Raw genomic sequence first — 56,271 nt, forward strand, 5'->3', positions numbered from 1 at the left:
GTCGGCATTCACCGTTGACGCCTCGGTGAGGAGCGCCGCGAGGGCCGCCGCGAGCTTCTCCGCGGTGACCGAGGCGTCGATCTGGCCGAGCCCGGCCCGAATCGACTCGGCCGCGTCGACGGAGAGGGTGCCGGCGGTCACGGCCCGGGCGATCGGCGTCGGGCGTCGAGAGCGTCGAGAGCGCCTCGTCGACCAGCTTGTCGGCCGCCTCGGTGTCGGCCATCATCGTGCCGACCGCGACGAGCTTGTAGGCATCGCCCTTCGAGGAGCCGGTCCAGTTCTGGATGAGGGCCTCCGGCGAGAGGAACCCCTGCTGCGCGGCCAGCCCCGAGTGGCCGAGCTCCGGGCGGGACGGCGGGCGATGGTGCCGGCCATCCACGCGGCGGGGGTGTCAAGCAGGCGGCGGGCCGCTGCGATCTTCTTCTGACCGGCCAGCACGGCGGCGTCGGGCAGGGCCTCATAGTCGGCGCTCGAGGAGCCCAGCAGGGCGACGGCATCGGCCGCCTGCCAGAGGTCTTCCGCGAGCGCGGAGGTCGCGCTGGCATGCCGCCATGGTCTGGGGTCGCGGCGCAGGTTATGGACCGTGGCGGACGTTCTAACGTGCGCCTGCTTCCGCGCCGTGCGCCGGGAGAGGGGAGGTCAGACGGGAGCCTTCAGGGATCACCTGACCGGGTCTCGACGGGCTCGAGCACCTGGGGAGGGCACCTGGGGAGGGCACAAAAAAGCCCCTTCCATTCGGTAAAAACCTGATGAAAGGGACCTGGTGGTGCACCCCCCCGGACTTGAACCGGGAACCCACTGATTAAGAGTCAGTTGCTCTGCCAATTGAGCTAGAGGTGCGTGTTTCTCTACTTTCCGACCCAGGGTGACCCGAACCGACTCTAGATACTAACAGCACGATTGCCATCGGCGCCAATCGAGGTAGAAACGGGAGAGTCGCGCCAAAATTACTAGTCTTGGTCTGTGACCCAGCCCCAGAAGTACTCCCTCGACGACGACCTCCAGCTCGCGACCGAACTCGCAGATCTGGCCGACGCGATCTCGCGCGACCGGTTCACCGCGATGGACCTCGTCGTGACGACCAAACCCGACCGCACCCCGGTGACGGATGCCGACCAGGCCGTGGAGCGCGCGATCCGGACCGCCCTGGCCGAGCGGCGCCCGGCCGACGGCATCCTCGGTGAGGAATTCGGCACCGAGGGCACCAGCGTGCGGCAATGGATCATCGATCCGATCGACGGCACGGCCGGTTTCCTGCGCGGCATCCCGATCTGGGGCACCCTGATCGCTCTCGCCGTCGATGGCGATCCGGTGGTGGGGATGGCGAGCTCCCCAGCCCTCGGCAAGCGTTGGTGGGCGCGCACCGGCGGCGGCGCCTGGATGACCGACGAGCGCACGCCCGGCGCCGACCCCGTGCGCCTGGCCGTGTCCGGCGTGGCCGAGCTCGCCGACGCCTCGCTCAGCTACAACAGCATCCAGCAGTGGGACCAGACCGGGCACCTCGACGAGCTGATCACACTGTCCCGCCAGGTCTGGCGCACCCGCGCCTACGGCGACATGTGGTCGTACATGCTCCTCGCCGAGGGTCTGCTCGACATCGTCGCGGAATACGACCTGCAGCCTTACGATCTCGCGGCCCTGGCCCCGATCGTGCAGGAGGCCGGCGGCCGGTTCTCCTCCGCCGACGGCCGGCCCGGCCCCTGGCACGGCAGCGCTCTGGCCACCAACGGGCTGCTGCACGAGCCGGCACTGCGGGCCCTCGGCACCGCGACCACCACCACGGATGCCCCCGCGTCCCCGAGCGCGCCGACCCGCTAACCGATGATCCCGCCCCGCACGCACCCCGGCACCCTGACCCTGCTGATTGCGGCGGCCAGCGTCCTGACCGGCAGCCTCACGGGCTGCAGCGTGATCGGCGACATGCTGCCGACGCCGGTCCGCAGCGTGGCTGCCGTGCCGGCATCCGCTCTCGGAGAGGTCACCGCTGTGGCGGACCTTCTCGTCGGAGACTGCCTGCGTGAGGTTTCGGAGGGACTGGACGTGAACGCAACGACCGTTCCGCGGGTTTCATGCGACGAGAGCCACGAGTTCGAGGTATTCGCCCGGTTCCCGGTGCCGGGCGACGCCTTCCCCGGCGACAACGCCGTGACCGCAGGGGCGGAAACCGGCTGCGGTTCCCTGTTCGAGGACTTCGTGCTGCTCGAGTACCGGGCATCGAGTCTGGATTTCGCCTACCTCACCCCCACGGCGCAGAGCTGGGCCGTCGCCGACGTCCTGGCCAGCCCGAACGATCCGGGCAGCCGCGCTGTGTCGTGCCTGATCACCGACCCGGCCGGCGCCGTGACCGGCACTCTGGCCGGCGCATCGCGCTGACCCGCGGCCATACTGTTGACCCATGAGGATCAATGCCTTCTCGGATGTCTCCCTGCGAGCGCTCATGTTCCTGGCGACGCTCCCCGACGGCGAGCTTCAGACCTCGCGGGTCATCGCCGAGGCGGTGGCCACCCCGTACAGCCATGTCAGCAAGGCCGTCATGCGACTCCGCGAGCTGGGACTCGTGGAGTCACTGCGCGGCCGTACCGGCGGAGTGCGGATCAGCCCGGTCGGGCGCACGGCCACTGTGGGCTGGCTGCTGCGTCAACTCGACGCCCGCGACGATGTCGCCGACTGCGAGACGCCCCACGGTGACTGTCCGCTCAGTGGCGGCTGTGGACTCCGCGGTGGGCTCCGACGAGCACGGGAGGCGTTCTACGCCGAACTCGACGACCTTGTGATCGCGGCGCTCCCCCATATCGGCTTCCCTGCTCCCGTTGTCCTCACGCTGGCACCCCCGCCACCGCGCCGCGCCGATCAGGGGTAATGGGATACACCCAATTATTAAGCATTTGAAATGATACTTTTGGGTACGTCCCTCAATTGCTTGGAGTTTGCATGCTATCCACCCAGTCACTGCCCCTCATCAAAGCGACTCTGCCCCTGGTGGGCGAGCGCATGCCCGAGATCGCGAAGAACTTCTACGGCCGGATGCTGACCGCTCACCCCGATCTCTTCGACGGCCTCTTCAGCCGCTCCAACCAGCAAAACGGCTCGCAGCAGCAGGCCCTGGCCGGAAGTATCGCCGTCTTCGCGACCTACCTGGTGCAGAACCCCGACACCACGCCGGAGGCCATGCTCTCCCGCATCGCCCACAAGCACATCTCCCTCGCCATTGAGCCCGAGCAGTACGACATCGTCTACAAGTACCTCTTCGAGGCCATCGCCGAAGAACTCAGCGACGTCATCACGGCCGAGATCGCCGGCGCCTGGACCGAGGTCTACTGGCTGATGGCCCACGCCCTGATCAAGATGGAGAAGGGCCTTTACGCCGGTCTCGCTAGCGACAAGCCGCTCGCCCCCTGGATCGTGGTGAAGAAGGAAGCGGCCGGCACCGATGCCGTCACATTCACCCTGGAGCCGGCCGACGACACGCCTGTGACGCCTGCCCTGCCGGGCCAGTACGTCAGCGTCACGGCCACCATGCCCGACGGCATCCGGCAGGTGCGCCAGTACTCGCTGTCGGCCGGTACGTCCACGACCCGCGTCTTCACCACCAAGCTCGATGCGGACGGCGAGGTCTCCCCCGTGCTGCACCGTGATGTGCAGGTCGGCGACACGCTCATCCTCTCCGTGCCGTGCGGCGACATCACCCTCGATCAGGGCACCGGCCCGCTGATCCTGGCCTCGGCCGGAATCGGCTGCACGCCTAGCGCATCGATCCTGCGCTCCCTGGTGGACACCGGCTCGAAGCGCGAAGTGCTCGTGCTGCACGCCGAGAGCAACCTCGAACGCTGGGCGCTGCGCGACCAGATGAGCGAAGACATCGCACTGCTAGAAGCAGCCGAGCTGGAACTCTGGCTCGAGATCCCGAGCGAGGGCCACCACGAGGGCTTCATGTCCCTGGAGAACGTGACGATCCCGACGGATGCCTCGGTTTACCTGTGCGGTCCGCTCCCCTTCATGCGCAGCCTGCGCTCACAGGCACTGGAGTCCGGTGTGCCGGCCGACCGCATCCACTACGAGATCTTCGGCCCTGACCTCTGGCTTGCCGGCGTCTGATTCGCGCAGAATCTCAGCGCAGCCTCAGTGCTCGTCGCCCCATTCGGTGCCCTCTAGGTCGCCGCGCAATGTGCCGGTGACCTCGTCGACCGCCTCGCCCACGGTGCCCGCGAACCGCTCCGGTGGGAACCGTCGACTGAGACCGTAGTCGCGCAGGTGGTCCTTCACCGGACCCTTCATCTCGGCGAAGATCAGCGTGATCCCGCGTGAGGCGAGGAAATCGTCGAGTTCCAGAAGTTCTTCCACGGCGGTCGTGTCGATGTTTGTGATCGGCTCGGCCGCCAGGATGACCGTGCGCACATCACTCCCGGCCTCGGTGACGACGCGACGCACGAAGTCGTCGAAAATGCCGCCGTTGGCGAAGAACAGCGGCGCGTCGAAGCGCACGATGACGATGCCGGGCATCCGCTCGCCCTCCGGATGACGGGACAGGTCGTGGTACCCGCGCAGCCCACGGATGAGCCCGAGCTCAGCCCGGTAGGGTCGCCAGGCGTGGCTCACGAATGCGCCAAGCGACAGCACGATCGCCACGCCGATGCCCTCGATCACGCCCACGACCACAACACCGAGGAACGACGCGATGGACAGCCCGGCATCCACTTTGTTCATCCGCACGAGGGCGAGGAACCCCTTCACGTCGATCAGACCGGCGGCGGCGACGATCACGACGGCAGCGATGGTCGCCGAGGGCAGATAGTCGGTGAGTCCGGGCGCCAGCAGCATGAACACCACGATGAGTGCGGCGCCGACCACGCCCGTGAGCTGGGTTTGTGCGCCCGCGCCCTCGGCAACGGGGGTGCGCGAGGACGACGCCGAAATGGGGAAGCCGCCGAGCAGACCACCCGCGATGTTCGAGGCGCCGATCGCCGCCATCTCCTGACTCCCGTCGACACTCTCGCCTCGGCGCGCGGCGAACGTGCGCGACAGCACGGCCGTATCGGCGAAGGCGATCAGGGCGACGCCGAGGGCGGGAAGGGCGAGCGCGGCGACATCCGCCCAGACCAGACCGCCGAGCGCCGGAGCGGGCAGGCCCTGCGGCATCGCCCCGACGACGGGTATGGTGCCGTGTAGCCCGAGTACGGCAGTCAGCAGTGTCGCCAGTACGACGGCCACGAGCACGCCGGGGATCCGAGATCTGCCCCAGGACAGACCCACGATGGTGAGCAGCGACCCGAGTCCGAAGAGCAACGCGGTGAGGTGGACTTCGCCCCCGGCAACACCCGCCCCGATTGCGATCACGTCGGCAATCGGCGGACCCGACTCGATCGAAAGCCCCAGCAGCGCCGGCAGTTGGGAGATGATCACCAGGAGGCCGAGGGCATTCAGGTAGCCGACCCGGATGGGCTTGGAGAGCAGGTCGGTCACGAATCCGAGGCGGATCAGTCCGCCCAGCAGGAGGATCAGGCCGACCATGATCGCGAGTAGTCCCGCCAGGGCCACCGCTCGGTCGTCGTCGCCGAGGGCAAGCGGCAGGATCACGGCCGCGATGATCGGCGCCAGGGCCGAGTCGGGGCCGAGCACCAGCACGCTAGAGGGGCCGAACAAGGCATATGCCGCCAACGGTATGATCGTGGCGTACAGGCCGGTCTCTGGCGGCAGGCCGGCCACCTCGGCGTAGCCGATGCCCACCGGAATCAGCAGGGCGGTGAGCACAAGCCCCGCCCTCAGGTCGGGGAGCAGCCAGGCGCGCCGGTAGTTGAGCGCGGTATCGACACCCGGCACCCACTTCTTCACCCACGCAGCCGCCATTGAGTTCCTCCCGGCCCATCTTCCCCCATAATCACGACGCAAAAAGGCCCGAACCCCATGAGGGGTCGGGCCTTTCGGCTTAACGACGTGTGACAGCAACCGGTGGTGGAGATGGGGGGAATTGAACCCCCGTCCACTGCTGTGGTCATATGCCTTCTACGGGTGTATCCAGTGAAATCGTTCTACTCGGCTCCGGAATTTGCCGCTGGCATCTAATCCGACGAGCCCAGCCCTCGTTTAAGTCCCCCTACACCCCGCGGCTCAGAGTAGGAGCAATCTCTCTAAATGACGTCAGGGTCCGGGTAGAGAGCATTCCCGGCCTGGCGGACTTCTTAGTGCGCTCGCTTAGGCAGCGAGGGCGAAGTCAGTGCGGTTTGATTTGGCACTTATTGTTTTGCAGAGATCGTTTACGAGATAACCCTGCATCCTCGACCCGCTTCTCATAATTGCGCAGGCAATGTCGAAACCGATCATCCCCCTGTGCACTCATTGCCACCATGGCGGCATTCGAGTGGGTCACCATCACACGCTGTTGAGTTTTCAATCTGCTGAGTGTCAATCCGCACGGCCCGAATGGATCGTGCAGCCACTTAGCTTACAATACGACGAGGTGGAAGGCTAGTCGCCGAGGTTCTTTCGGGCGGAGATAGCCCGGTCGGACTCGCGCTTGTCCTGGCGCTCGCGCAGTGTCTGGCGCTTGTCGTACTCTTTCTTGCCCTTGGCGACCGCGATCTCGACCTTGGCGTTGCCGTTCTTGAAGTAGAGCCGCAGCGGGACGAGCGTGTAGCCGCCCTCCTTGGTTTTGTGGCTGATCTTGATTATCTCCTGCTTGTGCATCAGGAGTTTGCGCTTGCGCCGCGGCGGGTGGTTGGTCCATGTGCCGGCGACGTACTCCTGGATGTGCACGGCGTCCAGCCAGATCTCGCCATTCTCGATGAAGGCGTAGCCGTCGACGAGCGAGGCCCGACCGGCCCTGAGAGACTTGACCTCCGTGCCGCTGAGCACCATTCCGGCCTCGTAGGTCTCCTCAATGAGGTAATCGTGGCGTGCCTTGCGATTGGTCGAGACGACCTTCTCGCCTATTTCCCTGGGCACGGCATACTCCTCGAATCGGTGGGTGTGTTCGGACGCGATGCCGACCAGCCCACTAGTCTAGCGCTCTGGGGGCGGGTCGCGCGGAGTAGGTCAGACCTTCAGATAGCGCGTGATGGCGAATTGCGCGGAGAAGGCCGCCAGCACCGCGCCGACCACCAACAGGATCGGCACCACCACGAGGGCGTCTTGCATGCCGACGAGGGAGAAGTTGGTCAGACGTTCGCCCAGATAGCCCTGCACGAACCAGTACACGAGACCGAGTACGGCACCTCCCGCCAGCAGCGATCCCAGCAGAGCCGCGAACACACCCTCCAGGATGAAGGGCGTTTGAATGAACCGGTTGGATGCCCCGACCAGCCTCATGATGCCCAGCTCGCGCCGCCTGGAGAACGCGGAGAGACGGATGGTGGTGGCGATCAGCAGGGCCGCCGCCACAAGCATCAGCGCGGCGATGCCGATCGCGGTGTAACTGGCGACGTTCAGCACGGAGAAGATCTGGTCCAGGTACTTTCGTTGGTCCGCGACGTTCTCAACACCGGCGACGCCGGACAGCGCCTCTACGAGCACATCCGATTGCGAGGGATCGCCGAGGTTGACCCAGAAGGTTTCGTTCAGCTGGTCAGCGGTGACGTAGTCGACCACCGGATTGTCGGCGAACTGCTTCCTGAAGTTCTCGAAGGCCTGGTCGTGAGTCTCGAAGTAGTACTTGTCGATGAACGGTGACAGGGTAGGCGATTCGAGCTGCGCCTTGACCGTGTCGATCTGTTCGGGCGTGGCCTCCCCGGCCGTGCACGTCTCACCCGACGAAATGGCGGTGCACATATAGATGCCCACCTGGGCGCGGTCGTACCAGAAGTTCTTCATCTGGCCGATCTGCATCTGCATCAGGATCGCGGCACCGACGAAGGTCAGCGAGATGAAGGTCACGAGCACCACGGAAACGACCATGGAGGCGTTGCGGCGCAGGCCGTTGGCTGCTTCGGAGAGCACGAGTCCGAGTCTCATCGGGTGGGCCCTACATTCTGTTCGCCGGTCTGGTCCGGTTTTTCGCCCGGCGCGCGCAGCCCGAGCTTCTCGGCCAGAGTCAACTGCTCCGGCACGTCGTGCTGGGTGATCGGAAGAACCGGCCGGGTCATGGCCCGGCTCAGGTCGGTCATCGCAGCGTCGGCGCCTGCTTCTGCGTCTGCTTCTGCGTCCGTTTCTGTTTCTGTTTCTGTTTCAACTTCTGCTTCTGCTTCTGCTTCCACTTCTGCGTCCTTGGACGATCCGTCGTCGAGGGGCGCCGGATCGGCCGGACCCTTCGCGACTGAGAACGGGGCCGCGGCAGGCTCGGCGACCGGCGCCGGCACGGGAACCGGTGGAAAGGTGAGGGGAGGGTGCGACGCAGGCACAACCTCGTCAGTGGGCACGGCGGCGGCGGGCGCGAACATGGATGACGGTGCCGCAGCCGCAGGTGCCACACCCGACGAGCCGCTGGGAACCTCTCGGGCGGAACGGCGCCCGGTGCCGGCGGTGGTGGTGGGGATGGCTGCGGTGGCGTAGCCACCCTGGCGCTCGTCGCGCACGATGCGTCCGCCGACGAGTTCGATCACGCGGCGCTGCATCTGGTCGACGATGCCGGCCTCATGGGTGGCCATGATCACGGTCGTGCCGGCGGCGTTGATACGTTCGAGCAGGGCCATGATGCCGGCGCTGGTGGTGGGGTCGAGGTTTCCGGTGGGCTCGTCGGCCAGCAGGATCTGCGGCTTGTTCACGATGGCGCGCGCGATGGCAACACGCTGCTGCTCACCACCAGAGAGTTCGTGGGGCAGGCGCAGCGCCTTTTCGGCCAGTCCGACCATCTCGAGGGTGTCGGGCACGGCTTCCTGGATGAAGCCGCGCGACTTGCCGATCACCTGCAGACTGAACGCCACGTTGTCGAAAACGCTCTTGTTCGGCAGCAGGCGGAAGTCCTGGAAGACGACGCCCATGTTGCGGCGGAAATAGGGCACCTTGCGGTTGGAGATCGACCGCAGGTCCTGTCCGAGCACGTGAATGCTGCCGCTGGTGGGCCGGTCTTCCTTCAGCACAAGGCGGAGGCAGGTCGATTTCCCCGAGCCGGAAGCACCGACGAGAAAGACGAACTCTCCGCGCAACACCTCGACGCTGATGGCGTCTAGTGCCGGTCGGTTCGTTCCCGGATACTTCTTGGTGATGGTGTCAAAACGAATCATGGCCCCTTGAGCCTAGGCAGGCATCCTGATAATTCCTACTCCGACATACCTAACCGGTGACAGACCCGCAGATCGAGGCTCTAACCCTCCGGCGCCTGCTTGCGCCAACGGATGCCTGCGGCGATGAAACCGTCAAGGTCGCCGTCGAACACCTGGCTGGGATTGTTGACCTCGTAGTTGGTGCGCAGGTCCTTGACCATTTGATACGGCGCGAGCACGTAGCTGCGCATCTGGTCGCCCCAGCTGGCCGTGATCACCCCGGCCAGCTCCTTCTTGGTGGCGGCTTCCTGCTCGCGCTGCAGCACCAGCAGCCGGGACTGAAGCACGCGCATGGCGGCGGCCCGGTTCTGGATCTGGCTCTTCTCGTTCTGGCAGCTCACCACCGTGCCCGTGGGCAGGTGGGTGATGCGCACGGCGGAGTCGGTGGTGTTCACGGACTGGCCGCCGGGGCCGCTGGAGCGGAAGACGTCGACCCGGATGTCGTTCTCGGGCACCTCGATCGACTCGGTCTGCTCGATCAGCGGCACCACCTCCACAGCGGCGAAGGAGGTCTGGCGTTTACCGGCGGAGTTGAACGGGCTCATCCGTACGAGACGGTGCGTGCCGGCTTCGACGCTCAGCGTGCCGAAGGCGTAGGGCGCATCCACCTGGATGGTTGCGCTCTTGATGCCGGCCTCCTCGGCGTAGCCCACGTCGAGCACCTGCACGGGGTAGTTGTGCTGCTCGGCCCAGCGCAGGTACATACGCAGCAGCATCTCGGCGAAGTCGGCCGCGTCGACGCCGCCGGCGCCGGAACGGATGGTGATGACCGCCGGACGCACGTCGAATTCGCCGTTGAGCAGCGTGTGCACCTCGAGATCGCCGAGCACCTTCGTGATGCTCGCGAGTTCCGCGGTGGCCTCGTCAGCCGATTCCTGGTCACCCTCGGCGTTGGCGAGTTCCACCAGCACCTCAAGGTCGTCGAGGCGCGACTCGATGCTCACAATGCGGGCCAGCTCCGACTGGCGATGGCTCAGCTGGCTGGTCACCTTCTGCGCTCGCACGGAATCGTCCCACAGGTCGGGCGCACCGGCCTGTTCATTCAGGTCGGCGATATCGGTGCGGAGTCGATCGATATCGATCACCGACCGGATGTCGTCGAACGTGGCCCGCAGTGCGGCGATCTGCTCCGAGAATTCCAGCTCAATCATGTCGGACCCCAGCCTACCGGGCCACCCGGTCACGGCATCCGCTCGTGGAGTCCGCTTTCAGCGCCGGATACGGCTGGTCCGAACCCTGGAAAGGTCCATGCTGACCATTCCGTGTGGCCGCGGTTCGTCCACGGCGGAATGCCCTGCCCGGCGTCAACCAATTCGACGGAGATTCTCGTGTGAAAGCGCTCTTTCGGCCCGCTCAGGGCTGATCTAGGCAGAATCTCCGTCGAATTCGTTCGGGTCGAAGCTGCCGCAAGGGCGCGGACTCGAAACACCAACACCCGCCCGGGGATAACATCGAGAGGCCATGAGTAACGCCGATCGCCCCTTCCAGATGCGTTCCGTCGCACTCGCCGCGTTCCTGCCGACCCTCCTGTTCTCCATCGGCGAGGGCGCGATCATCCCGCTGATCCCGATAGTGGCCAAGGACCTGGGTGCCACACTCGCGATCGCCGGGTTCATCGCCGCCATGATCATGGTGGGTGAACTGGCCGGGGACATCCCGAGCGGCTGGGTGGTCTCCCTTATCGGGGAGCGCAACGCCATGATCTGGGCATCCTTGCTCGCGATCATCGCCGTGCTGATCTGCATCGTCGCTCCCAACCCGCTCGTGCTGGGCATCGGCATTTTCTTGATCGGCCTGGCCACCGCGGTGTTCGCCCTGGCTCGCCACGCGTTCATGACCAGCTACGTGCCTCTGGCCTACCGGGCCCGGGCGCTGTCGACTCTCGGCGGCATCTTCCGCGCCGGCTGGTTCATCGGCCCGTTCATCGCCGCCGCCCTGCTCAGCCTCACCGACAGCACCGAGTCGGTGTTCTGGGTGTTCGTGGTCTGTTGCCTCGGCGCGGCCGCGATGCTGCTCCTGCTGCCCGATCCCGAGAGCACCTTCGGTGGCCCGCAACTGGTGAAGGCGCCCGACGGATCTGTCGTGCCGGCCGGGCGGGAGCTCGCGGCCGAGGAATCCCAGGGGCTGTTCCGCACCATCTGGAGCTACCGAGCGGTGCTCCTGCGCCTTGGCACGGGCGCGGGCCTGATCGGGGCGATGCGCGCCTCCCGCACGGTGCTGCTCCCGCTCTGGGCGGTCAGCATCGGCATCAGCGTCCCCGACATCGCCCTGATCATCGGCATCGCCGGCGCGGTCGACTTCGCTCTCTTCTACGCCAGCGGCCAGATCATGGACCGCTTCGGTCGCCTGTGGACCGCCATCCCGTCGATGATCGGTCTGGGTACCGGGCACCTCATCCTCGCGTTCACGCACGACCTGCCCACCAACGTGGAGTGGTTCATCGCCGTGGCCATGATCCTGTCGCTCGCCAACGGCATCGGCAGCGGTCTGCTGATGACCCTCGGCGCCGACCTGGCGCCGAAGAACACCAGTCCGGCGCCGTTCCTGGGCGCGTGGCGTTTCACCGCCGACCTGGGCGGCGCGGTCGCCCCCCTTGCCGTGGCCGGCCTGACCGCGGTCGCCACCATCTCGATCGCCAGCGGGGTGATGGGAGTGTTCGGACTGTTCGGCGCCGTGATTCTGGGCCGTTACATCCCCCGCTACGCGCCTCGCCGGCCGCGCATGCGTCCCTGACGCTACCTCGGCCCCACCGCGCTGAACCCGGGGAATAGGAGTCCGACCGTGGGCGTTTAGTGGTCGTATGCCCCTCATCGGAGAATACGAGCCCGGCACCCAGCAGTGGGTGCGCGACCAGGTCGACCTGTACGAAAGCTCCGGAGGCACGGAGGGCACCACCCTGCGCGGGATGCCCGTCATCGTGCTCACCACCCTCGGGGCCAAGTCGGGCAAGCTGCGCAAGACCCCGCTGATGCGCGTGGAACACGACGGTGCCTACGCCGCCATCGCCTCCCTCGGCGGCAGCCCGAAGAACCCCGTCTGGTACGGCAATGTGGTGGCCCACCCGCTTGTGGAACTGCAGGATGGCCCCAGCCGTCAGGACCTGCTGGCCCGCGAGGTCACCGGCACCGAACGCGCTGCGTGGTGGGAGCGGGCCGTGGCCGCGTTCCCCGACTACGCCGACTACGAAAAAAAGACCGACCGGGTCATCCCGGTGTTCGTGCTGGAGGCCGTGCCTGCCGCCACCCCTGCCTCCTAGCGGTGGCACGCGCGAAAACCCGCGGCCCGCAGCTCGACCGCATCGTACTCACCGGTCTGACGGATGCCGACGGCAGCGACCTCCGCGCCGGTGATAGCCGGGAAGCCGAGCGTTTCGTCGGCTGCGACCTGTCAAGCCGGGACCTGACCGGCATCGGCTTCCAGGAGTGCGAGCTGCGGGGAGTGTCTCTCAGCGATACCCAGCTGCGCGGGGCATCCGTCGCCGACTGCGTGGCCGGCGAGCTGCACGCGTCGGTCTTCTCGGCGCCGCGCTCGAGCTGGCGGGACGTTTCGATCGAGCACTCCCGGCTTGGGTCGGTCGAGCTCTACGAGGCCACCTTGCGTTCGGTGCACATCGACGGATCCAAGCTCGATTTCGTGAACCTGCGCGGCGCCACGCTCACCGATGTGCTGCTCTCCAATTGCATCATCGAAGAGCTCGACCTGGGCGGCGCCACCGTGCACCGCATGGAGCTGCGCTCCTGCCGCATCGGCACCCTCGACGTGACCCGTTCCACCCTCAAGGACGCCGACCTGCGCTCCAGTGATTTCAGCGCCATCCACGGCCTCGAGGGTCTGCGCGGCGCCACCATCGACGACGCCCAGCTCAGCCTGCTCGCGCCCGTTCTCGCCGCACACCTCGGCATCATCGTCACCTAGCCGAGTCAGTCCCCTAACCCTGGGCGCTGCGCAGATAGCCCGTCCCTAACGAATTCGACGGAGATTTTGCCGAAATCAGCCTCAGACCCACTGAAAACAGGCCTTTGAGACAATATCTCCGTCGAATTGGTTCAACGCCGGGCAGCCGGCGACGGATACCCGCACGCGCCCGATCGGAGAATCGCGCCCGATCAGGGCGTCGCGCCCGCGATGATCTCGAGTTCGGATTTCGGCGTTTCACGCTGGCTGGCGATGGCCGCGCCGGCCGCCACGCACACCACAAGGATGGCGATCTGCTGCTGCACCAGGAAGGTCTCCCCCAGCACCAGCGCGCCGAACAGCGCCGCGATCACGGGGCCGAAGCTGGTGATGATCGCGTAGAGGCGCGGGGTGATGCGGCGCAGGATGAAGGTGTCCAGCGTGTACGGGAACGCCGACGAGAGCACGCCGATGGCGAGCAGCAGCCCGATCACGCCCCAATTGAGGCTCGACCAGTCGACCGTGAGCAGCGCGAACGGCACCAGCAAGGTCAGGCTCACGACGCTGGCCACGGAAATGCCCTCAAGTCCGGGGAAGGTCACGGCCACCTTGCGGGTCAGCAGAATGTAGGCCGCCCATGACGCCGCCGCGGTCAGGGCGAAGAGGATGCCGACCAGATTGAGTGCCCCGTCAGACCAGGTGAGCAGGAACACCCCGCCCGCCGCAGCGGTGGCATAGACGAAGTCGAGCAGGCGTCGCGACGAGGCCAGCGCGAGTGCGAACGGGCCGAGGAACTCGATTGTGGCGGCGATGCCGAGTCCGAGCAGGTCGACGGCCTCGTAGAAGGTGAGGTTCATCACCGCGAGGACGACGCCGAGCGCCAGCGCGGGCCACAGCCGCCGCCAGGTCAGGCCGGCGAGCTTGGGCCGGTAGAACGGCAGCACCGTGGCGGCCATCACCAGCTGGCGCACTGCGACGACGACGGGTGAGCCGACGAGCGGAATGGCCAGACCGGCGAGGGACGACCCGAAGTTGATGCTCACCTCGGTCACGACCTGGGCGCCGGCACCGGTCAGGCGGTCGCGCTCGGCCGTCACGATGCTCCTCCCCTGCGCCGGGGCAGGCGCGTTTTGCTAACGCTAGCGGAACACCGAGCGCGCCACCGCCGTGACCTCCAGCGGCACCCCGGCCGGCAGCAGCACGGCCAGCACCGGCGGACGCCAATAGGCACTCAGTGAAACCGTGGCGCTTTGCCCGTCGACGGATGCCGCACCGCTCACCCTCAGCCCCTCCATTCGGCCATTCGGGGTGGCTGCGAGAAACTCTTCCGCGGCCGTCCGCACTTCAGCAGACGACAGAGAGGGTCGCAGCTCCGCGCCCGAGCCGTCGACCGTGACGGCCATCGCGCCCAAGTCGAACGCTTCGGCCCCGGCGAGCGCAGCGCCGTCCGCGAGGGTCAGCAGGCGTTTGCGCTCCAGGTACAGAGAGGTTGCGGCCACGACGACGAGGATCAGCAGCAGGGCGAGGAAGCCGTAGAAGATCGTGAGGATGAGCGTCGATCCCTTCTCGCCTCCGGGCCGGATCGGCAGCCGGCGCCGCCACCCCACTGCCCGGGATCCCGATGGCGTTCCGGCGAGAGCGGCCACGCAGGCGACCGCCGAGCCTCCGCCGCCGCTCATCCGGCCCGCCAGAAGCGGGACACCGTCTGCGTGGCCTGGGCCTCCAGGGGAACACTGGCCGATTCGCGCAGTGAGAGGAGGTCCGGCAGCAGCGGCAAGGCCACCCGGATGCGCACGGTGACCGTGACCGTGCTCTGCCGGGTCAGGCATCCGTTCACACCGGCCTCGCAGGCCACGTTGACCTCGGCACCCGCGGGGTCGATGCCGTAGTCCGTGAGCCCGAACTGCACGGCCCGCTCGGCACGGGCGCTCGCCGCGGCCTCATCGGGCGCCTGGACGTAGACGCGTGCTGCCTGGCGGGCTGCTCCCTCCACGGCGAGGGCGCCGGCCTGCAGCGCCGCCATCGCCAGCACCAGGTAGACCAGCGGCACCAGCAGGATCAGGCCGGCCGTGATGAACTCCAGCGAGGCCGAACCCTGCTCTCCGTTCGCCGACCACACACGCCAACGGCTGGCTCGGACCCCACTACCGCAGGGTCTCGACCGCCGCATGTCCGACCACCTCCAGCCCGCGATCGACGCCGAACAGGGCCAGCAGCGGCAGCGGCGCCACGACACGCACCTGCACGCTCGGGAACCCGCCGTAGTCGCCATAGCTGGCCTCCACATCGGTCGCATACGCGGGCCCGATCGATGTCGTGATCAGCTCGCGGGTGCGTGCCGCACCTTCACCCAGCCCGCTGTCGGCGAGCGCGGCGTACCGGGCTCCCTCGGCGGCGGCGTCAAGCACGGTGTTGCGCACGAGCAGGGTCAGCCCCAGCTGCATGACACCGAGCGTCAGCGCGGTCAGCAGTGCCCCGACCATCACGAATTCGGCGGCCGCCGAACCCTCCTCACCACCGAGCGATCGGGTTCGGTTCCCCCGCGTGCGCGTCACGGCCGGTCACATTCCGCTGACCCTGTCGATCGCCTGTTGGAACACGCCGCTCAACGCCGGACCGGCCAGACCCCAGATGATCATGACCAGCCCGGCCGTCATCAGGGTGATGAGCACCCATCCCGGAACGTCGCCTCGTTCGTCCCCGCCGGCGTCGCTCCACCGGTCGCGCACACGTCGCTGCAGTGTCTTCATGATTGACTCACTTTCTCTCGTGGGGACAGTGGTTCTCTCGTGCGGCAGTGGCTCAGTGGTTCAGTGGCTCAGTGGTTCAGTGGCTCAGTGGCTCAGTGGTTCAGAACCCGCTCTGCAGGATGAACAGGCCGGGGAAGATCGCGAACAGGATCGTCATGGGCAGAATCAGGAAAACCAGCGGCACGAGCATGGCAACCTCTTTCTTTCCGGCCACCTCGATCAGACCGCGTTTGGCCTCTTCCCGGGCATCCTGCGCCTGGGCGCGCAACACCTCCGCGAGCGGGGTTCCCCGGTCGAGGGCACCCGTGACCTGATCGACCAGCCGGGTCACCGCAGGCAGCGCGATCCGGCGTGACAACGCGTGCAGGGCGCTGGCGAGCGGAACCCCGGTGCGCACATCCGCCACCACCCCCGCCAGCTCCCGCGACAATTCGCCCGTGCTCGTGCGCGAGACCCGGGCGAGCGCATCCAGGATGCCCTCCCCCGCCGACAGCGACAGCGTCATGAACTCGAGGACGGTCGGAAACTCGCTCTGCATGCGCGCGAGGCGGGCGGTGGCGGCGCGGCCGAGCATCCAATCGCGGGCCAGCGCGCCGCCCGCCGCGGCGACCACCGGCAGAACGACCTGCACCAGCACCGGCATCGACCGAAACGCCGGTAGGGCAACCACCGCACCTGCCCCGACGAAGAGTCCAGCGAGCGCCCACACCACCTGCTCCGATCGGAACTCGTCGGCGCCGCGGACCGACCCCGACTGACGGAGCCGTCGGGCGATCGTCTCCGAGCCGCCGAGAACGGCGCCGAACGCTCGTTTGAGGGCACCGAACACGGGCGCGAACAGGGTGCCGAGCACCGGCAACGGATGCACCGTCGTACGCCCCACGAATAGCCGCGCCTCCGCCGACACGTCGAGGATGTACGGCGCCAGCCTCTGCGCGAGGCGCGGCCGACTCAGCCGAGGCACCAAGCTGGCGAGCGACCAGAGCCCCACACCCAACGCGGTGCCACAGAACAGCGCCCAGGCCTGCGCGGCGCTCATTTGAACCACCGGCGTTCCTCGGGCAGCCGTCCCAGCGCCACCATCAGGCGGTAGGCAACCACGGAGACGCCGAGGCCGCCGACGATCACGACGACACCGGCGGAGGTGTTGTAGGCAACCGCAGCCTCCGGCCGGGAGGCAAGGAGCAGCAGCACGATCCAGGGCGCGGCCACGCCCAGCCGCGCCGCGTTGACGATCCAGGACTGGCGCGCCTCGACCTCCGAGCGAATGGCGGCATCCTGCCGGAGCCAGGCCGCGAGGCTGCGCAGCACGACCGTGAGGTCGCTGCCGCCTACCTCCCGGGCCATGCGCAGCGTCTCCAGGATGCGGTCGGCCACCGGGTCGGCCACGGAGATCTTGAGCCCGTCGACGGCGGAACCGAAGTTGCCGGTCGCCTGGTACTCCCGGGCGAACTCGGCGAAGGCGGGCCGCGTCGACACCGGGCCGGCCCCTGCCAGGCTGCCGACGCTGTCCGGCAGTGCCAGGCCTGACCGGACCGCTGACACCAGGTGGTCAACGACGTCGGGCCAGACGGCGCGGTTCGCCCGCCGCCGGGCGCGCACCCGCCAGACGACCATCAGCGTCGGCAGCGACAGCCCGGCGAGCGCGGTGACGATCGACAGGGCAGCGATGCCCAGGAGAGCCTGGCTCAGTGCCGACACCGCCAGCCCCAGCACCACAGAGAGGGCGACGAAGGCCGGCAGCGGCAGGCTGCCGAGTCCGGCCTGGGAGAGGTTCGCCCGCAGCCGTCCCTGCGTGCGGGACCGGGCCTTGCCCCTGGTTCGCGGCCAGAGGAACGGCGTGGCGACCAGGAGCAGCCCGGTGCCGAGCAGAGCCCCGAGTGCGAGCGTCATACGGCCCCGGCCCGCAGCACGATGGCCGGGTCGAGTCCGGCCGCGTGGAACTTGGCCAGCTTTGTCGGATACCCCCCGGTCGGCTCGAGGGCGCCCCGCTGGGCCAGGAAGATCGGGCTGGCCTCGATCATCGCCCCTGACAGTTGGCCGCTCGGCGCAAGGATCTCCGTCACCCGGCGCCGTCCGTGCCGGTCGATCTCGCAGTGCACGACGATGTCGATGCAGCCGGCCACGGTCGGCAGCACGAACGAGGAGTCGATGTTGCGGCCCGCCAGAAGCGGCAGCGTGGACAGTTTGCCGAGGGCATCCCGGGCACTGTTGGCGTGGATCGAACACATGCCCGGTAGCCCGCTGTTCAGGGCGATGAGCAGGTCGAGGCTCTCGGCTTCGCGCACCTCGCCGACGATCAGCCGATCGGGGCGCATCCGCAGCGACTCCTTGATCAAGCGGCGCAGGGTGATCTCCCCGGTTCCCTCGAGGCTCGGCTGGCGGCACTGCATCGCTACGACGTCGCGCGCGGCCAGGTCGAGTTCGAACGTCTCCTCCACCGTCACGATGCGCTCGTTCTTGCGCGTGGCCGAGAGCAGTGCGTTGAGCATGGTGGTCTTGCCGGTCTGGGTGGCACCGGAGACGAGGATGTTCTGCCCGGCCAGCACGCACATGCGCAGAAACTCGGACGACTGCTGCGTGAGCGACCCGAGCCCGACCAGCTGGTTCAGGTCGCGAATGCGCCGGGTGAACTTGCGAATATTGACCGCCCAGTGCTGGCGCGTGATATCCGGGATGACCACGTGTAACCGCGACCCGTCGGGCAGAGAGGCATCGACGAACGGGGAGGAGAGGTCGACGCGGCGGCCGGAGGCCTGCAGCATCCGCTCGACCAGGTCGCGTACCTCCCGCGCGGTGAGCACCATGGTGGTCAGCTCGGGCACCCCATCGCGGGCCACGAACACCCGGCTGGGCGCGTTGATCCAGATTTCCTCGATGCCGGGATCATCGAGGAACGGTTGCAGCGACCCGAACCCGGTCAGTGAGGCCACGACCTCGCGCGCCGCCTGGCGCTCGTCGGCGATCAGCGGCAGGGAGTTGCCGAGCGCCCGCTCGGCGTAGCGCTGCACCTCGTCGCGCACGTACTGTTCGGCGAGCCCGGAGTTCGACGCCAGGTCAACGCCATCGCGACGCACGCGAGTGCGAACCTGCTCGGTGATGATGCGCACGGCTTCGCTCATTCCTGCATGATCGCCCATCCCGCGCCGACCACGCCCGACTTATCCACAGCCACGAGCCCGGAGACGTGCCGATCTGGCCGACCCTGGCGGCGATGAGGCAGCGCGGTGACCCGGTGTCCGGTCCACGGAGGTGGCCAACGCTCACGGGCAGGGCACTCCCGCGAAGTACACTGGAAGCGCACTTCGCGGGAGTGGTGAAATTGGCAGACACGCAGGATTTAGGTTCCTGTGCTTTCGAGCGTGGGGGTTCAAGTCCCCTCTCCCGCACATGAGTCACATCTCGGCCCTGGACGGCCAATTGAACGAACTGCTGGAGAGTACCGGCGTCGTACTTTTCTATCTGCTCGTGTGGGCCTTGGTCTTCGCCGGAACGGCGGTGTTCCTCGGGATCTTCATCCCGTTCATCACCGGCGACTCCCTGCTTTTCGGCTCCGGCCTGGTGGCTGCATCCACGCCGAGCCTGAGCATCGCCGTTCTGGCCGTCGGAACCGGCATCGCCGCGTTCCTGGGTGACCAGGTCGGTTTCCTACTCGGTCGCCACTTCGGCCGCTCCTACCTGGACCGCCACGGCGGCCGCCACACCCGCACGGCCATCGCCAAGACGGAGACCTTCTACCACAAGTACGGCTGGTGGTCAGTGGTCGTCGCCCGGTTCATGCCATGGGGCCGCGTCTTCGTGCCGGTGATCGCCGGCGTCGGCCGCATGAATTACTACACGTTCCTGACCAGCAATCTGGTCGGAGCCCTGGCCTGGGGCGTGGGTCTCACCCTCACCGGCTACTACGCGGCCGCCATCCCCGGCGTGACGAGCGCCGCCTATGTCATCGCCGGGGTCTTCATCACGGCCTCAATCGTCTTCGGCATGCGCACCCTGCTGATGGATCGCGCCCAGAACCGGCTCGATGCCCGCAGTGCGCTCGACGACCCGACAGTGGTCCAGGCCCCGTGACCCCCTGCGAGCCCACGGCGCACTGTCGGCAAACCGCGTTAGCCTGTAACAGAGCACACAGTGATCCCGCCGCCCGGCCGATCTGACCGACGCCCACAGGAGTTTCTTAGTGATTCATACGGCCCTGCTTCCCACGGCAGTTATCCCCTGGCTCGACCCGGAAGTCCTGATCAACGGGTTCGGGCCCTGGGCCCTCCTGGGCGTCTGCGCGATCGTCTTCGCCGAGACCGGCCTGCTGGTGGGGTTTCTGCTTCCCGGCGACACCCTGCTGGTCATCACCGGCCTGCTGACCTTTGCCGGGGTCATCCAGATCGACATCTGGTGGGTGGCCCTGGCCATCGGATTCTCGGCCTTTTTCGGCGGAGAAGTCGGCTACCTGATCGGGCACAAGTTCGGGCCCAGGGTCTTCGAGCGCAAAGAATCCGGTTTGTTCAGCATTAAGAACGTCGAGCGCACGAACGCGTTCTTCGTTCGCTTCGGCGGCGTGGCCGTCATCGTGGCCCGCTTCGTGCCGATCGTGCGCACCTTCGCTCCGGTCGCGGCCGGCGTCGGCCACATGGACTACCGCAAGTACTCGCTGTACAACCTGATCGGCGCCCTCCTCTGGGGCACCGGCCTCACCTACTTCGGTTTCTTCCTCGGCTACATCCCACCAGTCGCAGATTTCGTTCAGAACTACATCGACATCATCCTGCTGGCCGCGGTCTTCATCACGCTCATCCCCACCGTCTTCCACTACCTACAGTCCGCGTCCAGAGCCCGCCGTGACGCGCGCGCCGGACGGACCATCCAGACCGGAAGCCTCGTCCTCGACGCCGACGCCTTCGAGGATCCCCACCAGCACACGCATGACGAGCACAAACACGACGAGCACAAACACGACCTCTGAGCTCTGAGCTCTGCACAGTCCGGGCTGCCCCCGGCGGGTCACGCTACCGGTGCGGGTTCTCCTCGTGCGCCGCGTGCTCGGCCGGCTCGAGCTGGAACGTCGAGTGGTCCACATCGAAATGGTCGGCCAGACACGCGGAGAGCTCGTCGAGAAGTGCGCCGGAGCCACCCGAGCCGAGCACCACAGGTTCGACCACGACGTGGGCGCTGAAGACGTGGGCCCCGGAGGTGATCATCCACACGTGCACATCGTGTACCGCCACCACGCCGTTCGTTTCCAGCAGGTGCCGCCGGATCTCTGCGACATCCGTGTCGGCCGGCACCGATTCGCTCAGCACCCGCACCACGTCGCGCAGCAGCACGAGGGCTCGGGGCGCGATCATGCCGGCGATGATCAGCGACGCGATCGCATCGGCCTGCACAAAGCCCGTCAATAGGATGACCCCGGCCGCGGCGATGACCGCCACCGAGCCCAGGGTGTCCCCGAGCACCTCGAGGTAAGCGCCGCGCATATTGATCGACGACCCGGCCGCCGGGCGCAGCAGGAGCAGGGCCGCGACGTTGGCCAGGAGGCCGATCACGGCCACGACCAGCATGGGAGTCGCCCGCACCTCGCTGCCGCCGGCGTCGACCAGTCGGCCGACGGCGCCGATCACGACGGCGATGGCAACCCCCAGCAGGATGAGCCCGTTCAGCAGGGCGCCGAACACCTCGGCCCGTTGGTAACCAAACGTCTGCCGGTCGGTAGCCGGCCGCGCGGCCACCACGGTGGCCGTCAGAGCGATGATCAGACCCGCGAGGTCGGAGAACATGTGGCCGGCATCCGCCAGCAGGGCCAGGGAACCGGTCAGCCAGGCGCCGACGACCTCCACCACGAGCACCGCGGCGACAATCCCGATCGCCACCGACAGACGCGCCCGGTTCGTCTGCGAGGTGTGCGCGTGATCATGGCCCATGCCTCCACGCTAGGGCCGCGGGCATTCGGCCGCCAGTTCAGCCGTCAGTTGGGAATGAGTGCCGTTCTCAGCAGTCGAGACGGATGCGCCGGTCAGGCTTCCAGCAGCGTCTCCAGCACCGGAATCAGCTTGCCGAAGGCCCTCGCCCGGTGGCTGTGCTCGTTCTTCACGTTCGGGGTCAGCTCGGCGGCGGAAATCGCATAGCCGTCGGGCAGGAAAATCGGGTCGTAGCCGAAGCCGCCGGCGCCGCTCGGCTCGGTCAGGATCCGCCCGGGCCATTCCCCGGTCACGTGCCACTCCGTGCCGTCGGGCATGGCCAGCGCGGCGACGCAGGTGAAGTGTCCGCCGCGGTGCTCCGCGGCCACATCGCCCAACTGCCAGAGCAGCAGCTGCAGGTTCTGGTCGGAGTCCCGGGCGGGCCCGGCCCAGCGGGCCGAGAAGATGCCGGGCGAACCGCCGAGGAGGTCCACGCAGATGCCGGAGTCGTCGGCGATGGCCGGCAGACCGGTGTGCGCGGCGGCGGCGCGCGCCTTGATCAGAGCGTTCTCGGCGAAGGTGACGCCGTCTTCGACCGGCTCGGGGCCGTCGTAGGCCAGCACGTCGAGGTCGGGGAGCCGGGGGGCGAGGATGCGCCGCAGCTCCTCGACCTTGTGCTGATTGTGGGTGGCGAGAACGACCTGCATGGCCCTAGCGCCCCAGCGCCGTCGTCTGGAACTCGGTCAGGGAGATCGTCCCGGCCAGCGCCAGATCGAGCAGAGAATTGAGTTCGGTGCGGTCGAACGGCGCGGCCTCGGCCGTGCCCTGCACCTCCACGAAGAGGCCGCGTCCGGTTACGACCACGTTCATGTCGGTTTCGGCCCGGGAGTCTTCGGTGTAGGCAAGGTCAAGCATGGGCTCACCGCCGACGATACCCACGGAGATGGCCGCGACGCTGTCGATCAGAGGCTGGGCCTTCTGGCTGAGGAACTTCTTCTCCTTGCCCCACTCGAGGGCGTCGGCGAGGGCCACGTAGGCTCCCGTGATTGCCGCGGTGCGGGTGCCCCCATCAGCCTGGAGCACGTCGCAGTCCAACACGATGGTGTTCTCGCCAAGCGCCTTCATGTCGACCACGGCGCGCAGGCTGCGTCCGACCAGACGGCTGATCTCGTGGGTGCGCCCGCCGATGCGGCCCTTGACCGATTCGCGGTCCATCCGAGAGTCGGTGGAGCGCGGCAGCATGGAGTACTCGGCCGTGACCCAGCCCTTTCCCTTGCCGGCCATCCAGCGCGGTACGCCGTTGGTGAACGAGGCCGTGCAGAGCACCTTGGTGCGCCCGAACGAGATCAGGGCCGACCCTTCGGCCTGGTCGCTCCAACCGCGCTCGATCGTGACGGGGCGCAGCTGGTCGTTCGTTCGTCCGTCTACGCGCACGGTGTCGGTCACGTGGTCTCCTTGGGGTTGGGATGCGATGCGGCGAACTCGGCAAGCTCGCTCAAACTGAAGGACCCGGTCTCGACCAGGTCTACGCGACCGATTTCCGGCCCGATCAGCCGGTGAGCCAGGTGCAGAAAATCGTCGGCGCTGTCGCCGGTGGCCTCGTACCGGTAGCTGGGCGGCGCCTGCTCGGTGCGTTCCAGGCCCTGGCTCACCAACAGCCGGTACACGTCGTTGGCCGTCTCGGTGTCGCTGGAGACGAGGGTTACGGTGTCCCCCATCACGTAGGAGATGGCACCGCGCAGGAAGGGGTAGTGCGTGCATCCGAGAACGAGCGTGTCGACATCCGCGGTCCGCAGCGGGGCGAGATAGCCTTCGGCGACCGACAGTAGTTCGTCGCCCGTGGTGATTCCCGCCTCGACGAATTCGACGAACCGTGGGCACGCCTGCGTCAGGAGGTGGATGTCGGTGGCCGCGGCGAACGCGTCGTCGTAGGCGCGCGATTTGACTGTGCCCAGAGTGCCGATCACGCCGACCCGCTTGTTGCGGGTGGTGCGCACGGCACGGCGCACGGCCGGTTGGATGACCTCTACCACCGGCACGCTGTAGCGCTCTCGGGCATCTCGGAGCATCGCGGCCGAAGCGGTGTTGCAGGCGATGACCAGCATTTTCACATCTTGGGCAATCAGGTCGTCGAGAACGTCAAGGGCGAAACCGCGCACATCCGCGATCCTCTTCGGGCCATACGGAGAATGCGCAGTGTCTCCGATGTAGAGGATCGATTCATTGGGCAGTTGATCCTTGATCGCCCGGGCGACAGTCAGGCCGCCCACTCCGGAATCAAAGATTCCAATCGGTGCATCCGTCACGACAGTCGAGCCTAGTCGGAATCCTCGACCCCCACCGGCGCACGCGCGGCACCCGTTCCGGCGCGGCCGGGGATCACCCCCCGAACAGGGAGATTGACGGCACATTCCCAGTCTCGCCCCGGTGGCGTCAGCACGTTCCATTCGGGGAATATGGCCGTAACTACACTCGGAATATGGCTCCCGCCAACCGACGGACGCCCCACCAGAATGACGTCACATTCGTTGTTTGAGGAGATGATCACCGTGAATGATCGAGTTGTAATCACCGGGCTGGGCGCCTTGACGCCCCTGGGCAACAATTGGCGCGACACGTGGTCGGGCCTCACCGGCGGCCGCAGCGGCGTAGCCCGGATCACCCAATTCGATCCCGCCGGTCTGCCGACGCAGATCGCCGGCGAGGTGAAGAACTTCATTCCGGCCGAGCGGATGACCGTGAAGCAGGTCAAGCGCGCATCGCGGGCCTCGCAGCTCGCGATCGCCGCAGCCCGCGAGGCGGTGGCTGACGCCGGTTTCGGCGCATCCATGGAAGGCATCGACACGGCGGTCGTCGTCAACAGCGCCGTGAGCGGCTTCGCGGAGATCCAGGAAGCCACCGAGCTCGTCAACTCCGGCGACTCCCGGCGCATCCCGCCGCGCTTCGTGCCCTCCGCTCTGCTGAACATGGCCGCCTGCGAGATCGCGATCGACCTCGGCGTCCACGGACCGGTCAACGCGAGTGCCCTGGCCTGCGCCAGCGGGGCCTACGCACTCCTCGAGGCACGCACCATGCTCGTCATGGGTGACGCCGACGTCGTCATCGCCGGCGGGGTCGAGGCTGCGATCACGCCCGTCATGTTCGCGGGCCTGAACGCCATGCACGCGGCCTCCAAGAATAACGATTCCCCGGCCGAGGCCTCACGGCCGTTCGACGCTGACCGCAATGGGCTCGTCTTCGGTGAGGGAGCGGTCGTCTTCGTGATGGAGCTGCTCTCCCACGCCCGAGCCCGCGGCGCCCAGATCTACGCGGAGGTGCTGGGCGGCGCCCTCACCAGCGACGGCCACAGCATCGTCGCGCCCGAACCCACCGGCAAGTTCGCGAGCCTGGCCATGACCCGCGCCCTCATCAAGTCGAAGTTGAACCCGAGCGACATCGACATGATCTGCGCCCACGGCACGTCCACTCAGGCCAACGACCGGGCCGAGACCTCGGCGATTCGCCAAGCACTCGGGCACGCTGCCGACTCCATCGCCGTCACCGCCCCCAAGTCGATGACCGGCCACATGATCGGCGCCGCGGGTGCCCTCTCCGGCCTGCTCTGCGCCCTGTCGGTCCGCACCGGCATCATCCCGCCCACCATCAACTACACGACCCCCGACCCGGATTGCACGCTCGACTACGTGCCGCGAATCGCTCGGGAGAAGCCGGTGAAGTTCGCCCTGGCGAATGCGTTCGGCTTCGGGGGGCAGAACTGCATCGTCGCCTTCGGGGCGCTGTAGGCCCTCTACTCCGACAAGAACACGTACCGGGCCGGGCGGGGCGGGGCGGGGCGGATAAGCTTTCCGGGTGACCGAATCCTCAGCATTCCGCACCGACCGTTACGAACTCACCATGGTGGACGCCGCGATCCAAAGCGGAACCGCCGGACGAGAGTGCCAGTTCGAGGCCTTCGCCCGGCGCCTCCCCTCCGGCCGCCGCTACGGCATCGTGGCCGGCACCGGGCGGCTGCTCGATCTCATTCGGGCCTTCCGGTTCACGGATGCCGAACTCACCTGGCTGAGAGACAACAGTGTGGTGCGCGAGCCCACCATCGACTGGCTCGCCGACTACGCCTTCCGCGGCACCATCTGGGGCTACCAGGAAGGCGAGGTCTACTTCCCGGGCTCTCCCCTGATCACGGTGGACGGCACCTTCGCCGAATGCGTCATTCTCGAAACCCTGATTCTCAGCGTGCTCAACTACGACAGCTCCGTCGCCAGCGCCGCCGCACGAATGGTCTCGGTCAGCCTGGGCCGCCCCCTCGCCGAAATGGGTTCGCGCCGCACGGGCGAGTACTCCGGGGTCGCCGCCGCCCGGGCCGCCTACATCGCCGGTTTCGCCTCGACCAGCAACCTGGAGGCCGGCCGCAGCTGGGGCGTGCCCACCATGGGCACCGCCGCCCACTCCTTCACTCTCCTGCACGACAGCGAGGAGGACGCCTTCCGTGCCCAGGTCGCGGCCTTCGGACCGGCCACCACCCTGCTCGTGGACACCTTCAACGTTGCCGCGGGTATCGAACTGGCCGTCAGGGTGGCCGGACCTGCGCTCGGGTCGATCCGGATCGACTCCGGCGACCTGCCGACCAGGGTGGCCGAGGCCCGCAGCCAACTGGACTCGCTCGGTGCCGTCAACACGCACATCACCGTCACCAGCGACCTCGACGAGTTCTCCATCGCCGCCCTGTCCGCGTCGCCCGTGGACGCCTTCGGCGTGGGCACATCGGTGGTGACCGGTTCGGGCTCCCCCGCCGCCGGGATGGTCTACAAACTTGTCGCGCACCGCGACGACGCCGGCGACTGGGTGCCCGTCGCCAAGACCTCGCCCGCGAAGAGCTCGGTCGGCGGCCGAAAGCGGGCCGTGCGACGGCTCGACTCCGCCGGGATCGCGCGCGCCGAAGTCGTCCTGATCGGCGAGGATCCGGCCGGCTCCACTCCGCCCGCGGAGCCTTCCGCCCGGGACCGCGTGCTGCTGGTGCCTCTGATCACCGACGGCGTGATCGACGAAAGCTACCTCGGGGCGGCCGGCACGACCCGCGCCCGCGCGCACCACGCAGCCGTCATGCAGGAACTGCCGATCGAGGCCTTCCGCCTCGGGCGCGGCGACCCGGTCATCCCGACCCTGTACCTGTAGCGCTCAACCGACAGGTCAGGCCTTCATCTTCTCGTAGATGGCCTTGCAGGCCGGGCAGACCGGGAACTTCTCCGGGTCGCGTCCGGGCAACCACTTCTTGCCGCAGAGGGCGCGCACCGGCTTGCCGGAAATGGCCGATTCGAGAATCTTGTCTTTGGGCACGTAATGCGAGAAGCGCTCGTGGTCGCCCGGCTCGATGTGCTCCTGGTTGAGGAGTTGCTCGAGCTCACGGTCGAGCGTCGAGGTGCCGCCACCGGTGCCGGGGTTTCCGGGTTCTGCGATGCTCGCGCGAAAGTGATCAGTCATGCACTCAGTCTAAACAACCCGCGGGCGCACCGGCAGGCCTGCCTGATCCTGCCCGCGAGCCGGAGCCGGGCGGATACCGCGAGCGAGTCGCGCGGGAGCTGCGCCCCTCCGCGCGTGGCGTGCCACCGGCGCCGCGGCGCAGCACGCGCGCCACGCGAACGTCAGGACGCCTAGGCCCGCACGGCGGAGGCGATCATCTCCGGCCCGCGCCGTTCGAACGCGAGCGAACCCAGAAAGACCCCGCCCACGAGCGTGATCAGACCGATGGCGACACCCAGCACGAGCGCCGGGATGTTCCAGACCGGGTCGACGAAGACGCCGAGCAGCGCGCACGCGAGAGCCGGGAGCGAAAGCAGGATCGACCCCGCGAACGTGAACGACTGGATCAGCGCGGCCGCCGTGTCCGACGCCTGAGGCTGAGCGAAAGGGCTGTCTCCCGGCTTGGTCGCCGGATAGGGGAAGCGCGCCGATGAATAACTCGAGAGCCCGAGCCCGGTCAGCAGGATACTGGTGCTCACCCCCAGGATGGACGGCATCACCGCCCAGTCGCCGTAGACCGACACACTGATCGCCGACCCCGCCGCGATCATCGGGATTCCCACGAAGAGTGCGGGAACCAACCGGCCCATCCGGTCCTCGAATCCGCGGGTGCCGGAGGCCACGTGCAGCCAGACCGCGGTGTGGTCCAGGGCGACGTCGTTGTGCAGGGTCCAGCCCAGGAACACACTCATCAACGGCACCGGCAGAAGAGCGAGGTAGGAGATCGGCAACCCCGCGAATGACAGCGGCAAGATGACGATCAGAGGGATGACCGGGATGACGATCACCGACATCCAGTACCGGGAGTCGCGGCGCCAATAGGTGAGGCTACGGGCCGCAATCGCACCCATCGGAGTGTGCGGCATGCTGTCGAACCACCCGAGCCCGCCGTACTGGCGGACCTGAGCCTCACGGCCGGGCGTGACGAGCATCCGTGCCACCAGGCCCTGCCAGGTCAGCCACAGCAGGTACGTCGTTGCCGCGGCCATCAACAGTTTGAGCACGGCCGCACCCCAGAGCCCGGTGGAGGCATCTCCGGGAACGGCCCAGGCCGCACCGAGGGGCGTCCAGCCGAGGATGCCCGCCAGCCCGCCGATCAGGTCGAGGCCGTAGCGACCCCAATCGAAGTTGAGCGCCAGAAGCACGACGGGGGCGATCATCACCAGAAGCAGCACTCCGATGATTCCGGTGAATTCCCGGGATCGACGCGTGGCCAGCAAGAACGCCCCCAACGACGTGCTCACCCGGGACCCGAGCATGCAGGTGGCCAGCAGCAGGATGGCGGATACGAGGGCGAGCACCGTCTCCAAGAGGCCGCGGGACCAGGTCACGACCGTGCCGAGCAGCACGACCGCGAGCACGAACGCGGGCACCCCGACCAGAGAGGACAGCGCCAGACCGAGCGACAGCCTCCGGGTCGGGATGCCCATGGTCGCGAATTTGCGCGGGTCCATGGTGTCGTCGATTCCGAAGACCAGCGGGAACAGCAGGAAGCCGAGCACGACGAGTGATCCAGCGACGACCAGGCCGTCGCGAATGGCGACGGGATCTCCCGTGAAGCGCAGCCCGACGAGCACTACGAAGAGGCCGACGGCCAGGGCGAGGCCGTAGAGCAGGCCGATCACGATGCCGACGACCTGCCAGGGGCTGCGCCGGAACAGATTGGCGAGTAGGCGGACTTTCAGTCCGAGAAACTGTGCAACCACTCCATGCCCTCCGCCACCTTGCGTCCGCCGGCCAGCTCGATGAACCGTTCCTCGAGCGTTTTTTCGCCGCGAACCTCGTCGATGGTGCCGGAGGCCAGCACCGCGCCCTCCACGATGATGGCGACATGATCGCAAACGCGCTGGATCAGATCCATTCCGTGGCTCGACAGCACGACCGTTCCACCACTGGCGACGTATTTCTGCAGGATCTCCGTGACGTTGACGGCGGAGACCGGGTCGACGGACTCGAACGGCTCATCGAGCACAAGCAGCCGCGGCGAATGGATCATCGCGCAGGCGAGTGCGATCTTCTTCGTCATGCCGGCCGAGTAGTCGGCGACGAGGCGATTAAGCGCGTCTTCGAGACCGAAGGCGCTTGCCAGGTCGGCCGCGCGCTGCCGCACGGTGACGTCGTCGAGACCCCGGAGCACCCCGGAGTAATAGAGCAGCTGGGCTCCGGTCAGGCGGTCGAACAGGCGCAGTCGATCAGGCAGAACGCCGATGATGCGCTTGGCGGCCATCGGGCTCCCCCAGACGTCGATGCCGTTCACCGTGACGGTGCCCGCATCCGGCCGGAGCAGCCCGGTGACCATGGAGAGCGTCGTTGTCTTGCCGGCGCCGTTGGGTCCGACGATCCCGAAGAACGACCCGGCGCGAACCTCGAGGTCGATGCCCGATACCGCCACGGTTCGGCCGAAGCTCTTGTGCAGACCGCTGACCGCCAGCACAACCGGCGGGGCGAGAGCGAGCGCAGTCGGCGCAATCACCCGGGCGCGCTTGCGGGAGGCCTGTTTCACGACGGGCGGTTTCGTGGCAGCGGGGGCGGGGACAGGCAGCAGCTCCGTTTCGGCGGACCCGGGCAGCAGCTCCGTTTCGGGCATGAGTTCGATGCTTGCCGAAACGGATGCGTCGGCACCGGATGTGTCGGCAGCGAATGGCTGGGGCACGGACAGCGCGGCGACCAGGACCGGCTCGGCCTCCTCGCCCGGCGACGGGATGAACTCCGGAAGAACCTGCGTGGCAGGCTCCGCGTCAGGTTCGACACTCTCAGAGTCAGTGGCGAGAGGCTCAGAGACAGGTTCGACTGACTCCGCGTCAGGTTCGGCGACGGCGGCCGCGGCCGCGGCTAAGGTCGCCGCCCGGATGGCCGCAGCCCGCGCTGCGCTGGCCTTGGCCGCACTGGACCGGGCCACACCGGTTTTCACGACGGACTCAGATTTGGCCGCTGCCGTGCGTGCGGCCGTGGCCCGTGCTGGCGTCGTGCGAGCCGACGTCGTGCGAGCCGCGGTCCTGGCGGCCGCGGTAATGGGAGGAGTGGCGAGTGTCGGGGCGTCGGCCGCCGGCGAGATGCCGTCAGAGTCAGACTCCGGCGCTGCGACGGGTCTTTTCGGGGCCGGTCTCGGTGTGGGCTTTGGGGTCGTCCTGGCCGCGGGTTCCTTCGGAAGGGGCGCCCCGGGGGCGTCCTCCCTCGCCTCTGCAGCCGCTTTTGCGCGGGCCGTACTCGGTCGCCCGGCGGCTACACGGGGGGTAGCCTTCGTGCGCGGCGGCGCCTTGGGAACAGGGGCCTTGCGCACCGGGACCGTGCGCACAACAGCCGGCGTCGTGGCCTGTATTTCAGCAGAATCTGGTGCAGAAGAGGGCACCTTCTGCTCGTTGGGCTCGGATGTCGGGGGCGCTGGAGTCACCTCGCTAACCTACCAAGGACCGTCTGACAACGCAGGTTTCGGGGGTCACTCGGAAACACAGTCAGGCCCTGTCCAGACACGGGCGCCCGTGTCACGAAAGCAACACGGAAAGGAGCCCGCCCTTCCCCCCGACCGAGGGCATAGGGTACTCTCGAGTTGGCATAACGGTGTGTCTATACGTGAACTTACAAGTGAACCCTAGACAAACTCGATCTAAATCTGAGGGAGTCTCGGTCACTCGAATTCTTTTTTGAGGAGACAATCGTGACCACCCAGGTAGTCATTTTGGCAGCAGGTATGGGAAGCAGACTCGGTCGTTCGCTTCCGAAGCCGCTCACGGAACTCAACGACGGTCGAACGATCATGCAGCAGCAGTTCGACAACATCGCGCACGCCTTCGGCAAGAAGGCGAAGGTCACCATCGTGGTCGGTTACAAGCTCGAGCACATCATCGAGGCCTTCCCGCAGGCATCCTTCGTCTACAACGAAGAGTATGACCAGACCAACACCTCGAAGAGCCTGATGCGCGCTCTCCAGGCGTCCACCACCGGCGGTGTGCTCTGGATGAACGGCGACGTCGTCTTCGACCCGGCCATTCTGGACCGCGCTGCCGCGATGGTCGCTCGAGACCAGTCCTTCGTCACCGTCAACACCTCCAAGGTGTCCGACGAGGAGGTCAAGTACACGACCAGCGCCGAGGGCTACATCAAAGAACTCTCCAAGACCGTCACTGGCGGGTTGGGCGAGGCCGTGGGCATCAACTACATCTCCAGCGCGTACAAGGCCGTACTGCTCCACCACCTGACGAAGGTCGCCGACCAGGACTACTTCGAGCGCGGCATCGAACTCGCGATCGAGAAGAACAACCTGTTGGTCGAGCCTCTCGACATCTCCGATTTCTACGCGGTCGAGGTCGACTTCGCCGAGGATCTCGAACGGGCGAACCTCTTCGTGTAGCGGCGCCGTTCGCGTAGGGCGCGCGTCGCGCCCCTACGATAGAGCGCGTGAGTAGTTACGCCGAAGTGCGCCCCGAGCAGCGCACGTCTTTCGCCAGGTACCGTCATTCCCTCTGGTTGCTCACACAGCGGGACCTGCGGGTGCGCTACTCGACGTCGCTGCTCGGTTACTTCTGGTCGATTCTCGACCCTCTGGTCATGGCCGGAATCTACTGGTTCGTCTTCACCCAGGTATTCCAGCGCACGGTGGGCAACGAACCGTACATCGTCTTCCTGCTGTCGGCGCTACTGCCGTGGATGTGGTTCAACGGCACCGTGTCCGACTGCACCCGCGCGTTCCTGCGCGAGGCGAAGTTGATTCGATCCACCCGAATCCCCCGCACGATCTGGGTGAACCGGCTCGTGCTGTCCAAGGGCATCGAGTTTGTGGCGTCCATCCCGGTGCTTCTGCTGTTCGCACTCGTCGCCGGGGCGGAACTCAGCGCGGGTGCGGCCCTTTTTCCCCTCGCGATCCTGCTTCAGACGATCCTGACCGCAGGGATCGGGCTGATCGTCGCTCCCCTCGTGGTCTTTTTCCGCGACCTCGAACGGGCCGTCAAGCTCATCCTCCGCTTCCTGTTCTATGCATCGCCCATCATCTACGGCACCGCGGACCTGCCCACGGAACTGCAGTTCTGGGCCGGCTTCAATCCGCTCAGCGGCCTGTTCAGCCTGTACCGGGCCGCGTTCTTCCCCGAACAGGTTGATTGGATTCTCGTGCTGATCAGCGCGCTGATGTCGGTCCTCTTCCTTGTCGTCGGCCTGGTTGTCTTCACGCGCACCGAGCGCGCCGTCCTGAAGGAGATCTAGTGTCGGCACCGGTGATCACCCTCAGGGGTGTCGGCATCCGTTTCCGCCGCAATCGTCGCGGTCGGCGCTCGTTCAAGGACCTGTTCGCCGCCCGGAGGCGGCGCATCCGCCCGAACGAGTTCTGGGCGCTGCGGAACGTGTCGTTCACGGTGCGGCGCGGCGAGGCGATCGGCGTGGTCGGTCGCAATGGGCAGGGTAAGTCGACTCTGTTGAAGCTGGTCACCGGGGTCGTGCTGCCCGACGAGGGCTCGGTGCGTGTGACCGAGGGTGTGGCCCCGCTGATCGAGATCACCGGTGGCTTTGTCGACGACCTCACGGTGCGCGAGAACGTCTACCTGACCGCGGGCCTGCACGGGATGACGAAGAAGCAGATCGCGGCGCGCTTCGACGAGATCATCGCCTTCGCCGAGATCGCCGACTTCGTCGACACGCCCTACAAGCACCTGTCCAGTGGGATGAAGGTACGCATCGCGTTCGCCGTGATTTCGCGGCTCGAGGAACCCATCCTGCTCGTGGACGAGGTGCTCGCCGTCGGCGACAAGGCGTTCCGGGAGAAGTGCTACCGGCGGATCGAGGAACTGCTCGCCGGTGGGCGAACTCTGTTCTTCGTGTCCCACAACGAGCGGGACCTCAAGCGCTTCTGCACCCGAGGCCTCTACCTAGACAAGGGTGCGCTGGTTCTGGATGCCCCCATCACCGAGGTGCTGGCGCTCTACAACTCGCAATACGGCATCAAGTCGGCCTAACGGGCCGAGGCGATCACGGCATCCGGATCTTCCAGGCCGTCCCGGGAGGGCGGCAGGTGAGCGGAATTGAACCCGGTCATCAGATCGCCCGGCTCAATGCCGAGCACTGTGGCGAGCCGGATCAGGGTGTGGAAGGTGGGGTTGCCATGTCCCCGGTCTATCCGCGCGTAGTTGGACACGTTGAGGCCGGCCAGGTGGGCGACGGCCTCCTGATTGAGGGACAGTTGCCGCCTCCGCCGACGCAGGCGGACTCCGAGGATTCGGGATGCTTCTGACTTCGGCTCAGGCATTCTCCTTGTATAGGCGCGCACCGAGTTTTCCGCCAGTGGCACCCAGCCGGGGCACGTAAACTCATCGGGACACTGAGGGAGGGCACTCTGATGGCCAGAAAAACCAAGCCGATTATTTCCGAGACGGGCGGCCTGCCGAGGGGCGGCCAGCTCCCCACCGGGATCGTCACGGGCTTCGACCGCGTGATGGCGATCCACCGTCCTGCCGTGCTCGCGCACATCCGTTCCGTGCGCCGCCGTTCCCCACAGGCGTCGCCCGTGGAGATCATCCAGATCCTGGAGCGGCGCTACCTCGCCGCCGTCACCGCCGGGGGTGCCGCGGTCGGCGCGACGGCGGTCATCCCGGGGGTCGGCACCGCCGTCACCCTGGCCATCTCCGGCGTGGAGACGGCCGGGTTCCTCGAGGCCACCGCCCTGTTCACGCAGTCGGTGAGCGAGGTGCACGGCATCACGGTCGAGGACCCCGAGCGGGCACGCGCTCTGGTGATGACTATGATGCTCGGCCGCGAAGGCTCAGACCTGGTGCGCCAGCTGGCCGGCCAGGTCTCCGGCTCCGGCGTCCCGCGCACCGCTTACTGGGGCGAACTCGTCACGACCAGCATTCCCCGGGCCATCATGGGACCGCTGACCGACCGGCTGAAGAGCAGTTTCATTCGGCAATTCGCCGCCAAGGGCGGCGCCAGCTTCATCGGCAAGGCCCTGCCGTTCGGCGTGGGCGCCATCATCGGGGGTGCCGGCAACCACATCCTGGGCTCGCGGGTCGTTCACTCGTCGCGGCTCGCATTCGGCCAGCCGCCGGTCGGTTTCCGTGAGGAACTGGACCCCCGGGTGCGGATCGTCGTTCGGGAATCGCCTGTCCGCCGCATCCCCGGGATCACTCGGCTGTCGCTGACCGGCCTGTCCGGCCGGCTGTCCCCCCGGCGACGGATGCCCGGCGCACCCGACCCGACCACGCCGACACCGCCCCGTGCAGACTAGAGCTTATCGACGTCGCTGACCTCGTCCGTCGGCGCGTCGATGGCCGGTTCGGCCACGTCCAGGCTCACGGCCTGCGGGTGGGAGGCGTCAAAGCGCTCCCACTCGTCCATCAGGTGTGCCACGGCGGCGTGCAACCGCTCCGTGGCGACTCCGGGACCGGTATCGCCGAAGTAGCGCTCGACCCAGATCTTGAGCCGGTCATGGGCCTCGCTGTCATGGGTGAGATCGTCGAGAACGCCGAGGATACTCCCCGCATCGTCGACGCTCAGCCACTCGCAGTCGGAGAGATAGCCGCTCGAGTCGATCTGAGCGGAGGGGTCGACCGGGCGGGTCACCATCAGGGCCTTGCCCGAGGCCAGCCGGTCGTAGACCATCGCCGAGATGTCGACGATGGCGACATCCGCTGCCGACAATTGCCAACCCAGGTCGGGGCTCGCGTCGTAGATGTGCCGGGCCGAAGCATCCCGTGCATTCGCCGTCGCGATGGCCGCAATGATGGTCTTGTTCGCCGCGCCGTACTCGCTGCTCACCACACCGCTGCGGGGGTGCGGGCGGTAGATCACGCGGTGCCGGCCCGAGGCCAGCAGTGCCGTCACCAGGGCAACGCCGTGGGACGCGATCGAGCCGTAGGCGGCGGCGGGCCGGTCGCCTTCCCAGGTCGGAGCGTAGAGGATGACCTGGCGCTCGTCCGGGGCGAACGGCGTCGCCCCGGAGTAGAAGTCAGCCTGGGGGCGGCCGATCTTCAGGGCGCGCTTGTCGAAGTCGTAGTCCCAGAGCACCTTGTCGAGACGGGCGATCGCGGCGTCGCCGGCGACGAAGGCGTAGTCGTAGGCCTTGATCTGGTTCGTGACCATGTACATTTTGTCGCTCTCACCGTGGTTGATGAAAACGTGCCAGCGGCCCCCGTAGCGCATCATCTGGAAGTTGCGGGTGTTCTGGTTCACGTAGAACACGATCCGGATGTCCTGCTGCGCCAGCACCCGCTCGAGGTCGACGACCCGGCGAACGTAGGCAACCGGGAGCGGAGACTCATCGATCAGCGGCAGGGCACCTGCCCCGCTGCGGCTCAGCACCAGGACGGGCCAGGTCTCGGCGAGCTTCGCGAGCGGCTTGTACCACTGCCGCATCTGGTACAGATTGACGTCGCCGTCGGCGAAGTAGACCGCGATCTTGAAGTGATTCAGGGGCAGCGGCTCACGCGTGGACAGCCGCCCGTTCAGCAGCCGCTGTGCTTTGCGGGACGCCGTGACGTCCCTGACCAGCTTGAGCCCAAGCCTGACGTCTCGTTGAATACCCACCCATCAAGAGTACCGACGATGCCACTCGACCGAGAGCCGCTGGCCCCCCAAAGGGGACGTGACGACGGAATCGTTAGACGATAGGCGGCCGGCCGGCCAGCGTCATCCGCCATACCGTGCGCGCCCTGAGGGGACGCCGCTCCCCCGGGTCGGTGGTCCACCCCTCGCGGAAACCGGCGAGCCAGGCGCGTAGCGCGCCCGGATTTCGGGCCCAGCGCAGCACCTGGATCAGAAGCCAGGACCCGGTGTAGACGGGCACAAGCAGGACCGGGAGGTTGCGGCGGGCCAGCCAGACCCGGTTGCGCGCGTTCAGTCGGTAGTAGTCGGCGTGCCGGGTGGGCTCGATCACGGGATGATTCGCTTCCAGCTCGCCGGCGTACCAGGCGCGCAGGCCCAGGTCCCAGACACGCCAGGCCAGCTCGATGCCCTCATGGGCGTAGAAGAAAGGCTCGGCCCAGCCCCCGGTGGCGTCGAAGGCGGCCCGGGGTAGTAGCACGGCACCCTCCCAGACCGAGAAGACGTTGCTGGAGTGGGTGGCCGCGCCCTTGCGGATGCGCGGAATCCAGCGTCTCGGCGACGCGATCCCGGCCGGGTCGACCACCCGGGGCTGCAGGAGGCCGATGGTCGAATCCGCCCGCAGCATGTCGATGGCATCTCGCAGAAAGTGCGGGTCCGGGATGCTGGCGTCGTCGTCGAGAAAGAAGAGAAACTCGCCCGCGATGCGGGAGACCCCGCGGTTGCGGCCGGCCGGAATGCCCAGGTTCTCGGGCAGGCCGAGCGTCTTCACCTGGTCCGGCAGCCCGGTCGGCTGCCAGCCATTGCCCACGCACACGATGTCCAGGAGAACGTCCTGCTGGGCCAGCAGACTTCGGATGCCGCGGGCAAGGTCGTCGGGACGGGTGCCCTGGGTGAGCAGCACGACCCCCACGGTCGGCAGGGCGGGCCCGACCGGTGACGCGTTAGGACCGGACACGCTTGGACGCCATGATGGCCACGAAGTGACCCACCAGTGAGAGGAAGGCCAGCGGGACGAGCACGACCAGCACGAACCGGTCGACCGTCGGCTCGCCGAGGAAGCTGCCGACGACCGCGGCGACGAAGATCAGCATGGTCAGTTCGACAGAATGGTACAGCCGGTGGAATGGGAGGAACCGGGCCAGGCGGCGGGCGCGGGCGATGAGGCTCGACGTCGGGGTCTGCTCGTGCTTGCGATCGGCGAGTCTGGTGAGGCCGGCGTTCGCTCGGGCCACGTGCACCATGTCGTTGAGTGCCTTGTTCAGCACGATGATCAGGGCGAGCAGCAGTGCGAGCGTGGTCCACAGGAAGTCGGCGGGGGCCTCGAACGGGTAGAAGGCGCAACGGATCCCGAACGCGATCGGGATGAGGGCCTCTGTCGTGTAGTGCCCGACCTTGTCGAGGAACACACCGGCCGGGGAGGACTGCCGGCGCCAGCGGGCGACCTCCCCGTCAGAGCAGTCGACCAACATCTGTAGCTGCCCAAGAAGGAGGGCGAGCATCGCGCCCCAGACGCCGGGAATGAGCAGCGCGGCCGCCGTGGCCCAGCCGACCAGGATCATCAGGCCGGTGACGCCGTTCGCCGAGATGGAGGTCTTCAACAGCAGCCAGGTCAGATACGGGGAGATGTCGCGCAGGTAGAGCGACGCCGTCCAGTGCTCGGCGTTGGACCGCAGCCGAACCTCCGGCGGTTGGGCCACCCGGCGCAGCTCGCCGATTGAGGAGGGTCGAGTCGCCGCGGGATTCGCTGACGTCATTGGTGCCTTCCGGTATGGGCCGTGATGTTGGTGGTGAGTTTCAGATACCCGAGCAGGAAGCCGATTCCCCAGCAGAAGTGGATGCAGGGCAAGACTACGAGAAACCACAGCCCGGCACGAAACCCGTCCGGCCGGGTCACCAGGGCCGCGGCCACGGCGACGAGCCCCAGGTAGGCGGCGGGAATCAGAAGACCGAGCAGCAACCACGGGTTCGCCCCGGTGAGGAGCTGAACCAGGCCGGCCAGGCCTGCCAGAGTGCCGACAGTGACACCCAGGACCATGACGGGTGGGGCGAAGTAACGGATGCCGTTGTCCTCGGGATAGCGGCGGGCGAGTTCCCCTCGCCAGAGGCCGGTGGACACCATCTGCCGGGCCAGCCGGGCCAGACTCGGCCGGGGCCGATAGACGACCCGGAGCCGGGGTGTGAACCAGACGATGCCGCCCTGGTCGCGCAGGCGGCGGTTGAGTTCCCAGTCCTGGCCGCGCTTGATGCCCTCGTCGAAGAGGCCGACGCGCACGATGCTGTCCATCCGGAAACAGCCCAGGTAGACGGTTTCCGCGGGGCCCTCCGGGCCTCCGATGTGCAGGGGCGTGCCGCCGAGACCAATCTTCGTGCCGTAAGCGCGGGCGACGGCCTTCTGGAACGGACTCTCGCCCTGGGCGTCCATGACGCCGCCGACATTGTCGGCGCCGGTACGCTCTAGCGTCTCCACGGCGATGCGGGCGTAGTCCGGCGGCAGCACCGAATGGGCGTCGACGCGAATGACGAACGCGTACTGCGAGGCGCGGATAGCCGTATTGAGGCCTGCCGGGGTGGAGCCGATCTCGTTCGCCACGATGCGGATGCGCGGATCAACCGCGGCCATCTCCTCAACCAGTTCGGTTGTGCCGTCGATGCTCGGGCCGAGGGCCAGGGTGACCTCGAAGGGCCCCGAGTAGTCCTGGCGGAGCAGACTGGTCACGGCGGCGCGCACATGGGTCACGTCATTCAGCACCGGCATCACATAGGAAACCCCGAGCAGGGATGCGGCTCCGGATGAGGGATCCTGGCTGGTCATAGTTCCATTCTTCTGGAGGGATGTTAGAGCCTACCAGCCGGGTGTTTCCTGCCTGCATCGGGGCCGCAAACGACAGCTGCGCCGCCGGTGATCCACCGGCGGCGCAGCTGTCGTTCTCTGGAAGGAGCGAGTGGTCAGCTGGAGAGTTCGCCGACCGTGACGGATACCGTGGACGACTTTCCATCGCGCACAAAGGTGAGGTCGGCCGTCTCGCCGGCAGCGAGAGCGCGCACCTGAGCGGTGAGGTCGTTCGCGTCGGTGATGGGTAGGTCGTTGAGGTTGGTGACGATGTCGCCCTTTCGCAGTCCGGCCTTCTCCGCTGCACCGCCCGCCGAGACCTCGCTGATCAGGGCGCCGACGGTGGCGCTCTCCGGGCTGCCGGCGGCACTGGTGACACTGGCACCGAGCAGACCGTGGGTGGCCGTGCCCGTGGCGATCAGTTCGTCGGAGATACGCTTGGCCAGGTTCGACGGGATGGAGAAGCCCACGCCGATGCTTCCGGCGGCCGCCGAGTCGCCGCCCGCGCTGGCGATGGCGACGTTGATGCCGATCAGCTCGCCCTTGGCGTTGAGTAGGGCTCCGCCGGAGTTGCCGGGGTTGATCGCTGCATCCGTCTGGATGACCGAGAGTGAGATGCTGCCGGTGGAGGGAGCCGGGGCCGGGCCGCCGTTCTGGTCGGGAAGGTCGAAGAAGAACGGGCTCTGCTCTTCGTCGGGTGCGGAGTTCTCGGGTGTCGACGGGGCAGCCGAGGAGGCGATGGAGATGCTGCGGTTCAGTGCGCTGACGATGCCGTCGGTGACGCTGCCGGAGAGGCCGAGCGGTGCGCCGATCGCGATGGCGCTGTCACCGACGTTGAGCTTGCCGGAATCGGCCCATTTGATCGGCGTCAGGCCGCTCGCCCCGTCCAGCTTGATCACGGCGAGGTCGGACACCGGGTCGGTGCCGACAATGGTGGCGGCGTAGAGCTTGCCGTCACTGGCGGTGACCTGAATGCTGGCTTCGGCGGCGGCGCCGTCGAGGGTGACGACGTGCGTGTTCGTGAGAATGTAGCCGTCTTCGGACAGGATGACGCCGGAACCGGTTCCGCCGGAGCTGCCGTCGGAGGCGGCGATGGTGACGACACTGGGCGTGGCCTTGGCGGCGACCGCCGTGATCTGGTTGACGCTGTCGGTGTTGTTGACCACGACCGTGCTGGGGCCGTCGGCCTGGCTGGTCGGGATTCCGGCGGTCTGGTTAGTGACCATGAAGGCCGTGACGCCGGCGCCGGATGCTCCTCCGACGAGAGCGCCGATGGCGAGCGCCGCGATCAGGGCGATATTACCCGAGCGGCGGGGCTGCGTGCGCGGGCCGCCGGGCCGGTCGGCGGTGTACCCGGTCTGATGGGCGTAGGACTGCGGCTGGGTGTTCGGTGCGTCGGGATTCGAGGTGGTGCTTTCCTCGACCGGACGACCGAAAGCATCCGTGGCGTAGGCGCGCGTGGGCTGGGCCGAGGTGGCGGTGGGCTGGGCCGGCGACTGCTCAGAAGCAGAAACTGTGTCGGGGATGACCTCGGTCGGCTTCTCGTCGTCGGGGGTGCCACCGGAGGAGTGATCCGCAGAGGGCTGGGCCGTGACGGAAGCCTCGCCGGCCGCATTGACTTCGAATGGGACTGCGTCGTCGGGATCGGGAGTGGTGCCGGGTGCCTGCGGATTGTCGGTCATGGTGTGCTCCTTCCAAGCGTTTCCACCTTGACTCCTGAACCTGAACGAATGATCTGTGCAGCCTGGGAGCATTCAATGACGACGCCGTGACTTGAGCGGTGCCGGGTCGATCCCCACAGTTAGCAACCCGGACCAGCTGGATTTGTCGTGCACTCGAGGTTGACGAGCACCGTCTGGGCATCCCCCACGATCACGCCGATCGGACTGGCCGAAGTCGACAGCGTACCCTGCACCGGCCGCCAGGCAAGGCCCGCGAAGCGATACTCGGCCGAGTACACCACCGCGACGACGACGGCATAGCTTCCTGGCCGGGCGAACGCGTGGCTGGTGGCGGTATCGGAGAATTCCGGCAGGCCCAGTGCCGCCCAGGTCGCGCCGCCCGAGTTCGTGCTTGCCTGGGTACCGTCGCCGTAGATCCAGCGGTAGCCGACCGGGGTGAAACGAACCTCCGCCGGATAGCCCAGCAAGGCGCCGGTACGGGAGTGCTCGGATGCCGACGCGATGAAGTTCGCGGGCAAACCCGCCACGCTCCAGCCGCGCGGTTCCATCGTCTGGGACGGCGCCGCGGGCTGGAAGTTGACCAGATCGCTAACCCTCACCACGAGGTTCGGGTCGCACGGCGACCCCGGAATGCAGTTGACCGTGAAGTCGTCACGCACGAACGCCAGCGGATCGACGACGGGTGCTGCACCGACTTGGCCGCCACCGGCGTTGCCGTTGCCGCTGCCGGAACCGGACCCACTCGCCCCGGATTCTCCGCCACCGGCATCACTCCCGGACCCCTGTCCCCCGCCGGTCTCGTACCCCGCAGAAAGGTCCACCCCGCCGTTGTTGATGTTTTCCCTTACATCGGGGCAGAGGCCGGCGATTGCCAGTTGGTAGGGACAATCTTGAGCCTCCGCTATTGCGGGCACCGCAGACGAAAGGGAGAAAAGTGAGAGGATCAGCGCTGTCAGCAGAAGTTGGATCCGGACCATACCCGCGACTCCGCAATTTGCAAATAGTTACTGCTTTGTTCCGTGCCAATGAATGCAACTTCTAGGGGAAGCCGCAGTGGCCGGTCGGTTTTTGATACTGATGTTCCTGAGGAATCCACGATGTCACTTTTGGTCACATCGAGACAGACATAGACCTTTATTTCCCAACCCCCGTCGACGGTGATTTTTGTGGACTGGATGGCCATCGAGTCAAACGAAGTGGAACCGACTTGTTTCCAGCCTTGGTCATCGAATGATGCGGCAACGGATAGATCCTGCCTGTGAGCTTCTCCGGAGCTTAGGGATAGAAAAAGCTCCCGCGATGGTGATCCGGATTCTTCTGCTTCATCACCGGCAGCCAGATACGCCGCATAGGCTTCGGTAGCCGCAGCCAGAGCTTCCTCATCGGACGCGAAGACGGGGGAATCCGTCGGCGCGCTCGTCTCAGACGCCTGGGGCGCTGGGGGCGCCGGTTCGGGCGTGCAACCGGTCAGCGCGAGTGTGCCGAGCAGCAGCAGCGAGCTCAGAACGAAGAGGTCGCGCTGCACGGTCCGCATGCGGCCAACCTAGGGCATCCGGCGCAGCCCCGCTCGAACTTTCCACATGTCGTAGTTTGGAGCCATGCTGGTGACATCATGACAATCTCCGGGGCCTGGCGCCGCACGGCCCGTGGGGCCGGCCTGCTCGCCGCGGACGGCACCGTCGCCGCGAGCATTTTCGCGGAGATGAGTGCCCTCGCCCTGCGCACCGGCGCCATCAACCTGGGCCAGGGATTCCCCGACGAGAACGGCCCTGCCGAGGTTCTCGAAGCCGCACGCCAGGCGATCTCCGACGGTGCGAACCAGTACCCGCCGGGGCGCGGCTTGCCCGTGCTCCGAGGCGCCATCGCTCGGCATCAGCACCGGTTCTACGGCCTGTCCGTCGATCCGGATACCGAGGTCCTGGTGACGGCGGGTGCCACCGAGGCGCTGGCGGCGACTATTCTCGCACTGCTCGAACCCGGCGACGAGGTCGTCACGCTGGAGCCGTTCTACGACGCTTACGGCGGCCTGATCGCGCTGGGCGGGGGCATCCATCGCACGGTGCGCCTGCGGGCACCCGATTTCCAGCCGGACCCCGACGAACTACGCGCCGCCATCACGGACCGCACCCGACTGATTATCGTGAACAATCCGCACAACCCCACCGGTGCCGTGCTGCCGCGCGAGACCCTGGAACTCATCGTGTCCCTCGCACACCGTCACGACGCGCTCATCGTGACCGACGAGGTCTACGAGCACCTCACCTTCGGAGTCGCCCACGTGCCCGTCGCGACGATTCCGGGCGCGAGCGAGCGCACCATCACGATCTCCTCCGCTGGGAAGACGTTCAACACCACCGGCTGGAAGATCGGCTGGCTCACCGCCCCGTCCGCTCTTGTCACCGCAATCCTGGCCGTGAAGCAGTTCCTCACCTATGTGAACGGCGCGCCCTTCCAGCCGGCGATCGCGCGGGGCCTCGACCTGCCGGACACCTTCTTCACCGGTGTCGCCGCCGACCTACAGGCCAAGCGTGACGTTCTCGAGAGCGGCCTGATCGAAGCGGGGTTCACGGTCAGTCGACCTCAGGGGTCGTATTTCATCGTGGCGGATGCCGCGCCGCTCGGCTACCCTGACGGCGCCGAGTTCTGCCGGGTGCTGCCCGATCTCGCCGGGGTGGTCGCGGTTCCGATCGGCGCGTTCTGCGCCGCCGCGCACCGGTCCGAGTATGCCTCGCTGGTGCGATTCGCCTACTGCAAAAAGGTGGACGTGCTCGAGCGCGCCGCCGCCCAGCTGGCCGGCATCATCGCCCGTTAGCCGCCCGGCAGCCGCCGCATTGGAGCGGCCGGAGGGGAATTCTAGTGCGCCAGTGCGGGGTAGTCCGTGTAGCCCTCGGCTCCGGCACCGTAGAAGGTAAGCGGGTCGGGAGCGTTCAGCGGCAGGTCTTTGAGCCAGCGCGACACGAGGTCGGGGTTGGCGATCACGGCACGGCCCACGACGACCGCATCCGCCAGTTCGTCGGCGATGATGGCCATCGCCTCGTCCCGGTCGGTGACCTCGCCGAAGCCGCTGTTCACCAGGAGCGGCCCAGCGAAACGGACACGCAGCTGCTGCACCAGTTCGCCGGCCGGCTCGCGGTGCAGGATGCTCAGGTAGGCAAGGCCCAGCGGAGCGAGTGCGTCGGCGAGCGCGCCGTAGGTGGCCAGAAGGTCGGCGGCATCCGTTTCGAGGGCATCCTGGATGTTGTGCTCGGGCGAAACCCGGATGCCGACGCGGCCGGCGCCGATCGCCTCGGCCACCGCGGTGACGACCTCGACGACGAAACGGGCCCGGTTCTGCGGGGAGCCGCCGTAGATGTCGTCGCGCTGGTTGGAGGCCGGCGAGAGGAACTCGTGCAGGAGGTAACCGTTCGCGGAGTGAATCTCGACGCCGTCGAGTCCCGCGGCGATGGCGTTACGGGAGGCCTGGACAAAGTCCGCGATCACGCCGGGGAGTTCGTCGAGTGTGAGGGCGTGCGGTACCGGGTAGGCAGCCTTTCCTGCGTAGGTGCGGGTTTCGCCCTGGATGGCGATGGCGCTGGGAGCCACGACCTCGCGGCCGCCGTTGGTGCCCTCGTGGGTGACGCGGCCCGCGTGCATGACCTGGGCGACCAGGCGCCCGCCGGCGGAGTGCACGGCGTCGGCGACGTTGGTCCAGCCGGCGATCTGCTCGGGAGTGACCAGCCCCGGCTGGCCGGGGAAGCCCTGACCGGCGTGGCTGGGGTAGGTGCCCTCGGTCACGATCAAGCCGAGCGAGGCACGCTGCTTGTAGTGCTCGACGACAAGGGGGCCGGGAACGCCCTCGATTCCGGACCGAACCCGGGTCAGCGGCGCCATGACGAGTCGGTTGGGCAGTTCCAGGTCGCCGAGGGACAACGGGGAGAAAAGATTCACGAATAGCTCTTTCTGTGGGTCAGGATTTCGCCGAATGGCGCGTGCGCCGTCTCGGACAGGGGGAAGCATCTTCCGCTGAGGCCAACGGCCCTGCTCTCCCGCGCATTCCCCTCACCCGTCACGGTCGGGCAATCCACAGGAGCCGACGCACCGAACCAGCACTATGAGCACCATTGCCGGGACCCGGCCGACGACGTCGCCACGGAGCTTCACGACCCCGGAGGCACAGACCCCGGAGGCACCGACCCCGGATGCACCGACCCGGAAGGACCCGGACCGCACCGGATACTGCCCGTTCCCTCTATCGTCCGACGCCCGGGCCTTCGGACTGACCACAAGCTCCATGCGGCTGCGCCGGGCAACGGTTTCGGTGCGGCACGGCCGCCGCACCGGGAGCGACACCGCGACCATCCTGCTGCACGGCGCCGCGGGATCCTGGACGACCTGGACGCCGCTGCTGGCCGCGGCCGACGCCTCCGGTCTCGGCCTGACCGACCTGATCATCCCCGACCTGCCCGGCTGGGGGGACTCGCCGCTTCCGGCGGCGGGACCCTCTCGTTCCATCGAGGCAACCGCTGCGGTAGTGGCCGAGATCGCCTGTGCACTCGGCTACCGCTCCTGGACCGTGATCGGCCACTCCCTCGGCGGCTTCGTGGCACTCGAACTTGCCGCAAGCGAGACCCGGTCGACCGCGTTCGTCGGCCTCGTCTCGGCCACGACGTTCTCGGTGATCGACACCGTGCGGCACCCGGTCGCCCGGTTCGCCGCGCTGCCGGGGTACAGCGCCCTGCTGCCGGTGCTGCGGGCCATCGCCCGGGCCGGGCGCTCCGGCCACGGTCTGATCCGCCTGCTCCACCGCACCGGGCTGCTGCGCACGCTGGCGGCGCCGCTGTTCCGCCGACCGGAGCTGCTGCACGAGAGCATCATTGGGGCCCTTGCGACCGAGCTTCGCCCGCAGGCGTTCGCTGTGGCATCCGACCTCGCCGGAACCTACGACCCCAACCGCTGGGCCCGGATCGAGTGCGCCGTGCACGCAACCCAGGGTGACGCCGACATTTTCGTGGCGGCGACGGATGCGGCCAGGCTCCGCGCGGTCATCCGCGGCTTCGATCTGGTCACGGTTCCGGGCACCGGGCACTTCGCGCATGTGGAGAAACCATATGAGACGCTGCTCCACCTGTTGCCGAACGGATGCCTGTCCCGGTCAGGCGTGTTCCCGCAGTAGGAGTCGCTGTGTCCTGGACGATCCCGCGCCACGGCTGTTTCCCTTGTCAAGCGGGTTCAGAGCGACCAAACTGAGGATCAGTCCTGAGATCTGGTCACCCTGTGTGGCCGGCCTCTGAACAGCCCCCACCGATTGAAAGCGGCTCCCCATGGGTTCGTTGACGTATGACAGGGTCACGGTTGAATTCGACGACCGGATATTGGCGCATCTCCAGATCGTGATCGTACAGAAACTCCGCCGGGGCGAAAGCTTCCTGCTCTCGTGGCGCAACGCCGCCGAAGCCGGAAACGGTCGCAGTTCCGCGTGGCTGCACCCGGCCATTCCCCTGTATTTCAAGTTCTCCGGCGGTCAGCCGCCGAGCATCAACCCGCTGTGGCTCGCCCAGCTCACCCGTTCCGCTAACAGTTCCCAGGGGCTGGTGGCCACCGGCGAGGAGCGGGCGATGGGTGAACCCGAACATCCGGAGCGCACCGACCGCGGTCATCGCCCGGATCAGAAGTTCACGGTGCGCGCGGCGCCCGCCTCGCAGGACACCATCGCCACCGAACTCTGAGCTGGCTTCACGCTCAGCGGGGCACGACCGCGAAGCGGCGCAGGGCCAGCGAGGGATTGCGGGCGCGCACGGCTGTGAGGCGCTCCGACAGCACCCAGGCGACGGCGACATCCGTTGTCTCGCCGATGGTGACCAGTTCCACGCCCATCGGGTCGACCACCATGCTGTTGCCGACGCCCACCGGCGGGGCGTGGTCGGCGGCCGCCACGTAGACCGTGTTCTCCAGGGCACGCGCTGTCAGCAGCGTGCGCCAGTGCTGTTCCTTCAACGGTCCCCGCACCCACTCGGCGGGCACCAGCACCAGTTCGGCCCCCGCGTCGACCAGGCGGCGCGTCACCTCCGGGAAACGGATGTCGTAGCAGGTCTGCAGTCCCACCCGCAGTCCCACCACCTCGAACGTCTCGGGTTCCTCCACGGCTCCGGGCCGCACCCAGTCCGATTCACGGTCACCGAAAGCGTCGTAGAGATGCAGCTTGCGGTACTTCGCAACGAGTTCGCCGGCCGGACCCACCGCAACGAGGGTGTTGAAGAAGCGGCTCGGGTCATCCGCGGCCTCCAGCATGCCGGCCACGATATGAACGCCGAGTTCTGCCGCGAGCGCGGCGAGGGCGGCCACGAAGGGGCCGTCCACAGGTTCGGCCGCGGCGACGAAGGAGGGCCCCAGGACCGGTTCGAAGAAAGAGGAGTACTCGGGGAAGACGACCAGCCGGGCCCCGCGGCCGACGGCCGTCTCGGCGAGGGTACGCATGGCGGCAAGATTCACGGCCGGCTCGCGGCCGGGGGCGAACTGCGCCACCGCAACCCCCAGGGCAGCCGCAGCGCCGGAGGCAGCGGGAGCAGGATCGCACGTCTCGAAGGGATCGATCATGGCGTCAGCCTAGCCGCCGGTAACGCCTCGGCCGGGGTTGCGACATCCGTTCCCCTCGGTCCGCACCGGACCTGGGTTCCAGGGTTCAGCGGGGTGGCCTAACGTATATGCGTGCCTTCCCCTCCGCTGGTCTCGCGCCTGGTTCGCCCCGAGGCGCTGACCCTGCCCCTGCGCCGAACCGAAGGACTGGCAGCGCTCCTCGGACTGCTCGGCTTCCTCGTCTCGGTGGCCGGATCGTGGCGCCCCTCGTATTGGGGTGACGAGGCGGCCAGCGTGATGTCGGCGGAACGTTCCCTGCCGGAGCTCTTTCGACTTCTGGACAACGTCGACGCGGTGCACGGCGCCTATTATCTGCTGCTGCACGTCTGGATCGGGCTCTTCGGCTCTTCCGAGCTGGCGACTCGCGGGCTGAGCGCCCTCTTTGTCGGCGTCGCGACGGCAGGCACCTTCGTGCTGGCACGCACCCTGTTCTCCCACCGGGTCGGCGTGCTCGCGGCCATCGTTTTCGCGGTTCTCCCCCGGGTCACCTACATGGGCACCGAAGCCCGTTCGGCCGCCGTCGCCACGGCCGTTGTGGTGTGGCTGACCGTTCTGCTGGTGCACCTGCTACGGAGCCGCTCTCAGGATCGCGCCACCCGCTTCGCGCTCTGGGCGGCTTACACCGCGTTGCTGGCCCTGGGAATCTATTTCTTCCTCTTTGTGCTGCTGCTGATCCCGGTGCTCGGCCTCGCCGTGCTGCTGATATCGCCGGAGGGCGACAGGTGGGCGGCCATTCGCGCCTGGACCCTGGCCACGGCCTCCGGGCTCGCCCTGGCTGCCCCCGTGATGGCGGCCAGCCTCCAGCAGCGCGATCAGATCGCCTTCATCGGGCGCCGCCCGCCGATCGCCGTGCTCACCGCCGCAGTGCACCAGTGGTTCGGCAACGTACCGCTGGCCGTTCTGGCGTGGGGTCTGATCCTGCTGGCGGTCGTGATGGTCTTCGCCGTGCGCGGGCGGCGGGCCGCACCAACAGCGACCAGGGCCTCCCTGGCGGTCATGCTTGCCTGGCTGATCGTGCCGAGCGCAGCGCTCCTGATCGGCACGCACCTCGTCACGCCGATGTACTCGCTGCGGTACCTGTCGGTGGGCACGCCGGCGGCGGCGATCGCCATCGCCATGGGGATCGCCTGCCTCCGGCCGCTCTGGCCGCAGGCCGCCGCGCTGGGCCTGATCACGGCTCTCATGCTGCCCACCTATCTCGACCAGCGCGGCGAGTTCGGCAAGAACTACGGCAGTGACCTGCGCCAGGCGTCCGAGGTCGTGCGGGCCGGCGCGCAGCCCGGAGACGCGGTCGTTTTCGACGAGAGCGTGCGGCCCTCCCGCAAGCCCCGCCTCGCCCTGCGGCTCTACCCGGCCGCGTTCGCGGGCCTGCGGGACGTCACCCTCGCGGTGCCATTCGACGCCACCAACGATCTGTGGGACGTGGCTGTGCCGCTGGAGCAGGTGACCGACCGCCTCACCGACACGAACCGGGTCTGGGTGCTGCAGAACCAGGCCAGCGGTGAGAATAGGCGGGGGGACAACATCCGCACCCTGCAACAACTCGGGTTCACGGTCGCCGAGTCGACCATGCTGAACCGCACGCAGATCATCGAAATGACAAGGTAGCCCCATGGCTCGGACTCTGATCATCATCCCGACCTACAACGAGCAGGGCAACATCGCGTCGATCGTGGCCCGGGTGCGCGCGAGCGTGCCGGCGGCCGACGTTCTGGTCGTCGATGATTCCTCTCCGGACGGCACGGGGCGGTTGGCTGACGCGCTGGCCGCCACCGATTCCCAGGTGCACGCCCTGCACCGCTCCCGGAAGAGCGGCCTCGGAGCCGCCTATCTCGAGGCCTTCGCCTGGGGGCTCTCCCGCGGCTACGACCGACTGGTGCAGCTCGACGCCGACGGATCGCACCTGCCAGAGCAACTGACGACCCTGCTCGAGGCAGCGGAGACGGCGGATGTGGTGCTGGGCTCCCGCTGGGTCCCGGGCGGAATGGTGCGGAACTGGCCGTGGCACCGGCGCCTGCTGTCGCGGGGCGGATCGGTCTACTCGCGTGTACTGCTCCGGCTGCCCCAGCGAGACGTCACCGGCGGTTACCGCGTCTTCACGGCGCATGCCCTCCGGCGAATGGACCTCTCCGGCGTCGAGAGCCTGGGCTACTGCTTCCAGATCGACATGCTGCTGCATGCGGTTCGGGCCGGGCTCAGCGTCGTCGAGAAGCCGATCACGTTCGTGGAGCGCACCGTCGGTTCCTCGAAGATGAGTGCCGCGATCGTGGCCGAGGCGATGGCCCGTGTCACGATCTGGGGTCTCACCGGCCGGAACGCTCGCCGCGTTGCCGCGTCAACACCGACATCACTGCCGCGTGCCCGCTGACCGGACCCGCACGCCGCACCACAGGGCGTGACTTCTGGTCAGAGTGACTATAAGATGAGTCCATTCAGTTAGAGTCACAATGACCTTTACTTGGTGAATGGCAGTGGATGCGCGAATGAACACCCAACTTGAGGCGGCCCTCGCCGTGTCGACGGTCATCTTCGCCCTGCGGCCGGATCCGGAATCCGGCCACTCGACCCTGTGGCTGCCGCTTGTGCGCCGCACCCGGGAACCCTACCTCGGCCAGTGGGCATTGCCCGGCGGCGGCCTGCCGGCCGATGAGCGCCTGGCCGGCGCAGCCGCGCGCGCCCTGCGCGAGACCACAGGCCTGACCCCCAAGTACCTCGAGCAGCTCTACACCTTCGGGGATCCGGGGCGTTCCCCCGGCGGCCGGGTCGTCTCGGTGGTCTACTGGGCGCTCGTCGAGTCCGGTGAGGCGGCGCTGGCCGTGGAGGACGAGAACGTGCGGTGGTTTCCGGCCGACCACCTGTCGCCGCTCGCCTTCGACCACAACCTCATCGTGGAATACGCACTCTGGCGCCTGCGCACCAAGGTGGAGTACTCCCGCATCGCGCACGCGTTCCTGGGCGAGACCTTCACGCTCGCGCAGCTGCGCGAGGTGCATGAGGCCGTGCTGCAGAAGGCCCTTGACCCGGCCAACTTCCGCCGCACGATCGAGGGGTCAGGCACCGTGGTTGACACCGGCCAGCGCGTGGCCGGCGTACCGCATCGGCCGCCCCGCCTCTACCGCTACAACGATTCCGTTCATGCCACCGCTCCGGGTGCACTCGAGCCGGCCATCGGCTGAGCATGACTCTTCCTCCCAGCACCCTCCTGCTGGCCACCGCTTGTCTGACTATCGCTTTGTGTGAATATCAAGGAGTAACCGCATGACCAACGCATCGGTCGACCAGACCATTCGGCTCATCAGCACGGGAGCGGCCGCTGGCAGCACGTGCAGCCCCGACCTGCTCACCGCTCCGTGGGAGTTTGATTCCGGCACGCCGGGCTACGGCCCGGGGTCGTCGATGGGCGATGTCATCCCCACCGGGTCACCGCGGCAGGGTGAGCTGCCCGAGGTCTACCGTCGCGCGTCGGCGGAGGAACTCGGCGATCGCATCCGTGCCGCCAAGGCCACGCTCGGCGACCGGGTCGTGATTCTCGGGCACTTCTACCAGCGCGACGAGGTCTTGCAGCACGCTGACTTCGTGGGCGACTCCTTCCAGCTGGCGCAGGCCACCAAAAGCCGCCCGGATGCCGAGGCGATCGTCTTCTGCGGCGTGCACTTCATGGCCGAAACCGCCGACTTGCTCTCCACGCCGGAGCAGGCGGTCATCCTGCCCAACCTCGCCGCCGGCTGCTCGATGGCCGATATGGCCGATATCGACTCCGTCACCGACTGCTGGGAGCAGCTCGAGGACATCTACGGCACCGAGCAGGGCGTCGACGGCCGCGTGCCCGTGATCCCGGTCACCTACATGAATTCCTCGGCTGCGCTGAAGGCGTTCTGCGGCGAGCACGGCGGCATCGTCTGCACCTCCTCCAACGCCGAGACCGTGCTCGAGTGGGCCTTCGCCCGCGGCCGCCGCGTTCTCTTCTTCCCCGACCAGCACCTCGGCCGCAACACCGCCAAGGCGATGGGGGTGCCCCTCGAGCGAATGCCGATGTGGAACCCGCGCAAGGCCCTCGGCGGCAACACGGCTGAGGAGCTCGAGACCGCCCAGGTCGTGCTCTGGCACGGGTTCTGCAGCGTGCATAAGCGCTTCACGGTGGACCAGATCACCGCGGCCCGCCAGTCGCACCCGGACGTGCGCGTCGTCGTGCACCCGGAGTGCCCGATGGGCGTCGTCGACGCCGCCGATTCCTCCGGCTCGACCGACTTCATCAAGAAGGCCATCGAGGCAGCCCCGGCCGGGTCCACGTTCGCCGTCGGCACCGAGATCAACCTGGTGCAGCGTCTCGCCGCACAGCACCCCGAGCACACCATCTTCTGCCTCGACCCGGTGGTCTGCCCCTGCTCCACCATGTACCGCATCCACTCGGGCTACCTGGCCTGGGTGCTCGAAGCTCTGGTCGGCACCGCGGACCGCGCGCCCGAGGTGCTCAATCGCATCCAGGTACCGGGCGAGGTTGCCGGCAACGCCCGCGTCGCCCTCGAACGGATGCTTTCCGCCAAGCCGCCCGTCTCCATCGGGGCCTGACCGTGACCCGCGTGCTCGTCGTCGGCAGTGGGCTGGCCGGACTCATCGCCGCGGTGCGTGCGACGGATGCCGGCCACCAGGTCACCCTCGTCACGAAAGCGGCCCTGCCCGACAGCAACACCCGCTGGGCCCAGGGCGGGATCGCCGCGGCCATGTTCCCCGACGACTCGGTCGAGTCACACGTGCAGGACACCCTGCGCGCCGGTGCCGGACTCTGCGACCCGGTCGCAGTGCGCGTGCTCTGTTCCGAGGGACCGGCTCGGGTGCGGGACCTGATCCGGTTCGGTGTGGACTTCGACCGCGACGAGTCCGGAGTGACCCGTGGACTGGAGGCTGCCCACTCCCGCTCGCGGGTGCTGCACTCCGGCGGTGATGCCACGGGCGCAGCCATCGAGGCTGCCCTCGTGGCGACGGTGCGTGAACGGGCCGCCCGCTCGCTGCGGGGCGTGGGCACCCGCCTACGCGTGCAGGAACACACAATGCTAGTTGATCTGACCGTGCAGGACGGACGCGTGACCGGGGTTGTCCTCCTCGGGCCCGACGAAGCACTCCGCACGATCCCCGCCGACACGGTGATCCTGGCGACCGGCGGTGCCGGCGAGCTCTTCCCGCACACGACGAACCCGGCTCTGGCGACGGGCGACGGCGTGGCCGCCGCGTGGCGCGCGGGGGCATCCGTCGCCGACCTCGAGTTCTACCAGTTCCACCCCACCGCACTCGCGGTTCCCGGTACCCCGTTGGTCTCCGAGGCGGTGCGCGGGGAAGGCGCCGTGCTGCGGAATGCGTCGGGCCACCGCTTCATGCTCGACGTGCACCCCGATGCGGAACTCGCCCCGCGCGACATCGTGGCCAGAGGCATCGCCCGGGAAATGACCGGGCAGGGCGGCGAACCGGTGCGACTGGACGCCACCGGTCTCGGCCGTGAACTGCTCGAGCGACGCTTTCCGACCATCACCGCGGCCTGCCGCGCTGCCGGCCTGGACTGGGCCGTCGAATCGATCCCGGTCGCCCCGGCGGCGCACTACTGGATGGGCGGGGTGCTCACCGATATCTGGGGCCGCACCAGCCTGCCCGGCCTGTTCGCCGTGGGAGAAGTAGCCCGCACCGGCGCCCACGGGGCCAACCGGTTGGCCTCCAACTCTCTGCTCGAAGCGGCCGTGTTCGCCGACCGGGCCGTGCGCGCGCTGCGCCTGCCGGTTCGGGTCTCGGCGGGGGTTTCGGTCGTGACAGGCTCGACCACCGGGAGGTTACCTGCCGGCGTCGACCGTGACGCCGTGCAGCAGCTGATGTGGGAGTGCGCGGGAGTGCTGCGGAGCGGGGAGAAGCTCGCCGAGGCATCCGTCACCCTGACCGGCTGGGCCACCCGTCCGACGGGACCGGACGAAACAACGTCACTTGATATGCGGGTTCGGGCACATGAAGACGCCAACCTGCTCGACCTGGCGCGGGTCACCGTTGCTTCCGCCCTGGCTCGGGAGGAATCGCGCGGCGCACATCACCGCTCCGACTACCCCGACGGCCGGCCCGAGCTCGCCCGCACCGTCGCCTGGACCCGCGGCACAGCCCTGGACACAGCCGACGATATGCGGAGCACCCTGAATCTGAACCACCCCACTGAGGCCGAGGAGGCCATCGCATGCTGACCATGAACGCCATCGACACCGTCGTGCGCGCCGCGCTCGAGGAGGACGCCCCCTGGGGCGACCTCACCTCGCAGGTGCTGATCCCCGCCGACGCCGCCGCAACCGCGCAGCTGATCGCCCGGGAATCCGGCGTCTTCAGCGGTGGTGCCGTGTTCGCGGCGGCCTTCCGACTGACCGACCCGCGAATCGTCGTTCGGATGCTCGTGGCCGACGGCACCGTCTTCGACGCCGGTGACACCCTGGCGGAAGTGTCGGGGTCCGCCCGCGGCATTCTGCAGGCCGAGCGCATCGGCTTGAACTTTGTGCAGCGCATGAGCGGGATCGCCACGCTGACAGCGCTCTACGTGGCCGAGACGGCCGGTACCCGCGCCCGCATCGTCGACACCCGCAAGACCACCCCGGGCCTGCGTGTGCTGGAACGTGCCGCGGTGCGCGACGGCGGCGGCCACAACCACCGGTTCAGCCTCTCCGACGCGGTCATGGCCAAGGACAACCACCTGGCCGTGCTCACCGCGGGCGGCCTGAACCTCACCGAGGCGCTCCGGCAGGTGCGCGACCGCATCTCACACACCACGCACCTTGAGGTGGAGGTCGACCGAATCGACCAAATCGAGCTTGTGCTTGCCGCCGGTGTCGACACGATCATGCTCGACAATTTCAGCCCCGACGACCTGCGCGAGGGCGTACGCCTCACGGGCGGCCGAGCACGCGTGGAGGCCAGCGGCGGCGTCACTCTGCTGACCGTGCGCGGCATCGCCGAGACCGGTGTCGACATCATCTCGGTCGGGGCCATCACGCACAGCGTGCGCTCCCTCGACCTCGGCCTCGACGTCGTCATCCTCACCGAGGGCTGAGCGGTCCGGCCATGATCTATCTCGACAACGCCGCGACCACCCCGGTGCGACGGGAAGTTCTCGAGGTGCTCTGGCAGCAGCTCGCGGGCCGGTTCGGCAACCCGTCGAGCCACCACCGAGTGGGTGAGGCCGCGGCCGCCGCGCTCGCCGAGGCGCGGGCCATGGTCGCGGGCGTGCTCGGCTGCCGGTCGGCCGACGTGGTGTTCACGACCGGCGGCACCGAGTCCGACAACCTCGCGATCAAGGGCATCGCTCTGGGCGCCCCGCGCGGCCGACACCTCATCACGACGCCGATCGAGCACGAGGCGGTACTCGAATCCTGCGACTATCTGCGCCGCCTGCACGGCTTCGAAGTGACGCTCCTGGACCCGGATGCCTCCGGCCGGGTGGATCCGGAACAGCTCCGCACCGTGATCCGCCCGGACACCACCCTCGTCTCGGTGCAGTACGCCAACAACGAGGTCGGCACCGTTCAGCGGCTCGCGGAACTATCGGCCATCGCCCAGGACGCCCGCGTTCCGCTCCACACCGACGCCGTGCAGGCGGCCGGCTGGCTTTCGGTCGACGTGGGCGCTCTCGGTGTCGATGCCCTGAGCCTGTCGGGCCACAAACTCGGCGCACCTCCCGGCATCGGGGTGCTTTTCCTACGCCGCCGCATCGCGGTCGAACCGGTGCTGCACGGCGGCGGTCAGGAGCGCGGGCGCCGCAGCGGAACGGAGAACGTGCCCGGGGCACTGGCACTGGCGACCGCACTGCGCCTCGCCGAGGCGGAACGCGCGGAGGCAGCGCCCCGCATCACCGCGCTGCGGGATGCCTTCATCACCACGGTTCTGAGCGGAACACCGTCGGCCTGCCTCACCGGCCACCCGACACAGCGTCTGCCGGGCACCGCCTCGTTCGTCTTCCCGGGCACGAGCGGCGAGGCGGTGTTGCTCGAACTGGAACAGCGCGGCATCGTCTGCTCGAGCGGTTCGGCCTGCGCGGCCGGCAGCGACGAGCCGTCCCATGTGCTGACCGCTCTGGGCATCCGGGCTGAGGTCGCCCAGACCGCCGTGCGGTTCACGCTGGCATCGACGACCACAGCTGCGGATGCATCTGAAGCGGCCGCATCCGTTCAAGCCGCCGTGGGCGCCGTCCGCGGTCTCGGCCGAGGCTGACCGGCAGCGGCTTCAGGCGCCGCCTCGCGCGAATCACGCGCGCGTGCACGCGCGCGTGAGAACCGATCAAACTGCGAGTTGTCAGACAATTTCCGAAGGTTCCGTTTCTCGCAGCGAAGATGCCCCCGACCAGCCAATCTGCTGATGGCGATCGGCCCCTGGACCGCTGAGTGGGCGTCCCTTGACGTGCAGCCGTCTGGCCAGCGCCCTAAGGTTATAGGTAAGAGGCGATAAGCCCAAGGTGGGCCGCCAAAAAGGGACACAATGACAATAATCGACAAACCAGTCACCGAGTCACTTGCCACTCAAATTGACTCCCTGGTTAAAGCCGCACAGGTCGCGCTTCTGGATTACGCGAACTTCACGCAGGAACAAATCGACCACATCGTTAAGAAAGCCTCGGTGGCTGCTCTCAGCAAACACGCCGAACTTGCCGTTCACGCCGTAGCCGAAACCGGCCGTGGCGTATTCGAAGACAAGGCCGTTAAAAATCTTTTCGCATGCGAGCACGTTACGAACTCGATGCAAAACCTTAAGACCGTCGGCGTTATCAGCCGAGACGACATTACCGGCATTACTGAAATCGCTGAGCCGGTCGGCGTGATTTGCGGTGTGACCCCCGTTACGAACCCCACCTCGACCGCGATCTTCAAGTCACTCATCGCGCTGAAGACCCGCAACCCGATCGTTTTCGGTTTCCACCCGGGCGCCCAGCAGTCCTCCGTGGCCGCAGCGCGCGTCGTGCGCGACGCCGCCATCCTCGCCGGTGCACCGGCAAACTGCATCCAGTGGGTTGAAACGCCGTCCCTCGAGGCCACCAGCCTGCTGATGAACCACCCGGGCGTCGCAACCATCCTCGCCACCGGTGGCAACGCCATGGTCCGGGCCGCGTACTCCTGCGGCAAGCCGGCCCTCGGCGTCGGCGCGGGCAACGTTCCCGCCTTCATCGAGAAGAGCGCCAAGCTCAAGCGTGCCATCAACGACGTCGTGCTCTCCAAGTCCTTCGACTACGGCATGATCTGCGCGTCGGAGCAGGCCGTCATCATCGAAGAGCCGCTCTACGCAGAAGCCATGGCCGAGTTCAAGATCCTGCACACCTACCTGGTCACCCCGGCCGAGAAGCTCCTCCTCGAGGACTACATCTTCGGAGTCCAG

The 56,271-nt window shown here is 67.6% G+C and carries 56 protein-coding genes, 2 tRNA genes and 1 other RNA gene (1 of these 59 only partly in view); 27 read left to right on the forward strand and 32 right to left on the reverse strand.

The window, feature by feature from the left end; all coding sequences use genetic code 11:
* Positions 1-764 precede the first annotated feature (764 nt).
* Positions 765-840: transfer RNA gene (locus E3O62_RS12335), tRNA-Lys, on the reverse strand.
* 123 nt (positions 841-963) lie between these two features.
* Between E3O62_RS12335 and E3O62_RS12340 the strand changes: the two genes are divergently transcribed.
* From E3O62_RS12340 to E3O62_RS12355, 4 genes are all read left to right on the forward strand, one after another.
* A complete protein-coding gene (locus E3O62_RS12340; RefSeq protein ID WP_104171599.1) occupies positions 964-1,818 on the forward strand; it encodes an inositol monophosphatase family protein in 855 nt (284 codons plus the stop codon).
* A gap of 3 nt (positions 1,819-1,821) precedes the next feature.
* On the forward strand, positions 1,822-2,373 hold the full coding sequence (locus E3O62_RS12345; protein ID WP_134394250.1) for a hypothetical protein: 552 nt from the start codon (positions 1,822-1,824) through the stop codon (positions 2,371-2,373).
* 22 nt (positions 2,374-2,395) lie between these two features.
* On the forward strand, positions 2,396-2,860 hold the full coding sequence (locus tag E3O62_RS12350) for an Rrf2 family transcriptional regulator (protein ID WP_134394251.1): 465 nt from the start codon (positions 2,396-2,398) through the stop codon (positions 2,858-2,860).
* A gap of 71 nt (positions 2,861-2,931) precedes the next feature.
* A complete protein-coding gene (locus tag E3O62_RS12355) occupies positions 2,932-4,095 on the forward strand; it encodes a globin domain-containing protein (RefSeq protein WP_134394252.1) in 1,164 nt (387 codons plus the stop codon).
* A gap of 24 nt (positions 4,096-4,119) precedes the next feature.
* On the opposite strand, the gene E3O62_RS12360 is transcribed toward E3O62_RS12355, so the two are convergent.
* From E3O62_RS12360 to prfB, 6 genes are all read right to left on the reverse strand, one after another.
* On the reverse strand, positions 4,120-5,844 hold the full coding sequence (locus E3O62_RS12360; RefSeq protein ID WP_134398709.1) for a SulP family inorganic anion transporter: 1,725 nt from the start codon (positions 5,842-5,844) through the stop codon (positions 4,120-4,122).
* A gap of 103 nt (positions 5,845-5,947) precedes the next feature.
* Positions 5,948-6,322: a transfer-messenger RNA gene (gene ssrA, locus E3O62_RS12365) on the reverse strand.
* 140 nt (positions 6,323-6,462) lie between these two features.
* The gene (gene smpB, locus E3O62_RS12370; protein WP_134362550.1) at positions 6,463-6,939 is read right to left on the reverse strand and encodes an SsrA-binding protein SmpB; all 477 of its coding nucleotides are present in this window, start codon (positions 6,937-6,939) and stop codon (positions 6,463-6,465) included.
* 90 nt (positions 6,940-7,029) lie between these two features.
* Positions 7,030-7,944: a permease-like cell division protein FtsX gene (gene ftsX / locus E3O62_RS12375; RefSeq protein ID WP_134398710.1), complete on the reverse strand. Its 915-nt coding sequence runs from the start codon at positions 7,942-7,944 to the stop codon at positions 7,030-7,032.
* Positions 7,941-9,152, reverse strand: a complete 1,212-nt coding sequence (gene ftsE, locus E3O62_RS12380; protein ID WP_134398711.1) for a cell division ATP-binding protein FtsE — start codon at positions 9,150-9,152, stop codon at positions 7,941-7,943. Before ftsE ends, ftsX begins: the two co-directional genes overlap by 4 nt.
* A gap of 80 nt (positions 9,153-9,232) precedes the next feature.
* On the reverse strand, positions 9,233-10,342 hold the full coding sequence (gene prfB, locus E3O62_RS12385; protein ID WP_134398712.1) for a peptide chain release factor 2: 1,110 nt from the start codon (positions 10,340-10,342) through the stop codon (positions 9,233-9,235).
* A gap of 310 nt (positions 10,343-10,652) precedes the next feature.
* On the opposite strand from prfB, the gene E3O62_RS12390 reads away from it, so the two are divergent.
* The 3 genes from E3O62_RS12390 (at position 10,653) to E3O62_RS12400 (ending at position 13,106) form a co-directional block, all read left to right on the forward strand.
* The gene (locus tag E3O62_RS12390; RefSeq protein WP_134394257.1) at positions 10,653-11,924 is read left to right on the forward strand and encodes an MFS transporter; all 1,272 of its coding nucleotides are present in this window, start codon (positions 10,653-10,655) and stop codon (positions 11,922-11,924) included.
* Between the two features lie 67 nt (positions 11,925-11,991).
* Entirely contained in the window at positions 11,992-12,447 is a 456-nt protein-coding gene (locus E3O62_RS12395) for a nitroreductase family deazaflavin-dependent oxidoreductase (RefSeq protein WP_134398713.1), read from the forward strand.
* Positions 12,448-12,449: 2 nt separating this feature from the next.
* Positions 12,450-13,106 carry a pentapeptide repeat-containing protein gene (locus tag E3O62_RS12400; protein ID WP_134394259.1) on the forward strand — a complete coding sequence of 219 codons (657 nt, stop codon included), beginning with the start codon at positions 12,450-12,452 and terminating at the stop codon, positions 13,104-13,106.
* Positions 13,107-13,297: 191 nt separating this feature from the next.
* On the opposite strand, the gene E3O62_RS12405 is transcribed toward E3O62_RS12400, so the two are convergent.
* From E3O62_RS12405 to E3O62_RS12440, 8 genes are all read right to left on the reverse strand, one after another.
* Positions 13,298-14,182 carry a DMT family transporter gene (locus tag E3O62_RS12405; protein ID WP_241973475.1) on the reverse strand — a complete coding sequence of 295 codons (885 nt, stop codon included), beginning with the start codon at positions 14,180-14,182 and terminating at the stop codon, positions 13,298-13,300.
* Positions 14,183-14,224: 42 nt separating this feature from the next.
* Positions 14,225-14,764, reverse strand: coding sequence for a pilus assembly protein TadG-related protein (locus E3O62_RS12410; protein ID WP_134394261.1), 540 nt, complete (start codon positions 14,762-14,764; stop codon positions 14,225-14,227).
* Complete coding sequence (locus E3O62_RS12415; protein ID WP_134398714.1) at positions 14,761-15,204, reverse strand: hypothetical protein; 444 nt, start codon at positions 15,202-15,204, stop codon at positions 14,761-14,763. Before E3O62_RS12415 ends, E3O62_RS12410 begins: the two co-directional genes overlap by 4 nt.
* A gap of 25 nt (positions 15,205-15,229) precedes the next feature.
* The gene (locus tag E3O62_RS12420; protein ID WP_233191293.1) at positions 15,230-15,640 is read right to left on the reverse strand and encodes a TadE family protein; all 411 of its coding nucleotides are present in this window, start codon (positions 15,638-15,640) and stop codon (positions 15,230-15,232) included.
* A 6-nt stretch (positions 15,641-15,646) separates the two neighbouring features.
* Complete coding sequence (locus E3O62_RS12425) at positions 15,647-15,835, reverse strand: hypothetical protein (RefSeq protein ID WP_104100207.1); 189 nt, start codon at positions 15,833-15,835, stop codon at positions 15,647-15,649.
* Positions 15,836-15,935: 100 nt separating this feature from the next.
* Positions 15,936-16,874 carry a type II secretion system F family protein gene (locus E3O62_RS12430; RefSeq protein ID WP_134398783.1) on the reverse strand — a complete coding sequence of 313 codons (939 nt, stop codon included), beginning with the start codon at positions 16,872-16,874 and terminating at the stop codon, positions 15,936-15,938.
* Positions 16,871-17,728, reverse strand: coding sequence for a type II secretion system F family protein (locus E3O62_RS12435; protein WP_134398715.1), 858 nt, complete (start codon positions 17,726-17,728; stop codon positions 16,871-16,873). Before E3O62_RS12435 ends, E3O62_RS12430 begins: the two co-directional genes overlap by 4 nt.
* Entirely contained in the window at positions 17,725-18,957 is a 1,233-nt protein-coding gene (locus E3O62_RS12440) for a CpaF family protein (protein ID WP_134394264.1), read from the reverse strand. Before E3O62_RS12440 ends, E3O62_RS12435 begins: the two co-directional genes overlap by 4 nt.
* A 185-nt stretch (positions 18,958-19,142) precedes the next feature.
* Here E3O62_RS12440 and E3O62_RS12445 point away from each other — a divergent pair.
* The 3 genes from E3O62_RS12445 (at position 19,143) to E3O62_RS12455 (ending at position 20,795) form a co-directional block, all read left to right on the forward strand.
* Positions 19,143-19,224, forward strand: a tRNA-Leu gene (locus E3O62_RS12445).
* A 1-nt stretch (position 19,225) separates the two neighbouring features.
* On the forward strand, positions 19,226-19,906 hold the full coding sequence (locus tag E3O62_RS12450; protein ID WP_134398716.1) for a DedA family protein: 681 nt from the start codon (positions 19,226-19,228) through the stop codon (positions 19,904-19,906).
* Positions 19,907-20,015: 109 nt separating this feature from the next.
* Positions 20,016-20,795 carry a DedA family protein gene (locus tag E3O62_RS12455; protein ID WP_370448926.1) on the forward strand — a complete coding sequence of 260 codons (780 nt, stop codon included), beginning with the start codon at positions 20,016-20,018 and terminating at the stop codon, positions 20,793-20,795.
* A gap of 43 nt (positions 20,796-20,838) precedes the next feature.
* On the opposite strand, the gene E3O62_RS12460 is transcribed toward E3O62_RS12455, so the two are convergent.
* The 4 genes from E3O62_RS12460 to murI all read right to left on the reverse strand — a co-directional run bounded on the left by E3O62_RS12460 (position 20,839) and on the right by murI (position 24,032).
* Positions 20,839-21,750 carry a cation diffusion facilitator family transporter gene (locus E3O62_RS12460; protein ID WP_134394266.1) on the reverse strand — a complete coding sequence of 304 codons (912 nt, stop codon included), beginning with the start codon at positions 21,748-21,750 and terminating at the stop codon, positions 20,839-20,841.
* A 92-nt stretch (positions 21,751-21,842) separates the two neighbouring features.
* Positions 21,843-22,433, reverse strand: a complete 591-nt coding sequence (rdgB, locus tag E3O62_RS12465; protein ID WP_134394267.1) for an RdgB/HAM1 family non-canonical purine NTP pyrophosphatase — start codon at positions 22,431-22,433, stop codon at positions 21,843-21,845.
* Positions 22,434-22,437: 4 nt separating this feature from the next.
* Positions 22,438-23,172, reverse strand: a complete 735-nt coding sequence (rph, locus tag E3O62_RS12470; protein WP_134394268.1) for a ribonuclease PH — start codon at positions 23,170-23,172, stop codon at positions 22,438-22,440.
* Positions 23,169-24,032: a glutamate racemase gene (murI, locus tag E3O62_RS12475; protein WP_134394269.1), complete on the reverse strand. Its 864-nt coding sequence runs from the start codon at positions 24,030-24,032 to the stop codon at positions 23,169-23,171. The genes rph and murI overlap by 4 nt, the downstream gene beginning before the upstream one ends.
* A gap of 243 nt (positions 24,033-24,275) precedes the next feature.
* Here murI and E3O62_RS12480 point away from each other — a divergent pair, with 243 nt between their 5' ends.
* A complete protein-coding gene (locus tag E3O62_RS12480; RefSeq protein ID WP_198410542.1) occupies positions 24,276-25,508 on the forward strand; it encodes a beta-ketoacyl synthase in 1,233 nt (410 codons plus the stop codon).
* A 67-nt stretch (positions 25,509-25,575) separates the two neighbouring features.
* On the forward strand, positions 25,576-26,898 hold the full coding sequence (locus E3O62_RS12485; protein WP_134398717.1) for a nicotinate phosphoribosyltransferase: 1,323 nt from the start codon (positions 25,576-25,578) through the stop codon (positions 26,896-26,898).
* Positions 26,899-26,913: 15 nt separating this feature from the next.
* Here E3O62_RS12485 and E3O62_RS12490 read toward each other — a convergent pair whose 3' ends face one another.
* The 3 genes from E3O62_RS12490 to E3O62_RS17165 form a co-directional block, all read right to left on the reverse strand.
* On the reverse strand, positions 26,914-27,204 hold the full coding sequence (locus E3O62_RS12490) for a DUF3039 domain-containing protein (protein ID WP_104171578.1): 291 nt from the start codon (positions 27,202-27,204) through the stop codon (positions 26,914-26,916).
* Between the two features lie 170 nt (positions 27,205-27,374).
* On the reverse strand, positions 27,375-28,949 hold the full coding sequence (locus E3O62_RS12495; RefSeq protein WP_241973476.1) for a PAM68 family protein: 1,575 nt from the start codon (positions 28,947-28,949) through the stop codon (positions 27,375-27,377).
* Positions 28,925-30,154, reverse strand: coding sequence for an ABC transporter ATP-binding protein (locus E3O62_RS17165; protein WP_241973477.1), 1,230 nt, complete (start codon positions 30,152-30,154; stop codon positions 28,925-28,927). The genes E3O62_RS12495 and E3O62_RS17165 overlap by 25 nt, the downstream gene beginning before the upstream one ends.
* A 744-nt stretch (positions 30,155-30,898) precedes the next feature.
* On the opposite strand from E3O62_RS17165, the gene E3O62_RS12505 reads away from it, so the two are divergent.
* The 3 genes from E3O62_RS12505 to E3O62_RS12515 are packed head-to-tail and all read left to right on the forward strand — an operon-like array spanning position 30,899 to position 33,185.
* On the forward strand, positions 30,899-31,591 hold the full coding sequence (locus E3O62_RS12505) for an NTP transferase domain-containing protein (protein ID WP_134398718.1): 693 nt from the start codon (positions 30,899-30,901) through the stop codon (positions 31,589-31,591).
* 47 nt (positions 31,592-31,638) lie between these two features.
* Complete coding sequence (locus E3O62_RS12510) at positions 31,639-32,439, forward strand: ABC transporter permease (RefSeq protein WP_241973478.1); 801 nt, start codon at positions 31,639-31,641, stop codon at positions 32,437-32,439.
* On the forward strand, positions 32,439-33,185 hold the full coding sequence (locus tag E3O62_RS12515; protein WP_134398719.1) for an ABC transporter ATP-binding protein: 747 nt from the start codon (positions 32,439-32,441) through the stop codon (positions 33,183-33,185). Before E3O62_RS12510 ends, E3O62_RS12515 begins: the two co-directional genes overlap by 1 nt.
* Here the strand turns inward: E3O62_RS12515 and E3O62_RS12520 are convergent.
* Positions 33,182-33,475 (reverse strand): helix-turn-helix domain-containing protein, encoded by a 294-nt coding sequence (locus E3O62_RS12520; protein WP_134398720.1) that lies wholly within the window; start codon positions 33,473-33,475, stop codon positions 33,182-33,184. The genes E3O62_RS12515 and E3O62_RS12520 overlap by 4 nt on opposite strands.
* Before the next feature lie 90 nt (positions 33,476-33,565).
* Here E3O62_RS12520 and E3O62_RS12525 point away from each other — a divergent pair, with 90 nt between their 5' ends.
* Positions 33,566-34,453, forward strand: coding sequence for a hypothetical protein (locus E3O62_RS12525; RefSeq protein ID WP_241973479.1), 888 nt, complete (start codon positions 33,566-33,568; stop codon positions 34,451-34,453).
* On the opposite strand, the gene E3O62_RS12530 is transcribed toward E3O62_RS12525, so the two are convergent.
* From E3O62_RS12530 to E3O62_RS12560, 7 genes are all read right to left on the reverse strand, one after another.
* A complete protein-coding gene (locus E3O62_RS12530) occupies positions 34,450-35,751 on the reverse strand; it encodes a hypothetical protein (RefSeq protein ID WP_134398721.1) in 1,302 nt (433 codons plus the stop codon). The genes E3O62_RS12525 and E3O62_RS12530 overlap by 4 nt on opposite strands.
* Positions 35,752-35,824: 73 nt before the next feature.
* Positions 35,825-36,724 carry a glycosyltransferase family 2 protein gene (locus E3O62_RS12535; protein WP_134394276.1) on the reverse strand — a complete coding sequence of 300 codons (900 nt, stop codon included), beginning with the start codon at positions 36,722-36,724 and terminating at the stop codon, positions 35,825-35,827.
* The gene (locus E3O62_RS12540; protein ID WP_134398722.1) at positions 36,711-37,523 is read right to left on the reverse strand and encodes a CDP-alcohol phosphatidyltransferase family protein; all 813 of its coding nucleotides are present in this window, start codon (positions 37,521-37,523) and stop codon (positions 36,711-36,713) included. Before E3O62_RS12540 ends, E3O62_RS12535 begins: the two co-directional genes overlap by 14 nt.
* Positions 37,520-38,581 carry a glycosyltransferase family 2 protein gene (locus tag E3O62_RS12545; protein ID WP_241973480.1) on the reverse strand — a complete coding sequence of 354 codons (1,062 nt, stop codon included), beginning with the start codon at positions 38,579-38,581 and terminating at the stop codon, positions 37,520-37,522. Before E3O62_RS12545 ends, E3O62_RS12540 begins: the two co-directional genes overlap by 4 nt.
* Positions 38,582-38,715: 134 nt before the next feature.
* On the reverse strand, positions 38,716-40,281 hold the full coding sequence (locus E3O62_RS12550) for a S1C family serine protease (protein WP_134398723.1): 1,566 nt from the start codon (positions 40,279-40,281) through the stop codon (positions 38,716-38,718).
* A 119-nt stretch (positions 40,282-40,400) separates the two neighbouring features.
* The gene (locus E3O62_RS12555; RefSeq protein WP_134398724.1) at positions 40,401-41,258 is read right to left on the reverse strand and encodes a hypothetical protein; all 858 of its coding nucleotides are present in this window, start codon (positions 41,256-41,258) and stop codon (positions 40,401-40,403) included.
* On the reverse strand, positions 41,234-41,815 hold the full coding sequence (locus E3O62_RS12560; RefSeq protein ID WP_134398725.1) for a hypothetical protein: 582 nt from the start codon (positions 41,813-41,815) through the stop codon (positions 41,234-41,236). The genes E3O62_RS12555 and E3O62_RS12560 overlap by 25 nt, the downstream gene beginning before the upstream one ends.
* A gap of 78 nt (positions 41,816-41,893) precedes the next feature.
* On the opposite strand from E3O62_RS12560, the gene E3O62_RS12565 reads away from it, so the two are divergent.
* The gene (locus E3O62_RS12565; protein ID WP_134398726.1) at positions 41,894-43,093 is read left to right on the forward strand and encodes an aminotransferase class I/II-fold pyridoxal phosphate-dependent enzyme; all 1,200 of its coding nucleotides are present in this window, start codon (positions 41,894-41,896) and stop codon (positions 43,091-43,093) included.
* 41 nt (positions 43,094-43,134) lie between these two features.
* On the opposite strand, the gene E3O62_RS12570 is transcribed toward E3O62_RS12565, so the two are convergent.
* A complete protein-coding gene (locus E3O62_RS12570) occupies positions 43,135-44,208 on the reverse strand; it encodes an alkene reductase (protein ID WP_134398727.1) in 1,074 nt (357 codons plus the stop codon).
* Positions 44,209-44,371: 163 nt separating this feature from the next.
* On the opposite strand from E3O62_RS12570, the gene E3O62_RS12575 reads away from it, so the two are divergent.
* Together E3O62_RS12575 and E3O62_RS12580 are read left to right on the forward strand one after the other, a co-directional pair.
* Positions 44,372-45,433 (forward strand): alpha/beta fold hydrolase, encoded by a 1,062-nt coding sequence (locus tag E3O62_RS12575; protein WP_134398728.1) that lies wholly within the window; start codon positions 44,372-44,374, stop codon positions 45,431-45,433.
* A 148-nt stretch (positions 45,434-45,581) separates the two neighbouring features.
* Entirely contained in the window at positions 45,582-45,986 is a 405-nt protein-coding gene (locus E3O62_RS12580) for an ATP-dependent DNA ligase (RefSeq protein WP_233191304.1), read from the forward strand.
* Positions 45,987-45,999: 13 nt separating this feature from the next.
* Here E3O62_RS12580 and E3O62_RS12585 read toward each other — a convergent pair whose 3' ends face one another.
* The gene (locus E3O62_RS12585) at positions 46,000-46,854 is read right to left on the reverse strand and encodes a carbon-nitrogen hydrolase family protein (protein WP_134394284.1); all 855 of its coding nucleotides are present in this window, start codon (positions 46,852-46,854) and stop codon (positions 46,000-46,002) included.
* A gap of 111 nt (positions 46,855-46,965) precedes the next feature.
* Here E3O62_RS12585 and E3O62_RS12590 point away from each other — a divergent pair, with 111 nt between their 5' ends.
* The 8 genes from E3O62_RS12590 to adhE form a co-directional block, all read left to right on the forward strand.
* A complete protein-coding gene (locus E3O62_RS12590; RefSeq protein WP_134398729.1) occupies positions 46,966-48,501 on the forward strand; it encodes a glycosyltransferase family 39 protein in 1,536 nt (511 codons plus the stop codon).
* Positions 48,502-48,505: 4 nt separating this feature from the next.
* Positions 48,506-49,261 carry a polyprenol monophosphomannose synthase gene (locus E3O62_RS12595; protein WP_134394286.1) on the forward strand — a complete coding sequence of 252 codons (756 nt, stop codon included), beginning with the start codon at positions 48,506-48,508 and terminating at the stop codon, positions 49,259-49,261.
* A gap of 115 nt (positions 49,262-49,376) precedes the next feature.
* Positions 49,377-50,069, forward strand: a complete 693-nt coding sequence (locus tag E3O62_RS12600) for an NUDIX domain-containing protein (protein WP_134394287.1) — start codon at positions 49,377-49,379, stop codon at positions 50,067-50,069.
* Between the two features lie 82 nt (positions 50,070-50,151).
* Positions 50,152-51,462, forward strand: coding sequence for a quinolinate synthase NadA (gene nadA, locus E3O62_RS12605; RefSeq protein WP_134398730.1), 1,311 nt, complete (start codon positions 50,152-50,154; stop codon positions 51,460-51,462).
* Positions 51,463-51,464: 2 nt separating this feature from the next.
* On the forward strand, positions 51,465-53,105 hold the full coding sequence (gene nadB / locus E3O62_RS12610) for an L-aspartate oxidase (RefSeq protein WP_134398731.1): 1,641 nt from the start codon (positions 51,465-51,467) through the stop codon (positions 53,103-53,105).
* A complete protein-coding gene (gene nadC, locus E3O62_RS12615) occupies positions 53,099-53,959 on the forward strand; it encodes a carboxylating nicotinate-nucleotide diphosphorylase (RefSeq protein WP_134398732.1) in 861 nt (286 codons plus the stop codon). Before nadB ends, nadC begins: the two co-directional genes overlap by 7 nt.
* Before the next feature lie 11 nt (positions 53,960-53,970).
* A complete protein-coding gene (locus E3O62_RS12620; protein ID WP_134398733.1) occupies positions 53,971-55,116 on the forward strand; it encodes a cysteine desulfurase family protein in 1,146 nt (381 codons plus the stop codon).
* Between the two features lie 264 nt (positions 55,117-55,380).
* On the forward strand, positions 55,381-56,271 hold the start of the coding sequence (gene adhE, locus E3O62_RS12625; protein ID WP_134394292.1) for a bifunctional acetaldehyde-CoA/alcohol dehydrogenase. Its footprint extends 1,833 nt past the window's final position; only the first 891 of its 2,724 coding nucleotides appear in the window; the start codon lies at positions 55,381-55,383; its stop codon lies beyond the right edge, outside the window.

This window comes from Cryobacterium sp. TMT2-15-1, assembly GCF_004402345.1.
Taxonomy (GTDB): Bacteria; Actinomycetota; Actinomycetes; order Actinomycetales; family Microbacteriaceae; genus Cryobacterium; species Cryobacterium sandaracinum.

Excerpts from the sequence above, each read along its gene's own strand:
- E3O62_RS12345 (WP_134394250.1), top strand. The coding sequence starts at position 1,822 with ATGATCCCGCCCCGCACGCACCCCGGCACCCTGACCCTGCTGATTGCG.
- E3O62_RS12350 (WP_134394251.1), top strand. The coding sequence starts at position 2,396 with ATGAGGATCAATGCCTTCTCGGATGTCTCCCTGCGAGCGCTCATGTTC.
- E3O62_RS12355 (WP_134394252.1), top strand. The coding sequence starts at position 2,932 with ATGCTATCCACCCAGTCACTGCCCCTCATCAAAGCGACTCTGCCCCTG.
- E3O62_RS12360 (WP_134398709.1), bottom strand. The coding sequence starts at position 5,844 with ATGGCGGCTGCGTGGGTGAAGAAGTGGGTGCCGGGTGTCGATACCGCG.
- ftsX (WP_134398710.1), bottom strand. The coding sequence starts at position 7,944 with ATGAGACTCGGACTCGTGCTCTCCGAAGCAGCCAACGGCCTGCGCCGC.
- ftsE (WP_134398711.1), bottom strand. The coding sequence starts at position 9,152 with ATGATTCGTTTTGACACCATCACCAAGAAGTATCCGGGAACGAACCGA.
- prfB (WP_134398712.1), bottom strand. The coding sequence starts at position 10,342 with ATGATTGAGCTGGAATTCTCGGAGCAGATCGCCGCACTGCGGGCCACG.
- E3O62_RS12390 (WP_134394257.1), top strand. The coding sequence starts at position 10,653 with ATGAGTAACGCCGATCGCCCCTTCCAGATGCGTTCCGTCGCACTCGCC.
- E3O62_RS12395 (WP_134398713.1), top strand. The coding sequence starts at position 11,992 with ATGCCCCTCATCGGAGAATACGAGCCCGGCACCCAGCAGTGGGTGCGC.
- E3O62_RS12410 (WP_134394261.1), bottom strand. The coding sequence starts at position 14,764 with ATGAGCGGCGGCGGAGGCTCGGCGGTCGCCTGCGTGGCCGCTCTCGCC.
- E3O62_RS12425 (WP_104100207.1), bottom strand. The coding sequence starts at position 15,835 with ATGAAGACACTGCAGCGACGTGTGCGCGACCGGTGGAGCGACGCCGGC.
- E3O62_RS12430 (WP_134398783.1), bottom strand. The coding sequence starts at position 16,874 with ATGAGCGCCGCGCAGGCCTGGGCGCTGTTCTGTGGCACCGCGTTGGGT.
- E3O62_RS12435 (WP_134398715.1), bottom strand. The coding sequence starts at position 17,728 with ATGACGCTCGCACTCGGGGCTCTGCTCGGCACCGGGCTGCTCCTGGTC.
- E3O62_RS12440 (WP_134394264.1), bottom strand. The coding sequence starts at position 18,957 with ATGAGCGAAGCCGTGCGCATCATCACCGAGCAGGTTCGCACTCGCGTG.
- E3O62_RS12450 (WP_134398716.1), top strand. The coding sequence starts at position 19,226 with ATGAGTCACATCTCGGCCCTGGACGGCCAATTGAACGAACTGCTGGAG.
- E3O62_RS12460 (WP_134394266.1), bottom strand. The coding sequence starts at position 21,750 with ATGGGCCATGATCACGCGCACACCTCGCAGACGAACCGGGCGCGTCTG.
- rdgB (WP_134394267.1), bottom strand. The coding sequence starts at position 22,433 with ATGCAGGTCGTTCTCGCCACCCACAATCAGCACAAGGTCGAGGAGCTG.
- E3O62_RS12490 (WP_104171578.1), bottom strand. The coding sequence starts at position 27,204 with ATGACTGATCACTTTCGCGCGAGCATCGCAGAACCCGGAAACCCCGGC.
- E3O62_RS12520 (WP_134398720.1), bottom strand. The coding sequence starts at position 33,475 with ATGCCTGAGCCGAAGTCAGAAGCATCCCGAATCCTCGGAGTCCGCCTG.
- E3O62_RS12525 (WP_241973479.1), top strand. The coding sequence starts at position 33,566 with ATGGCCAGAAAAACCAAGCCGATTATTTCCGAGACGGGCGGCCTGCCG.
- E3O62_RS12540 (WP_134398722.1), bottom strand. The coding sequence starts at position 37,523 with ATGACGTCAGCGAATCCCGCGGCGACTCGACCCTCCTCAATCGGCGAG.
- E3O62_RS12545 (WP_241973480.1), bottom strand. The coding sequence starts at position 38,581 with ATGACCAGCCAGGATCCCTCATCCGGAGCCGCATCCCTGCTCGGGGTT.
- E3O62_RS12550 (WP_134398723.1), bottom strand. The coding sequence starts at position 40,281 with ATGACCGACAATCCGCAGGCACCCGGCACCACTCCCGATCCCGACGAC.
- E3O62_RS12555 (WP_134398724.1), bottom strand. The coding sequence starts at position 41,258 with ATGGTCCGGATCCAACTTCTGCTGACAGCGCTGATCCTCTCACTTTTC.
- E3O62_RS12560 (WP_134398725.1), bottom strand. The coding sequence starts at position 41,815 with ATGCGGACCGTGCAGCGCGACCTCTTCGTTCTGAGCTCGCTGCTGCTG.
- E3O62_RS12565 (WP_134398726.1), top strand. The coding sequence starts at position 41,894 with ATGACAATCTCCGGGGCCTGGCGCCGCACGGCCCGTGGGGCCGGCCTG.
- E3O62_RS12575 (WP_134398728.1), top strand. The coding sequence starts at position 44,372 with ATGAGCACCATTGCCGGGACCCGGCCGACGACGTCGCCACGGAGCTTC.
- E3O62_RS12580 (WP_233191304.1), top strand. The coding sequence starts at position 45,582 with ATGGGTTCGTTGACGTATGACAGGGTCACGGTTGAATTCGACGACCGG.
- E3O62_RS12585 (WP_134394284.1), bottom strand. The coding sequence starts at position 46,854 with ATGATCGATCCCTTCGAGACGTGCGATCCTGCTCCCGCTGCCTCCGGC.
- E3O62_RS12595 (WP_134394286.1), top strand. The coding sequence starts at position 48,506 with ATGGCTCGGACTCTGATCATCATCCCGACCTACAACGAGCAGGGCAAC.
- E3O62_RS12600 (WP_134394287.1), top strand. The coding sequence starts at position 49,377 with ATGAACACCCAACTTGAGGCGGCCCTCGCCGTGTCGACGGTCATCTTC.
- nadA (WP_134398730.1), top strand. The coding sequence starts at position 50,152 with ATGACCAACGCATCGGTCGACCAGACCATTCGGCTCATCAGCACGGGA.
- nadC (WP_134398732.1), top strand. The coding sequence starts at position 53,099 with ATGCTGACCATGAACGCCATCGACACCGTCGTGCGCGCCGCGCTCGAG.
- E3O62_RS12620 (WP_134398733.1), top strand. The coding sequence starts at position 53,971 with ATGATCTATCTCGACAACGCCGCGACCACCCCGGTGCGACGGGAAGTT.